51 protein-coding genes and 1 other annotated feature (1 of these 52 running past the window's edge) are annotated in these 57,671 nt (G+C 44.9%); of the genes, 20 read left to right on the plus strand and 31 right to left on the minus strand.

Annotation, left to right across the window (positions count from 1 at the left end):
- Positions 1-561: 561 nt before the first annotated feature.
- The 3 genes from clpB to rluD form a co-directional block, all read right to left on the minus strand.
- Positions 562-3,135, minus strand: a complete 2,574-nt coding sequence (gene clpB, locus R2S67_RS11340; RefSeq protein WP_317344174.1) for an ATP-dependent chaperone ClpB — start codon at positions 3,133-3,135, stop codon at positions 562-564.
- 144 nt (positions 3,136-3,279) lie between these two features.
- Positions 3,280-4,008 carry a peptidoglycan editing factor PgeF gene (gene pgeF, locus R2S67_RS11345; RefSeq protein ID WP_006743119.1) on the minus strand — a complete coding sequence of 243 codons (729 nt, stop codon included), beginning with the start codon at positions 4,006-4,008 and terminating at the stop codon, positions 3,280-3,282.
- A 1-nt stretch (position 4,009) separates the two neighbouring features.
- Positions 4,010-4,987 (minus strand): 23S rRNA pseudouridine(1911/1915/1917) synthase RluD, encoded by a 978-nt coding sequence (rluD, locus tag R2S67_RS11350; protein WP_005385913.1) that lies wholly within the window; start codon positions 4,985-4,987, stop codon positions 4,010-4,012.
- 136 nt (positions 4,988-5,123) lie between these two features.
- On the opposite strand from rluD, the gene R2S67_RS11355 reads away from it, so the two are divergent.
- From R2S67_RS11355 to yjjX, 5 genes are all read left to right on the plus strand, one after another.
- A complete protein-coding gene (locus R2S67_RS11355) occupies positions 5,124-5,852 on the plus strand; it encodes an outer membrane protein assembly factor BamD (RefSeq protein WP_006743118.1) in 729 nt (242 codons plus the stop codon).
- A gap of 171 nt (positions 5,853-6,023) precedes the next feature.
- Positions 6,024-7,478, plus strand: a complete 1,455-nt coding sequence (locus tag R2S67_RS11360; RefSeq protein WP_005385928.1) for a lytic transglycosylase F — start codon at positions 6,024-6,026, stop codon at positions 7,476-7,478.
- A gap of 325 nt (positions 7,479-7,803) precedes the next feature.
- Positions 7,804-8,130, plus strand: a complete 327-nt coding sequence (gene hpf, locus R2S67_RS11365) for a ribosome hibernation-promoting factor, HPF/YfiA family (protein WP_005397484.1) — start codon at positions 7,804-7,806, stop codon at positions 8,128-8,130.
- Positions 8,131-8,238: 108 nt separating this feature from the next.
- Positions 8,239-8,360 (plus strand) — a sequence feature (Phe leader region).
- 12 nt (positions 8,361-8,372) lie between these two features.
- On the plus strand, positions 8,373-9,551 hold the full coding sequence (pheA, locus tag R2S67_RS11370; RefSeq protein WP_005397485.1) for a prephenate dehydratase: 1,179 nt from the start codon (positions 8,373-8,375) through the stop codon (positions 9,549-9,551).
- Positions 9,552-9,575: 24 nt separating this feature from the next.
- Positions 9,576-10,109, plus strand: coding sequence for an inosine/xanthosine triphosphatase (gene yjjX, locus R2S67_RS11375; protein WP_005397487.1), 534 nt, complete (start codon positions 9,576-9,578; stop codon positions 10,107-10,109).
- A gap of 110 nt (positions 10,110-10,219) precedes the next feature.
- Here yjjX and trpR read toward each other — a convergent pair whose 3' ends face one another.
- Positions 10,220-10,528, minus strand: coding sequence for a trp operon repressor (gene trpR / locus R2S67_RS11380; protein WP_012842123.1), 309 nt, complete (start codon positions 10,526-10,528; stop codon positions 10,220-10,222).
- A gap of 13 nt (positions 10,529-10,541) precedes the next feature.
- The gene (gene sltY, locus R2S67_RS11385) at positions 10,542-12,488 is read right to left on the minus strand and encodes a murein transglycosylase (RefSeq protein ID WP_031780633.1); all 1,947 of its coding nucleotides are present in this window, start codon (positions 12,486-12,488) and stop codon (positions 10,542-10,544) included.
- Between the two features lie 364 nt (positions 12,489-12,852).
- Here sltY and ettA point away from each other — a divergent pair, with 364 nt between their 5' ends.
- The 3 genes from ettA to R2S67_RS11400 all read left to right on the plus strand — a co-directional run bounded on the left by ettA (position 12,853) and on the right by R2S67_RS11400 (position 16,150).
- Positions 12,853-14,520, plus strand: coding sequence for an energy-dependent translational throttle protein EttA (gene ettA, locus R2S67_RS11390; protein ID WP_005381894.1), 1,668 nt, complete (start codon positions 12,853-12,855; stop codon positions 14,518-14,520).
- A gap of 231 nt (positions 14,521-14,751) precedes the next feature.
- Entirely contained in the window at positions 14,752-15,120 is a 369-nt protein-coding gene (locus R2S67_RS11395) for a PilZ domain-containing protein (protein WP_005397490.1), read from the plus strand.
- Positions 15,121-15,148: 28 nt separating this feature from the next.
- Positions 15,149-16,150 carry a M23 family metallopeptidase gene (locus R2S67_RS11400; RefSeq protein ID WP_005397491.1) on the plus strand — a complete coding sequence of 334 codons (1,002 nt, stop codon included), beginning with the start codon at positions 15,149-15,151 and terminating at the stop codon, positions 16,148-16,150.
- Positions 16,151-16,227: 77 nt separating this feature from the next.
- On the opposite strand, the gene tyrA is transcribed toward R2S67_RS11400, so the two are convergent.
- From tyrA to nagZ, 3 genes are all read right to left on the minus strand, one after another.
- Positions 16,228-17,355 carry a bifunctional chorismate mutase/prephenate dehydrogenase gene (tyrA, locus tag R2S67_RS11405; protein WP_006743113.1) on the minus strand — a complete coding sequence of 376 codons (1,128 nt, stop codon included), beginning with the start codon at positions 17,353-17,355 and terminating at the stop codon, positions 16,228-16,230.
- Between the two features lie 21 nt (positions 17,356-17,376).
- Positions 17,377-18,453, minus strand: coding sequence for a 3-deoxy-7-phosphoheptulonate synthase (locus R2S67_RS11410; protein ID WP_005397501.1), 1,077 nt, complete (start codon positions 18,451-18,453; stop codon positions 17,377-17,379).
- Positions 18,454-18,660: 207 nt separating this feature from the next.
- Positions 18,661-19,644, minus strand: a complete 984-nt coding sequence (nagZ, locus tag R2S67_RS11415) for a beta-N-acetylhexosaminidase (protein ID WP_006743111.1) — start codon at positions 19,642-19,644, stop codon at positions 18,661-18,663.
- Positions 19,645-19,743: 99 nt separating this feature from the next.
- Between nagZ and R2S67_RS11420 the strand changes: the two genes are divergently transcribed.
- A complete protein-coding gene (locus R2S67_RS11420) occupies positions 19,744-20,856 on the plus strand; it encodes an anhydro-N-acetylmuramic acid kinase (RefSeq protein ID WP_171345752.1) in 1,113 nt (370 codons plus the stop codon).
- A gap of 20 nt (positions 20,857-20,876) precedes the next feature.
- Positions 20,877-21,806 (plus strand): N-acetylmuramic acid 6-phosphate etherase, encoded by a 930-nt coding sequence (gene murQ, locus R2S67_RS11425; protein WP_317344205.1) that lies wholly within the window; start codon positions 20,877-20,879, stop codon positions 21,804-21,806.
- Positions 21,807-21,857: 51 nt separating this feature from the next.
- On the opposite strand, the gene R2S67_RS11430 is transcribed toward murQ, so the two are convergent.
- Entirely contained in the window at positions 21,858-22,130 is a 273-nt protein-coding gene (locus R2S67_RS11430; protein WP_012842127.1) for a hypothetical protein, read from the minus strand.
- 113 nt (positions 22,131-22,243) lie between these two features.
- Positions 22,244-22,585 carry a DUF2799 domain-containing protein gene (locus R2S67_RS11435; protein ID WP_317344207.1) on the minus strand — a complete coding sequence of 114 codons (342 nt, stop codon included), beginning with the start codon at positions 22,583-22,585 and terminating at the stop codon, positions 22,244-22,246.
- A gap of 280 nt (positions 22,586-22,865) precedes the next feature.
- Between R2S67_RS11435 and R2S67_RS11440 the strand changes: the two genes are divergently transcribed.
- The 4 genes from R2S67_RS11440 (at position 22,866) to R2S67_RS11455 (ending at position 27,519) form a co-directional block, all read left to right on the plus strand.
- Complete coding sequence (locus tag R2S67_RS11440) at positions 22,866-24,350, plus strand: carbon starvation protein A (RefSeq protein ID WP_258681468.1); 1,485 nt, start codon at positions 22,866-22,868, stop codon at positions 24,348-24,350.
- Between the two features lie 193 nt (positions 24,351-24,543).
- On the plus strand, positions 24,544-26,214 hold the full coding sequence (locus tag R2S67_RS11445) for a sensor histidine kinase (RefSeq protein WP_046873944.1): 1,671 nt from the start codon (positions 24,544-24,546) through the stop codon (positions 26,212-26,214).
- A 31-nt stretch (positions 26,215-26,245) separates the two neighbouring features.
- Positions 26,246-26,974, plus strand: coding sequence for a two-component system response regulator BtsR (gene btsR, locus R2S67_RS11450; RefSeq protein ID WP_006743107.1), 729 nt, complete (start codon positions 26,246-26,248; stop codon positions 26,972-26,974).
- 71 nt (positions 26,975-27,045) lie between these two features.
- Positions 27,046-27,519 (plus strand): low molecular weight phosphatase family protein, encoded by a 474-nt coding sequence (locus R2S67_RS11455; RefSeq protein ID WP_124009012.1) that lies wholly within the window; start codon positions 27,046-27,048, stop codon positions 27,517-27,519.
- Positions 27,520-27,565: 46 nt separating this feature from the next.
- Here the strand turns inward: R2S67_RS11455 and ispH are convergent, their stop codons facing one another.
- The 6 genes from ispH to murJ form a co-directional block, all read right to left on the minus strand.
- Positions 27,566-28,531, minus strand: a complete 966-nt coding sequence (ispH, locus tag R2S67_RS11460) for a 4-hydroxy-3-methylbut-2-enyl diphosphate reductase (protein ID WP_258681466.1) — start codon at positions 28,529-28,531, stop codon at positions 27,566-27,568.
- Positions 28,532-28,554: 23 nt separating this feature from the next.
- Positions 28,555-28,986 carry an FKBP-type peptidyl-prolyl cis-trans isomerase gene (fkpB, locus tag R2S67_RS11465; protein ID WP_012842130.1) on the minus strand — a complete coding sequence of 144 codons (432 nt, stop codon included), beginning with the start codon at positions 28,984-28,986 and terminating at the stop codon, positions 28,555-28,557.
- Between the two features lie 156 nt (positions 28,987-29,142).
- Positions 29,143-29,652 (minus strand): signal peptidase II, encoded by a 510-nt coding sequence (gene lspA / locus R2S67_RS11470; RefSeq protein ID WP_005397302.1) that lies wholly within the window; start codon positions 29,650-29,652, stop codon positions 29,143-29,145.
- Positions 29,653-29,725: 73 nt separating this feature from the next.
- Positions 29,726-32,554, minus strand: a complete 2,829-nt coding sequence (gene ileS / locus R2S67_RS11475) for an isoleucine--tRNA ligase (protein ID WP_317344212.1) — start codon at positions 32,552-32,554, stop codon at positions 29,726-29,728.
- Between the two features lie 64 nt (positions 32,555-32,618).
- Complete coding sequence (gene ribF / locus R2S67_RS11480; RefSeq protein WP_046873948.1) at positions 32,619-33,554, minus strand: bifunctional riboflavin kinase/FAD synthetase; 936 nt, start codon at positions 33,552-33,554, stop codon at positions 32,619-32,621.
- 70 nt (positions 33,555-33,624) lie between these two features.
- A complete protein-coding gene (gene murJ / locus R2S67_RS11485; protein WP_074192056.1) occupies positions 33,625-35,187 on the minus strand; it encodes a murein biosynthesis integral membrane protein MurJ in 1,563 nt (520 codons plus the stop codon).
- A gap of 305 nt (positions 35,188-35,492) precedes the next feature.
- Here murJ and rpsT point away from each other — a divergent pair, with 305 nt between their 5' ends.
- On the plus strand, positions 35,493-35,753 hold the full coding sequence (gene rpsT, locus R2S67_RS11490; RefSeq protein WP_005381938.1) for a 30S ribosomal protein S20: 261 nt from the start codon (positions 35,493-35,495) through the stop codon (positions 35,751-35,753).
- 306 nt (positions 35,754-36,059) lie between these two features.
- Here rpsT and R2S67_RS11495 read toward each other — a convergent pair whose 3' ends face one another.
- Positions 36,060-36,362 (minus strand): ArsR/SmtB family transcription factor, encoded by a 303-nt coding sequence (locus R2S67_RS11495; RefSeq protein ID WP_005397309.1) that lies wholly within the window; start codon positions 36,360-36,362, stop codon positions 36,060-36,062.
- 289 nt (positions 36,363-36,651) lie between these two features.
- Entirely contained in the window at positions 36,652-37,542 is an 891-nt protein-coding gene (gene nhaR, locus R2S67_RS11500) for a transcriptional activator NhaR (RefSeq protein ID WP_005381942.1), read from the minus strand.
- Between the two features lie 386 nt (positions 37,543-37,928).
- Here nhaR and R2S67_RS11505 point away from each other — a divergent pair, with 386 nt between their 5' ends.
- Both R2S67_RS11505 and R2S67_RS11510 read left to right on the plus strand, forming a co-directional pair.
- Positions 37,929-39,074 (plus strand): Na/Pi symporter, encoded by a 1,146-nt coding sequence (locus tag R2S67_RS11505; RefSeq protein WP_031780616.1) that lies wholly within the window; start codon positions 37,929-37,931, stop codon positions 39,072-39,074.
- Between the two features lie 148 nt (positions 39,075-39,222).
- Positions 39,223-40,365, plus strand: a complete 1,143-nt coding sequence (locus tag R2S67_RS11510; protein WP_258681459.1) for a flavohemoglobin expression-modulating QEGLA motif protein — start codon at positions 39,223-39,225, stop codon at positions 40,363-40,365.
- A 71-nt stretch (positions 40,366-40,436) separates the two neighbouring features.
- On the opposite strand, the gene R2S67_RS11515 is transcribed toward R2S67_RS11510, so the two are convergent.
- From R2S67_RS11515 to rppH, 5 genes are all read right to left on the minus strand, one after another.
- On the minus strand, positions 40,437-41,288 hold the full coding sequence (locus tag R2S67_RS11515) for a thymidylate synthase (protein ID WP_104969081.1): 852 nt from the start codon (positions 41,286-41,288) through the stop codon (positions 40,437-40,439).
- A 9-nt stretch (positions 41,289-41,297) separates the two neighbouring features.
- Positions 41,298-42,119, minus strand: coding sequence for a prolipoprotein diacylglyceryl transferase (gene lgt, locus R2S67_RS11520; protein WP_005381948.1), 822 nt, complete (start codon positions 42,117-42,119; stop codon positions 41,298-41,300).
- Positions 42,120-42,206: 87 nt separating this feature from the next.
- Entirely contained in the window at positions 42,207-42,998 is a 792-nt protein-coding gene (locus R2S67_RS11525) for a sulfite exporter TauE/SafE family protein (protein ID WP_006743341.1), read from the minus strand.
- A gap of 6 nt (positions 42,999-43,004) precedes the next feature.
- Positions 43,005-45,251, minus strand: coding sequence for a phosphoenolpyruvate--protein phosphotransferase (ptsP, locus tag R2S67_RS11530; protein WP_047009107.1), 2,247 nt, complete (start codon positions 45,249-45,251; stop codon positions 43,005-43,007).
- 2 nt (positions 45,252-45,253) lie between these two features.
- Positions 45,254-45,775, minus strand: a complete 522-nt coding sequence (gene rppH, locus R2S67_RS11535; protein ID WP_005381953.1) for an RNA pyrophosphohydrolase — start codon at positions 45,773-45,775, stop codon at positions 45,254-45,256.
- Positions 45,776-46,394: 619 nt separating this feature from the next.
- On the opposite strand from rppH, the gene mutH reads away from it, so the two are divergent.
- Complete coding sequence (gene mutH, locus R2S67_RS11540; RefSeq protein ID WP_047009106.1) at positions 46,395-47,075, plus strand: DNA mismatch repair endonuclease MutH; 681 nt, start codon at positions 46,395-46,397, stop codon at positions 47,073-47,075.
- Positions 47,076-47,090: 15 nt separating this feature from the next.
- Here the strand turns inward: mutH and R2S67_RS11545 are convergent, their stop codons facing one another.
- Positions 47,091-47,402: a DUF6482 family protein gene (locus R2S67_RS11545; RefSeq protein ID WP_005397320.1), complete on the minus strand. Its 312-nt coding sequence runs from the start codon at positions 47,400-47,402 to the stop codon at positions 47,091-47,093.
- Between the two features lie 154 nt (positions 47,403-47,556).
- On the opposite strand from R2S67_RS11545, the gene R2S67_RS11550 reads away from it, so the two are divergent.
- Positions 47,557-48,591 (plus strand): NADP(H)-dependent aldo-keto reductase, encoded by a 1,035-nt coding sequence (locus R2S67_RS11550; RefSeq protein ID WP_114323167.1) that lies wholly within the window; start codon positions 47,557-47,559, stop codon positions 48,589-48,591.
- 134 nt (positions 48,592-48,725) lie between these two features.
- On the opposite strand, the gene R2S67_RS11555 is transcribed toward R2S67_RS11550, so the two are convergent.
- The 7 genes from R2S67_RS11555 to xerD form a co-directional block, all read right to left on the minus strand.
- Positions 48,726-48,977 (minus strand): hypothetical protein, encoded by a 252-nt coding sequence (locus tag R2S67_RS11555; protein WP_005397324.1) that lies wholly within the window; start codon positions 48,975-48,977, stop codon positions 48,726-48,728.
- Positions 48,978-49,506: 529 nt separating this feature from the next.
- Positions 49,507-50,841: a cyclic-di-GMP-binding transcriptional regulator VpsR gene (vpsR, locus tag R2S67_RS11560; RefSeq protein ID WP_046873964.1), complete on the minus strand. Its 1,335-nt coding sequence runs from the start codon at positions 50,839-50,841 to the stop codon at positions 49,507-49,509.
- Between the two features lie 244 nt (positions 50,842-51,085).
- On the minus strand, positions 51,086-52,603 hold the full coding sequence (lysS, locus tag R2S67_RS11565; RefSeq protein ID WP_005397328.1) for a lysine--tRNA ligase: 1,518 nt from the start codon (positions 52,601-52,603) through the stop codon (positions 51,086-51,088).
- 34 nt (positions 52,604-52,637) lie between these two features.
- Positions 52,638-53,736, minus strand: a protein-coding gene (gene prfB, locus R2S67_RS11570; RefSeq protein WP_100068604.1) for a peptide chain release factor 2 whose coding sequence is annotated in 2 segments (ribosomal slippage) — positions 52,638-53,660 and positions 53,662-53,736 — 1,098 coding nt in all. Because the reading frame shifts where the segments join, the coding sequence is not laid out codon by codon here.
- Positions 53,737-53,909: 173 nt separating this feature from the next.
- Positions 53,910-55,649, minus strand: a complete 1,740-nt coding sequence (gene recJ, locus R2S67_RS11575) for a single-stranded-DNA-specific exonuclease RecJ (RefSeq protein WP_006742673.1) — start codon at positions 55,647-55,649, stop codon at positions 53,910-53,912.
- Between the two features lie 44 nt (positions 55,650-55,693).
- Positions 55,694-56,482 (minus strand): bifunctional protein-disulfide isomerase/oxidoreductase DsbC, encoded by a 789-nt coding sequence (gene dsbC, locus R2S67_RS11580; RefSeq protein ID WP_012842135.1) that lies wholly within the window; start codon positions 56,480-56,482, stop codon positions 55,694-55,696.
- A 59-nt stretch (positions 56,483-56,541) separates the two neighbouring features.
- A complete protein-coding gene (gene xerD, locus R2S67_RS11585; RefSeq protein WP_005397336.1) occupies positions 56,542-57,459 on the minus strand; it encodes a site-specific tyrosine recombinase XerD in 918 nt (305 codons plus the stop codon).
- Between the two features lie 158 nt (positions 57,460-57,617).
- On the opposite strand from xerD, the gene fldB reads away from it, so the two are divergent.
- Positions 57,618-57,671 carry the 5' portion of a flavodoxin FldB gene (gene fldB, locus R2S67_RS11590; RefSeq protein WP_005397338.1) on the plus strand. 465 nt of this gene lie beyond the right edge of the window, so 54 of the gene's 519 nt are visible here — the first part of the coding sequence; it begins with the start codon at positions 57,618-57,620; the stop codon falls past the right edge of the window.

The raw sequence follows: 57,671 nt of genomic DNA on the forward strand, positions 1-57,671 counted from the left end.
GTGTTAGGCCTGCCGCCAGCGTTCAATCTGAGCCATGATCAAACTCTTCAATTTAAGATTTTGTTCGGCTCAATGAATACTGAACATTACATAAAGTAATGTTTGAATTGACTGTGCTGAATCCGAAGATTCAATGGTCACTTCGTATCATTGAAACCTAATTTGAAGCCGAAGCTTCTAATTGGATTATCATCAACGAGTGCCCACACAGATTGATAGGTCTATATTTTTAAAGAGCACACTTTGAACTTCTCTTCAAAGTGGACGGCCATTTTAGCTAGATAACTTATCGTGTCAAACACTTTTTTAAGTTATTTATCTGCGAGTTAATTCTTAACTCACTGGCCTTGTTGTCTAGACGTCGCTTAACTTGCTTTCCCTTGACAACGGAGGCGCATTATAGGGCGTTCATTAAGGAACACAAGTGCATTTTTAAAAAAAACTCACCTTTTTAGTTCATTCGTACAGAAAACAGGCAAGAGGCTCTAAAACATTATAGAAAAGGGGCCAAATGGCCCCTTGAATGTGATTTTTATCTCATTTTTTATTGTATCCGTGCAATTACTGATGGGCATGAATTTGGTCATTAGTAACGATTAGCTGCACTTTCTTGTCTGGAACAATTTCACCAGAAAGAATCGATTTGGCTAATGGGTTCTCGACATTCTGTTGAATTGCGCGTTTTAAAGGACGCGCACCATATACAGGGTCGAAACCAACTTGAGCGATCAAATCGAGTGCTTTGTCAGAAACCTCTAGTTGATATCCTTTTTCTTCTAGTCGTTTCGCCAAACGTTCTAATTGAATAGAAGCGATGGACTTGATGTGTTCTTGACCAAGTGGGTGGAACACCACGATTTCGTCAACACGGTTCAAGAACTCAGGACGGAAGTGTTTGCTAACCACATCCATTACTTCACTCTTGATACCTTGATAGTCTAATGTTGCGAAATTCTCTTGGATACGAGATGAACCCAAGTTCGATGTCATGATCACAACGGTATTACGGAAGTCAACAGTACGACCTTGACCATCCGTTAAACGCCCATCATCGAGAACTTGCAGCAGAATGTTAAATACATCCGGATGCGCTTTCTCTACTTCATCTAACAAAATTACCGAATACGGCTTGCGACGAACCGCTTCCGTTAAGTAACCACCCTCTTCATATCCGACATAGCCTGGAGGCGCACCCACCAATCTTGCCACTGAGTGTTTCTCCATGAACTCAGACATGTCGATACGGACCATCGCATCTTCGCTGTCGAACATAAAGCTCGCAAGTGTCTTACAAAGCTCTGTTTTACCTACACCAGTTGGACCTAAGAATAAGAAGGAGCCAATTGGTCGGTTTGGATCAGAAAGCCCAGCTCGACTACGACGAATGGCATTCGATACAACAGAGACCGCTTCGCTTTGCCCTACCACACGATTATGCAGTACGTCTTCCATACGAAGTAGTTTCTCTTTTTCCGCTTCTAGCATCTTGGATACTGGGATGCCAGTTTGCTTAGAAAGTACTTCTGCAATCTCGTTGTCGGTTACTTTATTACGCAATAGTGTCATTTCCTGCATTTCCGCTTGGGTTGCAAGATCTAACTGCTTCTCAAGTTCAGGAATACGACCATATTGAAGTTCCGACATGCGGTTTAAATCACCAGCTCGGCGAGCAAACTCCATGTCCATACGAGCTTGTTCAAGCTCAGACTTAATATGTTGAGTGCCAGAAAGTGCGGCTTTTTCTGTATTCCAAACCTCTTCTAGTTCAGCGTACTCACGTTCTTTTTCATTGAGTTCTTCATTAAGCGCTTTCAAACGCTTTTCACTCGCTTCGTCGTGCTCGTTACTAAGCGCCTGTTGCTCAATCTTAAGTTGGATGATTTTACGTTCAAGCTTATCTAATGACTCTGGCTTAGAGTCAATTTGTAAACGAATGCTTGAAGCCGCTTCGTCGATTAAGTCGATCGCTTTATCTGGCAGTTGACGGTCAGAAACATAACGATGTGACAAACTCGCCGCTGCAACAATCGCTGGGTCAGTAATTTCAACGTGATGATGAAGCTCATAACGCTCCTTCAAGCCACGTAAAATCGCCACGGTATCCTCAACGGTCGGCTCATCCACCAGCACTTTTTGGAAACGACGTTCTAACGCCGCATCTTTTTCGATGTACTGACGATATTCATCCAGTGTTGTTGCGCCAACACAGTGCAGTTCACCACGGGCTAATGCAGGTTTGAGCATGTTCCCCGCATCCATTGAGCCTTCACCTTTACCCGCACCAACCATAGTATGGAGCTCGTCGATAAATAGAATGACATTACCTTCTTCTTTAGCGAGTTCATTCAATACCGACTTCAAGCGCTCTTCAAATTCACCACGGTACTTAGCACCAGCAACCAGTGCGCCCATATCTAATGACAGCACGCGGCGACCACGTAAACCTTCTGGCACTTCATTGTTGACAATGCGCTGAGCTAAGCCTTCAACAATTGCGGTCTTACCTACGCCAGGTTCACCGATGATCACAGGGTTGTTTTTAGTACGGCGCTGCAATACTTGGATGGTACGGCGAATTTCATCATCACGGCCGATAACCGGATCCAGTTTGCCCTGCTCTGCTCGCTCGGTAAGGTCAATGGTGAACTTTTCCAATGCCTGGCGAAGCTCTTCTGCATTCGGGTCATTAACTTTTTGACCACCTCTGATCTTTTCGATTGCTTGGCTAACTTTTTGCTCTGTTAAACCGATCTCTTTGAGTAATTGCCCCAATGGTCCGCGATCTTCTAAAGCAGCAAGCAGGAAGATTTCAGACGAGATATAGGAGTCTTGACGCTTTTGCGCCACTTTGTCACACAGGTTAAACAACGTGCCCATCGAACTAGAGAGCTGTACATCTCCACCGATGCCACTGACTTTTGGTAATCGATCTAGCATTTCACTCAATTTAGAGCGTAAATGCGTTACGTCCACATCCAGCATAGTAAGCAATGGACGAATTGGACTGCCATTTTGGTCAAGCAAAGCCACCATGAGGTGAACTGGCTCGATATATTGATGATCGCGCCCTAACGCTAGTGATTGAGCATCAGAGATAGCGATTTGAAACTTACTTGTGAATCGATCAAGACGCATATCTACCTTCCTAACCTCAACTAAAGGAAATTCTTTTGACAGTTAGAAAGATGGATACTCAGAGGAGGAATTTCAAGGGAGTGAATGAATAAAGATAGCTTTGCAAAAATAGCACTATGCATCTTGGCACTTTAGTGCTTATAACTAATCTTCAATCCAAATAAAGGTGGCTTGTCGACCAGTTTTACCATCACGGCGATACGAATAAAAAGAGGCTTTATCTTGGTAAGTACAAAGTCCAGAGTCAAACACTTGTGTCACTCCAGCTCGATTTAGACGTTGCGTTGCCAGCACCGACATGTCAGCAAACCATTTGCCGTCGATATCGCGTGGAGTGAATGCTTGATGCGCCTGTGAGTCAAAATCAACAAAAGCTTGCAGAACATCTTCACCCACTTCAAAGGCTTGAGGGCCAATGGCAGGGCCAAGCCACGCTATCACTTCACCTGAAAATAACGCTAATGCATTTTCGACAATACCATTTGCTAAGCCGCGCCAACCTGCATGAACGGCGGCTACCTGAGTGCCTTGTGTATTCGTCAATAATACAGGTAGACAATCGGCGGTCATCGCTGAACAAACAACATGGCTTGAAGAAGTAAATACACCGTCCGCATCAAGCACTTGTGTTGTTGGTTCATTTGCTTGAGCCACAACAGTCGAATGTGTTTGGTTTAACCAGATTGGCGCATTGGGCATGTTCGCCTGCTGCGCCAACCAAGCTCGGTTCTTCTCTACTAAAGACAAATCATCCCCAACGTGAGTACCTAAATTTAGCCCTTGATAAGGGCCTGTCGAAAAACCGCCTATGCGTGTTGAGGCAAAAGCTTTGACATTTTTAGGCGCACGCCAATTCGGAATGATTGTCTTCATCTTAGAACTCTTCCGGTAAACCGTGCTCTTCCGTATCTTGACGAAGCGCTTCAGTCATCGCCACCATGTCATCAGGCACAGGGGCATGGAACTCAAGTACTTCTCCCGTAATTGGATGTTCAAAGCGTAGCATTACGGCGTGCAATGCTTGGCGGTCAAAGCCACGGATCATTGCCGTTAGCTCTTCAGAAGCACCTGTCGGGATGCGAGCACGTCCACCATATGCAATATCACCAAGCAGCGGATGCTGAAGGTAAGACATGTGCACACGGATCTGGTGCGTACGACCCGTTTCAAGACGCAGACGGATACGTGTGTGTTCGCGGAAACGTTCAGCGACACGGTAGTGCGTTACCGCTGGTTTACCCATTGGTGCTACCGCCATAAGCGTGCGCTTGGTAGAATGACGACCAATAGGTTGGTCCACTTTACCGCCCGCTGTCATACGACCAATAGCGATCGCTTCGTACTCACGAGTAATATTACGTTTTTGCAGTGCACGAACCAGACGAGTTTGTGCAGGAACGGTTTTCGCCACCACCATCAGACCTGTTGTGTCTTTATCCAGACGGTGCACAATACCAGCACGAGGCACTTCTGCGATATCAGGGTAATGATGCAACAACGCATTAAGCACCGTACCATCTGGCGTACCGGCACCTGGGTGAACCACAAAGTCACGAGGCTTATTGATAACGATAATATCGTCATCTTCAAAAACGATATCTAGCGGGATATCTTGCGCTTCCCAGCGTTCTTCATCTTCTAACTCGGCTTGCAATGTAATTTCCTCGCCACCCATTACTTTGGTGCGAGGTTTGGTGACAACTTCACCATTAACTTGAACTTTCCCATCAAGCAGCCACTCTTTCAGGCGCGAGCGAGAGAAGTCCGCGAATAATTCGGCGATAGCTTGGTCTAAACGTTGACCTAACTGGCTATCTTTTACGGTATTTGTTAATACAATCTGCTGAGCCATATCGAACTTTTTTAAAAACTGTGAGACTAATGCTCACGACTGTGAAAAAATAGACTATTACGTCATTGTATCTGTTACTGGAAAGAAAGTAACGGCAGCTTAAGAAATATTTAGATTCAAGGAACAGACTCCTGATATGAAACGTCAGACTTTAACAGGCCTTTTAGCGGTATCCCTTCTGTTTGGATGTGCAAGCAAAGAAGAAATCGTTCCTGATGTGCCGCCTTCGGAACTGTATGCAGACGCACAGATTTCTCTTCAAAGTGGTAATTGGCTTTCTGCAATTGAGAAACTGGAAGCATTAGACTCACGTTACCCATTCGGTGCCTACTCAGAACAGGTGCAGCTTGACCTAATCTATGCGTACTACAAAAACGACGACCTTGCTTTGGGCTTGGCAACCATTTCTCGCTTTATGCGTTTAAACCCAACCCATGAAAAAATGGACTGGGTACTGTACATGCGCGGTCTAAGCCATATGGCGCAAGATCGTAACTTTATGCATGATCTGTTCAGCGTAGATCGAAGCGATCGCGATCCTGAGCCAGTAAAAAAAGCGTTTGATGACTTCAAAAAACTGCTTCAACGCTACCCGAACAGTCCATACGCAGAAGATTCACAAAAACGCATGGTTGCACTGAAAAACCGCCTAGCGAACTATGATTTAGCGACGGCTGACTTCTATCTCCGCCGTGAAGCCTGGGTAGCTGCAATTAATCGCAGTCAAGAGCTACAAAAAGCTTTCCCAGACACCGAAGCGGCACGTAAGTCACTGACTATCCAGCTAGAGGCCTACAAGCAACTCGGTTTGGAAGACGCCGTAGCAAGAACTGAAAAGCTTATCGAGCTCAACCCTGTGAAGTAACTGAGCCGCTTCAAACTAAACCGCCACCGTTTTTACCGTGGCGGTTTTTTATTACCCGCAATAGCGTGTTCTGCCCTTGCTTGATGATCTACGGGGCTCTACATATGCTTAAAGTTCCCCTCCCCTTTATAAAAGGATGTGAACGTGACGATACCTAAGCTATGCGCAGTTATGCTGCTCTTATTGTCTGCTTCCGTTTGCGCACTGCAAATATCACCACTCAAGCAACCTCCTTACACTGGGGATCTCGATGTTATTAAAGAGAAGAATGTTTTACGTGTCCTCGTTTCTGCTGATCTAGGCTTCTATTACATTGAGGGCGGTACACCAAAAGGAATAGGTGCAGAACTCCTGGCGCATTTCGAAAAAGACCTTCGTAAGCTCAAACCGAAACTTAACGTACAAATTATTCCTCTAGCCCGTGACCAACTTCTGCCAGCCTTAGAAAATGGCTCCGGTGATCTAGTCGTCGCCAATCTGACCATTACCAACACACGTAAACAGAAAGTCGATTTTAGTTCACCCATTCTTACTGGTATTGACGAGTGGATAGTCACGAACAAAAGCACACCAGCCATGACTAACATTGAGCAACTGAGCGGCAAAGAGGTTTGGGTACGTGCCAGTTCTAGCTACTTTGAGAGTATTCAAGCACTAAATAAGAAGCTAAATAAAAAAGGCTTGCCACCCGTTGTCGTACATTTTATTGAAGAAACACTGCAAGACTACGAACTGGTTGGGATGCTCAATAACGGCTACGTCAAAGCCATTGTTCTCGATAGTCATAAAGCCAAACTTTGGCTTAAAGTGATGGATGATATTCGAGCTCACCCAGAAATCCCTATTCGTGAAAATGGTAAAATCGCTTGGGCAATGCGGGAAAACAGCCCAAGTTTGAAAGCCGTCGTGAACAAGTTTATTCAGAAATCTCGTTCTGGGACACTGCTCGGTAACGTCATTTACGGAAAATACATCGATAACACAGGTTGGCTAAACAAAGCCCTTAACCCCAATAAAATTGCTCAACTAGAAAAGCTTGCTACGTTGTTTTCACGCTATGGTGAGAAGTACGATATCGACTATCTACTGATCGCAGCCGTCGCTTATAAAGAGTCCGGCTTTAATAACGACCTCGTTGGAAGTCGAGGTGCAGTCGGCATAATGCAAGTTCTACCCAGCACGGCTCGAGACCCTAATATCAATATCAAAAACGTTCGGCAGCTAGAAAACAATATTCATGCTGGCGTGAAGTATTTAGCATTTTTGCGTAAGCAGTACTTCAGTGATCCTGCTATTACGGCGGAAAATAAACTCTACTTTACCTTAGCGGCTTACAATGCTGGCCCCGGGAATGTAGAACGAATTCGTAAACGTGCAGCCCAGCAAGGCTACGATCCTAATGTTTGGTTCAATAACGTGGAAGTCGTTATGCGGAAAAGTTTAAGCTCAACGGTTGGGTACGTTACCAGTATTAATCGCTATTACGTTATATACAAACAGCTAGAAAGTTTGGACCAAGTCAAAAGTCTAGAGCGGGTATCACTGGCTCCAAAGGATCCCGTCTTCATGATACCGCTACGAAAAGTCAGTCAAACGCCAGACACAAAAAAGCCGCTTGTACAATAAGCGGCTTTGTAAATAAATTCGTCTGAGATACTCAGTGACTGTCATCACACTTTACGTATAGTTAAATTTTAACCACCTCTAATATTAGGCCGTAAAACTTCCCTAAAAACGAAGACGTTTTCAGCTGAGTACTCTATCCAATCTACGGATTTACTAACCGATAACAAGCAATTTCACGATAAATCTCAGCAGATCTTGAGTGAGATCACATTCATTTTTCATCATAAAAACCCCGAACAAAATAATGATCTGAATCACATTTTTTTATGCTTAAAGCGGTAATCTGAACTCAACCCATGAGGGATGCAACAGAGGAAAAACACTTATGACAATGAATATCACTGGCAAAAACATCGAAATCACCTCTGCAATCCGAGCTCATATTGAGAGCAAGTTTAAAAAACTGGAGAAATGGCAAGTAGACCTAATTGGTTGCCAAGCAACTTTCAGTGAGGAACCAAACAAACAGAAGAAATTCGAAGCGGTTATTAAAGTTCCTAAAGGCCAGCTCATTGCCTCAGCAACTCACGAAGATCTTTACGCAGCTATCAACGAAGTGGAGCAAAAACTAGAACGACAATTGAACAAGCTGACCCACAAACCTGAAGCTCGACGTGCAAATAAGCCTGAGCTAGTGGAAGAAGAAGAGTAAACTGACCAGATTGAGGAAATAGCGCCGAAAGGCGCTATTTTTTTGCTTGACGCTCTCCCCTGCCTTGCTTATTGTGTTTAAACACTCATAAATTAAGCACTATTTATGCATTTAACCTCACTGTTTATTTTTGACTTCTTTTTCCTCCCATAGTCGGAGGGGCGAACTCGTTTGTGAAAGAAAAGTCAAAAACAAACAGAAAGCCTCCCAAATCGGGAGGCTTTTTTATAAGGAAAGAATTGATGACTGACCAACCTATTTCCCTCGAAGAAATTCGTTTGCGCTTGAATGAGTTGGATGACCAACTCCTCAGCTTATTGTCTGAGCGCCGTAAACTCAGCATTGAAGTAGCCAAAAGCAAAGTACAAACCTCAAAACCCGTTCGTGATGCCGTTCGAGAACAACAACTATTAGTTAAGCTGATTTCTAATGGCCGAGATAAATACGAGCTCGACGCGCAGTACATCACTAAACTTTTCCATACCATCATTGAAGACTCTGTGCTTCTTCAGCAAAGTTACCTGCAAAACCTCGTTAACCCGCAACAAAGTCGTAAGCCACTTGCTCGCGTCGCTTTCTTAGGAGCCAAAGGCTCTTACTCGCACTTGGCAAGCCGCGAATACTTCAGCCGTAAAAATACAGAGCTTATCGAGCTCAACTGCGAACACTTCAAAGAAGTGACTCAAACAGTAGAATCGGGCCATGCTGATTATGGTGTTCTGCCAATCGAAAACACCAGTTCAGGCTCTATTAATGAAGTGTACGACCTACTACAACACACGACGCTTTACATCGTTGGAGAGCTAACTCAACCAATCGAGCACTGCTTAGTTGCGAAAAAAGACATTCGTCTGGAAAACATTAAAACGCTGTATTCACATCCTCAGCCACACCAACAGTGCAGTGAGTTTTTAAGCCGTATGAAAGGTGTAAAACTGGAGTCTTGCGCCAGCACAGCAGATGCAATGCAAAAAGTCCAAGAGATGGATCGTGATGATGTTGCTGCAATTGGTAATGCATCAAGCGGTAAGCTATACGGCTTGCAAGCAATTCAAGGCAACATCGCAAACCAAACTGAGAACCATACTCGTTTTATCGTGGTTGCTCGCAAACCAGTTGAGGTTTCAACTCAGATTCCAGCAAAAACTACCTTGATCATGTCGACCTCCCAAGAGGCTGGCTCATTGGTTGAAACACTATTAGTGCTGCAACGTTACGGCATCAATATGACCAAGCTAGAGTCACGTCCAATTATGGGGAACCCATGGGAAGAGATGTTCTACGTAGACTTGGAATCTCATCTTGCTTCGACAGAAATGCAACAGGCACTAGAAGAGCTAACAAAAATCACTAAACACTTGAAAGTATTAGGGTGTTACCCTAGTGAGAACGTAAAGCCTACCCAAGTAAAATTGAGTTAATAGACACCAGTGAGTAAAAAGATCATGGCAACCCAAAAAGTCGTAATCGCATCGCTAAACCCAGCTAAAATTAATGCCGTTCAAAGTGCATTTAACAGTGCATTTCCGCACCAAGAGTTCAACTTTGTTGGCGTCAGTGTACCGAGTGAGGTCGCAGATCAACCTATGACTGATGAAGAAACTCATCGCGGTGCACTAAACCGCGTTAAAAACGCAAAAGTAGAGATGCCAAACGCGGATTACTATGTCGGACTTGAAGCGGGAATTGAAACAAACGTGACGTTTGCGTGGATGGTGATTGAGTCGAATACTCACCGTGGTGAATCTCGCTCTGCGAGCTTAATGCTGCCGCCTAAAGTATTGGAAAAACTCGAGCATGCGAATGAGCTGGGAGATGTCATGGATGAGGTGTTTGGTACCGAGAACATCAAACAGAAAGGTGGTGCCATCAGCCTGCTCACCCAAAACCAGCTGACTCGAAGTTCGGTTTACCATCAAGCCTTGATTCTGGCTCTGATTCCATTCACAAACCCTGAGCACTTCCCTTCAAATTTATAACGCTCCCCCTATTCGCCAGGTACGAAAAAGGGCGGATATTTCCGCCCTTTTTAACACGTTATCTTAACCACTTGTGATACCAATACCTAAAGGCGAATTGGAATCACTGGCTACTTAGATACCGCAACTTGCTCTAACAAAACCTTGAGTTTGTCTTTCTCTTCATCAGATTTAGACTTTAACTCGTTAGAGCCACGAGTAATAGTGGCAATACCCACGCCAAGCATCTGGCTGATCTGACGTTGAGATAATTCTCCTTTAAGAAGCTCGTTAATAATATTAACGCGTGATATTAATGATTCTCTCTCATCACGTGACATCAGCATGGTTAACAGCATGTCATCTTGCTCACTGTCCATGCTAGTTCGAATTAGCTCAATAATCTGTTGCCAGTCTTTGTACTCGGGTTCGTGCGACATCAAGTTACCTCACTCAATACTTGGTATTGATCTCATGTTGATTCAAGAACGCGCCATCGATACCCAAAAGATCACGGTAATATGTTTCAAACATCAGGATGTTTTGTACATAACCGCGTGTCTCTCTAAATGGAATTGCCTCAATAAAGGCATAAGCATCCACTTTTCCTTGGGTACGCTCTCGCCACGTTTTTACTCTGTTAGGACCTGCATTATAAGCAGCAAGAGCAAAAATACGATTATTATCGTAATCCTCTAATAAGCCTTGCAAATAATGGCTACCAATTTCGATATTTTTGCCCACATTGTAGAGATCCTGCGTACCTTGATAACTCAACTTATATTTGCGTGCCGTGTACTTCGCTGTAGCGGGCATGATCTGCATAAGACCACGAGCACCAACTGGAGAACGGGCTTCGACATCCAACGCACTTTCCTGTCGAGCTAGGGACATCATCGTCACGGGATCTATGTTGTGTTTTTTTGCATAAAAGTTAAACCACCAGCGATGCGCAATCGGGAACCTCAGTTCGATATTATCCCACATCTGCGCTTGAATACTCGCGGTCACCGTTAGGTTATGCCAACGCTTAGAAGACGCATAAGCCGCCAGCATCGCCTTTTCATCTTTCCCTACGCGGCGCAATAAATGTGCCCATTCACTTTTCGCTGCTGCAATTTTATCCGTCGCGATCAACTCTTCAATACGAACTAACGAGTCTTGATAGGGTTGAACCACTCGCTTATCAAACTTAACCGTATGCGTAGGGTATTTGATTGATTGTCCAATCGCATTGGCGGCTGCCACACTATAGAAGTTTCGCTGCCCGACCAAAGTCGCTAAACGCTGTTTCCCTGCGATGTCATCACCTAACGCAATTTCACTTCGTCCAAGCCAGTATTGCCAGCGAAGCGACGCTTGCTCTTCTTTATTGAGAACGGCAATCCACTCTTGTACGCCCTTCCAATCCGCGTTCTGAATCGCTAAGCGAATGCGAGTTTCAATGAGCGGTAAGTACTGGCTGGTTTTCGTTTTATCATCGCGCCACTTAGCTAGTGACTCAGACTCAGTACGGGTCAATCGAAATGCGATATAGTCAGCCAGGGCTTGCGCCTTTTCTGGAGAAAACTTCTGCCCTTTAATGACGGCATCATACGCACTCTGCGCTTGACTGGTATTCATGCGAGCTAGCTTTTCCAACGCATATTCGCTTTGCGCTCGATTAAAATCATTAGCCGGTTTTTTCTTCGCGAACTCCGCAACGCTTGAAGGGTTATCAAACAACGCCTTCATTTCTTTCGCTTGTTGCCTTGCCTGCGAGGATTTAGGCAATTTAAGTAAGTAACTCATCAAACTGCCATTACGTGCATCAAACGCCAGTAGCATACGCTGGAGAATTAATTCATCAGTACGTTCACCGGCCTTGTCCCATGCTGCGAATAATGGATCGCACTCATCGGCAATACTTCTGCCACGCAACCACATATGCTCAGCCCCTTTAAACGCGGCGACTTTCTTACCTTGCTCTAACTGAGCCACGTAGAAAATACATTGGTAACGCTCGCCACTTGGAATGACTTTTTGAAACTCAGTAATAGTTTTCCAATCTTTTTGCTTATAAAGATGGTTGAGGTATGGAGCGCGCACACGACGAGAAAAAGGAAACGACTCGTGCTCCGAAATAAATTCGTTCACTTGCTGTGGCGATTTTTCCGGTAACTGTCTAATAAATGTTCGGTAGTCCACATAAGGCGTCAGTGGATAGTCAGAAATTTTAGGACGGATCGAAAGGTATCCGTCGATGTCATTTTTATCTAATAAATCTTGAGCTTGCTCATAAATTTCACGCTGCTTTTCCAAGCTCAGCGCAGCATTAGCACTCAAACTCATCGCACACAGCGCGGCGGCGCAGCATACGTTTTTAGCCAATTCAGATACGTTGAATCTCATTTGTGTCATTTTCCCCAGACATATACTGCCCCAAAGCCTCGTTTTGTTAGCGTTCATGTGATGTTAAGGCAATTTTCACACATGCATCTATTTACACAGAATGCAGATGTCCATGTAAAGCAACTTAGTGTATTAAAAATTGTACTCGTGAAACTTTTAAGACGATGGAAACAAGGAGTTCCTAACTTGTGCAGAAAGCACTTCGTCATTTATAACGAATAACAAAAGTGTATACCCTAACCGTGTAAGTTTCCGGTCAGCTCAAAATAAGAAATCCATTCGAAAGGGAAATTCTTGCAATGCGGTAACAAAAACAAAGCACTTGGTATAAAATGATGGGTTTGAATGACAGTTAATTTAGGAACGATCGGCAATGGCTGAATACGTATATACCATGTCGCGGGTGAGCAAGATTGTGCCACCTAAGCGTCAAATTCTTAAAGACATCTCTCTGAGCTTCTTCCCTGGTGCGAAAATCGGTGTTTTAGGTCTGAACGGTGCAGGTAAGTCCACACTGCTACGTATCATGGCAGGTATCGACACGGATATCGACGGTGAAGCGCGTCCACAACCTGGTCTAAACGTAGGCTACCTACCTCAGGAGCCAGTATTAGACGAATCAAAAACCGTTCGTGAAGTTGTTGAAGAAGCGGTTGCTGACGTTGCTGACGCACTGAAACGTTTGGATGCGGTCTATGCGGCTTACGCAGAACCAGATGCAGACTTCGACGCACTCGCAAAAGAGCAAGGCGAACTTGAAGCTCTGATTCAAGCGAAAGATGGTCACAACCTAGAAAACGCACTTGAGCGAGCTGCAAACGCACTTCGTTTACCTGAATGGGACCAAAAAATTGCGCACCTATCAGGTGGTGAACGCCGCCGTGTCGCTATTTGTCGCCTGCTACTTTCTAAGCCAGACATGCTGCTGCTTGATGAGCCTACCAACCACCTAGATGCAGAATCTGTCGCTTGGCTAGAGCGCTTCTTAGTGGATTACACAGGTACTGTAGTCGCTATCACCCACGACCGTTACTTCCTAGATAACGCCGCGGGTTGGATCTTAGAGCTTGACCGTGGTGAAGGTATCCCATGGGAAGGTAACTACACCTCATGGTTGGAGCAAAAAGACGCTCGTCTACAACAAGAAGCATCTCAAGAAAGTGCTCGTCAAAAAACCATCGAGAAAGAACTTGAGTGGGTACGTAAAAACCCTAAAGGTCGTCAAGCGAAATCAAAAGCACGTATGGCACGCTTTGAAGAACTGCAAAGCTCTGATCACCAAAAACGTAACGAAACCAATGAACTGTTTATCCCGCCAGGTGAGCGCCTAGGTGATAAAGTTATTGAAGTGAAGAACCTAACGAAGTCATTTGACGGCCGTGTTCTAATTGATGACCTATCATTCAGCATCCCTAAAGGTGCGATTGTTGGTATCATCGGTGCGAACGGCGCAGGTAAATCGACCCTATTCAAGATGTTAAGTGGTACTGAACAACCAGATTCAGGCACAATTGAAATGGGCGACACTGTGAAACTTGCATCGGTCGATCAGTTCCGTGACAGCATGGACGATTCTAAAACCGTATTCCAAGAGATTTCTGAAGGCGCTGATATCATTAAGATCAACAACTTCGAAATCCCTGCTCGCGCGTACTGTTCACGCTTTAACTTTAAAGGCAGCGACCAACAAAAAATCATTGGTGAGCTATCAGGTGGTGAGCGTAACCGTGTCCACCTTGCGAAACTGCTTAAAGCGGGCGGTAACGTGTTACTACTCGACGAACCGACCAACGACCTTGACGTGGAAACACTGCGTGCTCTAGAAGAAGCACTACTAGAGTTCCCTGGTTGTGCAATGGTTATCTCGCACGACCGTTGGTTCCTTGACCGTATCGCGACCCACATCATTGACTACCGTGACGAAGGCCAAGTTAACTTCTACGAAGGTAACTACACCGAGTACATGGACTGGTTGAAGAAAACGTTGGGCCCTGAAGCCGCAGAACCACACCGCATCAAATACAAGCGTATTGCGAAGTAATCGCAACCCGCAAAGTTTGATTGTAATTTGTACAAAGGCCGCTATSATAGCGGCCTTTGTTTTCTTTGTTATAAAAAAGAGCTCATTAGCCCGTCTCGTTCGTTAAGAACATGACATTGCACTTACGTCACTCTGTAGCGACCTCGACACTTTTCAAACAGCAATCGAACATTTTTTGTTCGCATTGATATACTATTCAATTCTGTTTGAAGACATGACGAGAAAATGCACATGGCAGAGAGACGACGCTTTTCACGCATTCTCCATCAAGCGCCAGCGAAGGTAGAACAACGTGACTTGGCAATTGAAACTAGGATTCAAGATCTTTCCTTACATGGTTTACTCATGAAAGTGGAAGAGACTGAGGCTTTGGATCCAGCCCTTCCAGTCCATGTGACTTTTTCATTTGATCAATCCGAACAAGTGATTACGTTAAAAGCGCAAATTGTGGATGTTTCTAAGTGTGAGATTAGGTTAAAGATCATCAAGATAGACATCGAGAGCATTAGCCAACTAAAACGATTTATAGAATTGAATGTAGGCAATAACGACCTTCTGAACCGAGAGTTAGAACATCTCTCTGATTTAGGAGAAAAATAAATGAACGCCTATTTAAGTAACAATAACTATGTCTAAAAAAATCATCATGCAGATCCCGACGAAAGACGGCGATCAGCAGTTCTATTTGGGCCGCAGTTCGGTCCTAGCAGTATTTGCTTCGGTATTGGCATTACCCGCCGTCGTTGGTGGCGCGTGGTATCTCAATCAACAGCAGATACACAATAAAGACGAACTAACACAAACCATCGCCAAACTAGAAAGTGAAAAGGCCGAAATCACCGCGCTTTATGAAGAGCAGCTTGATACCAACCACTCGCTTTCTCAGTCATTGACCGATAAAAACAATCAAATTCAGCTATTAGGAAAACGGGTATTCGACGTCGAATCGGTTCTAGGTCTCGCTGACGAAGAGCTGATGATCGATGAAAACAACATGGCGTTAGAAGAGCGAATTGATGCAGCAGCTATCGATTCCGCGGTTCGAGCAACCATGTTTCGTTTGATTCCAAATGATAGCCCAGTGACATACCAACGTATTTCTTCTTCCTATGGCAGTCGCATTAATCCTATTTCAGGTAAACGACACGTTCATACTGGTATCGATCTTACTTGTAAACGAGGAGAAGAAATCCTCGCACCTGCAGACGGAGTGGTGGAAACCGTTCGCCCGAGTAATCGTGGCTATGGCAACTATGTCACTATTCGTCACTCATTTGGCTTTATGAGCTCCTTTGCTCACTTACAACGCTTTAAAGTGAAAAGCGGCCAATTTGTCAGTAAAGGCGATGTGATTGCTCAATGTGGTAGTTCAGGTAATTCCACTGGCCCGCACCTACATTATGAGGTGCGCTTTCTCGGGCGAGCACTCAACCCTCAATACTTGATGGAGTGGACACCTGAAAACTTCAATTATGTATTTGAAAAAGAGAAAAAAGTGAAATGGGGCCCTTTAGTTCAATTGATTGATAATGTCGTGCGTCTGCAAGTCAATTTAACCAACTCCCCCTATCGCGACACCAGTATCAATACAGTATCAAGTGAAGATACCAGCAATACTGCGACTAACTGATTTATCTCTCGACAAAAAAAAGAGCAGCGTAAGCTGCTCTTTTCGTTTCGGGCTCCACACTGATAGATAACCCGCGATTAACCGCGATGAATATTATCATTCGCCTGTTTGAGTAAGTTTTGGCTCTCATTCATAAATTGTTGTGAATAATCACCAAACCACTCACTCACCTGCTCAAAGCTTTCGACAAATTTGGCTTTATCTTTGCTATCCAAAATCGCAAGTGCTTCGCCGAAGCGTTGGTGGAATCGCTTAATCATGTCGATGTTTTCTTGCGATGAGAGAATAATGTCACCGTAGAGGTTTGGATCCTGACCAAACAGACGCCCTACCATCGCCAACTCCAGGCGGTAGATTGGTGAGCTCAACTTTAACAGTTGCTCAATGTTCGGGTTCTCTTTGCTTAGATGCATGCCGTAAGCAAATGAGGTGAAGTGACGCAGCGCTTGGATTAACGTCATGCCATGATCGTGCTCTTGCGCATCAATCTGACACAAGCTCGCGCCCCAAATACCAAACTGTTGCAGCAACCATTGGTATTGATCATTTCCACGCCCATCACAGTACACAATCACCTGCTTGGCAAGGCTCGGAACATCTGGGCCAAACATTGGGTGCAAACCAACCACCGGTCCTTGGTGCACATTCAACATTGCTTGCAGTGGCTTAGATTTGATAGAAGTCAGGTCACACAGAATGCAGTCTTGTGGCAGATTACCTAGCTTTTCAATCACACCTTCTGTTAGGTGAATTGGCACAGTAACCACCACCAGGCCCGCATCTTTTAGGATGTCATCCGCACGATCCCAGTCTTTGCTACCAAGCACTTTGACTTGATAACCAGATAGCTTGAACATACGTCCAAACAGGCCGCCTAACTGGCCATTACCACCAATAATGACCACTGAGCGTAATTCAGGGTTCAAACACTTAAAACCGGAGTCTTTTTCACTGGCATAAGACTCACGCATGGTACGACGCAGAATATCTTCAATAAGCTGTGGAGGAATTCCCATTTTCTCAGCTTCTGCTCGGCGAGAAGCCAGCATCGCCGCTTCACGATCAGGGGCATAAATAGGCAAACCATGTTCGCTTTTTACTTCCCCAACTTTCTCTACGAGCGCCAAACGCTGAGCTAATAGCTCCAACATTTGCTTGTCGACTGCATCAATCTGATCGCGTAATGCGTTAAGTTCAACTGCCATTGATGTTCCTTAAATCCTGTATTAATTAGCCTTTAGACGATTTTCTAAGAAAGGCACGAGCTCTTCATGTGCATGACGTAATAGTGCCTCAGTTGAATCCCAATTGATACATGCGTCAGTGATAGATACACCGTATTTCATTTCTTCAAGAGCTAAGTCAGAAGATTGATTTCCTTCATTGATATGGCTTTCAATCATAAGGCCGATAATGGACTTATTTCCTTCACGGATTTGGTGAATCACATCCTCCGCGACTAATGGCTGGCGACGGTAATCTTTACGTGAGTTGGCGTGACTACAGTCCACCATTAATGACGCATCAAGGCCAGACTTCGCCATTTCTTGCTCACACTCAGTAACTGACACTGAGTCGTAGTTAGTTTGCTTGCCACCACGTAAGATCACGTGTCCATTAGCATTACCCTGAGTGGTCAATAGCGCTACTTGTCCCTCACGGTTGATCCCCATAAAACGGTGGCTAGAAGACGCAGCTTGCATCGCATTGATTGCGGTTGCCAAACTACCATCCGTGCCATTTTTAAAACCAATTGGCATAGACAGGCCACTTGCCATTTCACGGTGAGTTTGTGACTCCGTAGTACGTGCGCCGATCGCAGCCCAACTAAAAGTATCCGCCAAGTATTGTGGGCTAATTGGGTCCAGAGCTTCAGTCGCGAGCGGGATTTCCATCTCTGCCAATTCCACCAGCAGTTCGCGTCCAACATGCAGACCATGTTCAATATCGAAGCTGCCATCGAGGTGCGGATCGTTAATCAGCCCTTTCCAGCCGACCGTGGTGCGTGGTTTTTCAAAGTAAACACGCATAACAATATACAGTTGGTCACTTAATTGTTCAGAGAGCGCTTTAAGACGTTTTGCGTAATCCTTCGCCGCTTCCACGTCGTGGATAGAACATGGACCACATACAACTAGCAGGCGATGATCCTTTTTATGAATAATATTAGCGATAGTTTGGCGAGACTCTTGAATAAAGCGGCGCGCTTTTTCACTCAAAGGAAGCTTGGTTTTTAGCTCCTCTGGGGTAATAAGAACCTGCTCTTCGCTAATATTAATATTGCTCAACTCACTTTTCTGCATAACTCTAACCTGTATATTTATTTTTACACCCAACCAAATCCTTGGTGAGACAACTAAGCCTTAACGACAAGATAACAGGCTAAAAAAGAAAAACAAGCGTACACAATAAAAAACATTTTGTGTAAATAATTATTTACAGACAAATAAAAAGCCAAAGTATAATTAACTTTGGCTTCTAATCGGTGTTTTGAATCGTTTACAAGAGGTTTAGCTGGTCAAGCGTTTCATCGCTTCACTCGCCGCTTTCCACTCTTGAGATAACTTGAGATCGCTTAGAGAAAACGACTGTTTTTTCAGTAACGCATCCGCCAGTGGCACTGTTGATACTGGCAAGTTATCCAACACCTCAATGTGTGCTTCACGCTTATTACACATCAATAGCATATCGCAACCGGCTTTCAAGGCTTGAACCCCACGCTCGGCAGGACTACCCATGATTGCAGCGCCTTCCATCGTCAGATCATCGGAGAAAACCAAGCCTTTAAAACCGAGTTGCTGTCGCAAAACTTGTTTCAACCAGTATTCTGAACCACTCGCAGGCTGAGAGTCGTAGTTCGGAAAAATCACGTGAGCAGGCATCATGGCATCTAAAATACCGGCATCAATTTGCGCTTTGAAGATCGCCATATCTTGTTCAAAAATATCACTGCGCTCGTCGTATGGTGTTTCTAGATGTGAGTCTGCAATCACGCCACCATGACCCGGGAAGTGTTTACCTGTTGTTGCCATTCCAACGCTCTTCATACCCTGCATGTAAGCGGTGCTAAATCGAAGAATGGTATCGGCATCTTCGCCAAATGCTCGGTTACCGATCGCTTTACATTGATGACCTTTATCGAGCACGGGTGCAAAGCTTAAATCAATGTCGTGTGCTATCAACTCCGCTGCCATTAGCCAACCGCCCATACGTGCTAACTCTTCACCATTTTGATGTTTGGCGTATTCTTCGGCTGCAGGGATCAACGAGAAACCTTCACGGAAGCGTTGTACTCGCCCCCCTTCTTGATCCACACCGATCAAAATCGGGCGCTTGGCTGCCTTGCGGATTGATTGAGTAAGTGCTTGAAGCTGTTCACTATCATGATAGTTACGAGCAAATAGAATTAAGCCACCAACCGTAGGATGTTCCAGAATTTCTTTGTCTTCAGCGGTCAGTTCATAACCCGCGACGTCAACCCATAACGGTCCCATGTTTTCTCCTCAAAATCGGCTGAATATCTCGTATTCGATGAGGTTATTCGCTTCAGATTTGCTTTACAATAAGTGAATGAAGAATTGACGAGATCGGCTATGAAATTTAACGAACTGTACATTGGTGTGATGTCTGGAACGAGTATGGACGGCGTTGATACCGCTCTGGTTGAAATAAGTGATGAGCACGTTCGTCTGGTTGCGCACGACGATTACCCAATGCCCACAGCACTGAAAGAAATGCTGTTATCTGTTTGTACCGGTCAAGCCACAAATTTAAAAGCCATAGGTGAATTGGATCACCAACTTGGCCACCTCTTCGCTGACGCCGTTTTACAACTGCTCAATAAGTCTGGCTACGTCGCGGAACAAATTCGTGCGATTGGTAATCACGGTCAAACGGTATTCCACCAACCTACTGGAGAGTTACCCTTTACCACTCAGTTGGGTGATGCCAACATCATCGCAGTGAAAACAGGGATTGATACGGTTGCAGATTTTAGACGTAAAGATATGGCGCTAGGTGGTCAAGGTGCACCGCTGGTTCCCGCTTTTCATAAAAGTATCTTTGCCATGCAAGATTCCACCACCGTCGTGCTAAACATCGGCGGCATTGCCAACATTTCGGTTTTACATCCGCAGCAACCCGTGCACGGCTACGATACAGGGCCGGGCAATATGTTGATGGACGCGTGGTGTGCGCTGCACACTGGGCAAAGCTTCGACAAAGATGCACAATTTGCACTGAAAGGAACGGTAAACGCTACTTTGTTGACTCAATTACTTAAAGAAGCTTACCTCGCCATGCCAGCACCTAAAAGTACCGGGCGAGAACTGTTCAATATTGACTGGCTGCATCAGCAACTGGCTCATTACAATTTACCAACCGAAGACGTACAGCGTACACTCTGCGAATACTCTGCGATTACCATTGCCAACGAAGTCGACAAGTTTTCTCATGGCAGCACGCCTCAACTATTGGTCTGTGGCGGTGGAGCAAGAAACCCACTTTTAATGCAGCGATTGACTAAGTTATTGCCACAATGGCACGTTGCGACAACGGCAGAAAAAGGCGTTGATGGTGACTACATGGAAGCCATGGCATTTGCTTGGCTTGCGCAGCGCTATATTCATAGCCTCCCTAGCAATTTACCGGAAGTCACAGGGGCAAGTCGTCTCGCTTCACTTGGCGTACTCTACTCAAAAAATTAATCACGAAGGCTTAAATTACTATGACAAATGACGCGCTTATTGCGGCTCTTTCTCACCTTGTCTCTGAAGGTCGAAATCCTGAAACAATGGATATCGATCTTCTTCCTTCATTCGATATTGTGCAGCGTTTAAACCAACAAGATAAACTCGTCCCAATTGCGGTCGAGAAAGTGCTACCAGAGATCGCTCAAGCCGTTGATAAGATCACGGAAGCATTTAAGGTCAGAGGTCGGTTGTTTTACATCGGTGCAGGCACCAGTGGTCGGCTCGGCGTCTTGGACGCTTCAGAATGCCCGCCGACTTTTGGCACGGATCCAGAGATGGTCGTTGGTATTATTGCGGGTGGAAAAGAGGCAATGTTCCGCGCGAAAGAAGGGGCAGAGGACGATCCTGCACTAGGCGAGCAAGATCTTAAAGAGAATGCACTAACACAACGCGATGTCGTCGTTGGTATTGCGGCAAGTGGACGGACACCGTACGTGATTGGTGGCTTAGAGTATGCGAACGAGCTTGGTGCCACCACTGTAGCACTATCTTGTAACCCTGACTCTCCGATTGCAGATATTGCCGATATTGCGATCAGCCCCGTTGTTGGACCTGAAGCGTTAACGGGATCCACTCGCTTAAAATCAGGGACGGCGCAAAAGCTCGTACTGAACATGCTCACTACCGCAAGCATGATTCGCCTAGGCAAAAGTTATCAGAACTTAATGGTAGATGTGAAAGCGACGAATGCAAAGCTAGTTGCAAGAGCGGCTCGTATTGTTATGCAAGCAACAGATTGTACTAACCAAGAGGCTAAAACTGCGCTCAAAGAAACGGACTACGACGCCAAGTTAGCGATTTTGATGATTTTAACCGGGCTGGATAAAGAAAGCGCGACTGAGCAACTGAAAGCCAAACAAGGATATTTAAGAAAAGTCGTGATCGATCAAGCGAATCAATCTTAATCAATAAAGCGCCTCACTTATTTAAAAGTCAGGCGCCTTTTATGGCTTAATTTAGTAGTTCAATCGTTCAATGTGAGTAATACCGACTTTACCTTCAAGGTCGCTGAACATATGAACCATTGCTGGGTATGGTTGTGCTCCAGGGTAGACAACTTCTGCATTACAGAAAAATGCATAGTTTTGTCCGGCTACGACTTGAGTAGCCACAACCAAAGGGGAGTATTTGACGCCGACAAACCCCTCGATACCTTTAGCAAATACTTCTTTATCCTCTGCTTTGAGTTCATTAAATGGACTCCAGCCACCAGCCATTTGCGTTGACATAATGTGATTCCTTTTTTCTGTGCTCACTATCAAGCAATATGAACATAGTTTAATAAGTCGAATTTTGCCACAATTATGTTATGCCGACGGTATCACAGCGGCTTTATTGACTATTAATTTGAGTACTCACTCCAGCCACGCTGCCATTCCATACGGAATTTTTGTGCTTGCTCAGTACCTTCACAAACTCCTTCATAATACTGACCAGATAACCCCATTTGATACGCAAAAGCAGGGTTACAGTATTCACGTAGCCCCTCTAAATAACCTTGGTCGTAGTCACTTTGCTTAACGCTACCCAACTCATGCAGCTCGCTCATCGTGCGTGATGTATGTCCGGCTACACCATCTTGATATCCGATCTGATGCCAATTTCCTGACTTGGCAAGATCTTCCATCGTTGCAGCGCATCCTGCAAGTAAAGCCAGCGCCAAACCTAACGTTGCCTTTTTCATGGTTCTTCCTTAAGTAATTGTTTTCAAAAATAAGCTTACCACTAATTATTGGCGTTTGCCGCTTAGCTTGCAGATTAAACCACTGACGCCTCGAATCAACCGCTCACTACTGCAATCAACCGTTCGCCATTTTTAAAAACCGCTCAAGCAGTATATCGACCACTCAGTGCTCTATTCGACCACTCATCTACTAACCGAATGCATTTAACACTAGTGACGCATAACATGCATCCTGAGATTAAAAAATTACCCTACCCAACTAAGACCAAGGACAATTGCTATGATGTGGTTTCTAACCTGTGTCGCAGCCCTAATCGGCGGATACTTCATCTACGGCGCTTTCGTCGAGAAGATTTTCGGCATCAATGAAAAACGCCAAACGCCTGCTCACACCAAATCGGACGGTGTTGACTTCGTTCCAATGTCAACAAAGAAAGTTTATCTAGTTCAGCTACTTAACATCGCTGGTGTTGGTCCAATTTTCGGCCCAATCATGGGTGCACTATACGGTCCAGCGGCAATGCTTTGGATTGTTGTCGGTTGTATTTTTGCTGGCGCAGTACACGATTACTTCTCTGGCATGCTTTCAGTGCGTAACGGCGGCGCATCTGTACCTACTATCACAGGTCGCTACCTAGGTAATGGCGCAAAACACTTTATGAATATTTTTGCCATTGTCCTACTGCTTCTTGTTGGCGTAGTGTTCGTTTCTGCTCCTGCAGGCATGATTACTAACCTCATCAATGATCAAACAAGCTTGAGCGTAAGCATGACGACTATGGTTATCGCTATCTTCGCTTACTACATCATTGCGACGATTGTTCCTGTCGATAAAATCATTGGCCGCTTCTACCCACTGTTTGGCGCTCTACTCATCTTTATGTCTGTTGGTCTAATGACAGCCGTTGCGTTTTCTAGCGAACACACAGTAATGGGTGACTTCCAAGTTTCAGACATGTTCTCGAACCTTAACCCAAATGATATGCCACTATGGCCAGCACTGTTCATCACTATCGCATGTGGCGCGATCTCTGGCTTCCACGCGACTCAGTCTCCACTGATGGCGCGTTGTATGGAAAACGAGAAAAATGGTCGTTTCGTCTTCTACGGAGCAATGATTGGTGAAGGTGTTATCGCGCTAATCTGGTGTGCTATCGCTCTGTCTTTCTTCGGCTCTCTAGACGCACTATCAGAAGCTGTGAAAAACGGTGGCCCTGGTAACGTGGTATACAGCGCATCATTTGGTCTGCTTGGTGTGTTCGGTGGTATCCTTGCGTTCCTAGGTGTGGTTATCCTACCAATTACGTCTGGCGATACAGCGTTCCGTTCAAGCCGTCTGATCCTTGCTGAATACTTCAACATGGAACAAAAGACGCTACGTAACCGACTACTGATGGCACTTCCACTGTTCGTTATCGGCGGTATCTTAACTCAAGTAGACTTCGGCATTATCTGGCGCTACTTCGGTTTTGCTAACCAAACAACAGCAGTAATGATGCTTTGGACTGCGTCCGCTTACCTACTACGTCACAACAAGCTGCACTGGATTACCACTATCCCTGCTATCTTCATGACCACGGTATGTGTCACGTTCATCTTAAACAACAGCTCGCTAGGTTTTGGCCTGCCAATGCAACTATCAACTATCGTCGGTATTGTGTTTGCCCTAGCTGTGACTGGTTACGTTATCAAAATCTCTAAGGGTAAAGGTGAAACTGAACTGGCTGACGAAGAGAAACCACAAGCCGTATCAGAAACAGCGTAATACTCGTCACATCCGAGTGACTAAGATAAGAGCCTGCCAATTGCAGGCTCTTTTTGTTTTATACCCAAGTCACTTTAAGATTCAGAACTCGGAGCGCAGCGCCATGTATTTAGGTGTCTTTATTTATCTGAGCCAAGTATCTTGAGGTGACTTAGGTATACAATAACAACATTGATTCTAGGTTAGGTTCACTATGGAACTGGTCATCTCCCTTTTACAACAGATGTGTGTGTACTTAGTTTTGGCTTACATGCTAAGTAAAACGCCAATCATCTTACCTTTGCTGAGTATTTCTTCGCGCTTAAGCCACCGCCTAATTTGTTACGTACTCTTCTCTGGCTTTTGTATTCTCGGCACCTATTTCGGTCTGCACATCAACGATGCTATTGCCAATACTCGTGCGATCGGCGCTGTTATGGGCGGGCTGTTTGGTGGACCTGTTGTAGGTTTCGCCGTCGGATTTACTGGTGGCATCCATCGATACTCTCTTGGTGGCTTTACTGACCTAGCCTGCGCAATTTCAACCACCGCCGAGGGCGTAATTGGTGGCTTGCTCCACGTTTATCTTATCAAGCGAAATAAAGGCGCATTGCTGTTTAATCCAAGCGTTGTATTCAGCGTCACGTTTGTTGCAGAAGTGGTGCAAATGATTTTGCTGCTCGCCGTCGCGAAACCTTTTGATCAAGCCTATGAGCTGGTGTCTGCCATTGCAGCACCGATGATCATCGCGAACTCATTTGGTGCGGCATTGTTCATGAGTATCCTGCAAGACAGAAAAGCGATCTTTGAAAAGTTTTCTGCGACGTTTTCGCGTCGAGCACTCACCATTGCTGATCGCTCAGTGGGAATTCTAAGCAACGGCTTCAACACCGAAAATGCAGAGAAAATCGCACGTATTATTTACGAAGAAACCAAAGTGGGCGCTGTCGCGATTACCGACCAAGAAAAAATCTTAGCGTTTGTGGGCATTGGCGATGATCACCATAAACCGAACACGCCGATTTCATCGCAAAGCACATTGGATTCCATGGAGAAAAACGACATCATTTATCTTGATGGCGCAGAGCGTCCATACCAATGTTCCATCGCAAAAGACTGCAAACTTGGCTCCGCGCTGATCATCCCACTACGTGCGGGAAAAGAGGTCATTGGTACCATTAAGCTGTATGAACCGAAGCGTAAATTGTTCTCCACGGCCAACATGTCAATGGCGGAAGGGATAGCTCAGCTTCTCTCTAGCCAAATCTTGTATGGCGACTACCAACAACAACAAGCCTTACTCGCTCAAGCAGAAATCAAACTGCTTCACGCTCAGGTGAATCCACACTTTTTGTTTAATGCACTCAATACCATTAGTGCGATTACTCGTCGTGATCCTGATAAAGCACGTGAGTTGATCCAAAATTTATCGCACTTTTTCCGTAGCAATTTAAAGCAAAACATTAATACCGTGACGCTAAAAGAAGAGCTAGCACATGTGAACTCTTACTTGAGCATCGAGAAAGCCCGCTTTACGGACCGCTTAGAGGTTGAAATCGATATTCAGCCTGAATTGCTGGACATCAAATTGCCAAGCTTTACACTCCAGCCTTTGGTTGAGAATGCCATTAAGCACGGCATTTCAAACATGCTTGAAGGTGGTAAAGTTCATATATACAGCGAAGCACACCCACAAGGTCATTTGATTACCGTCGAAGACAATGCAGGCAGTTTTGAACCGCCAAAAGAAAACCACTCCGGGCTAGGTTTAGAAATTGTCGACAAACGTCTCACTAATCAATTTGGGCGTGATGCATCGCTAAAAATTACGTGCGAGCCACATCAATTTACTAAAATGAGCTTTATCATTCCCCCAAAATCATAAAAGCACTCTGAAGCAATAAAGGTAATGTTGGATGTTAACCGCACTCGTCATTGATGATGAACAGTTTGCTCGTGAAGAGCTGACAGAGTTATTGGATGAAACAGGCCAAGTTGAAGTGGTGGGCAATGCCTCAAACGCGATCCTTGGTCTAAAAAAAATCAATGAGCTCAAACCTGATGTGGTGTTTCTCGATATCCAAATGCCTCAAGTTACTGGGATTGAACTACTTGGAATGCTTGATCCAGAAACCATGCCTTATGTGGTTTTTGTCACGGCTTACGACCAGTATGCAATTCAAGCATTTGAAGACAATGCCTTTGATTACTTGCTCAAACCTGTCGACCCATGCCGTTTAACCAAAACGGTCAAACGGCTAAATAAAGTCATTAGTCAATCCGCCCTAACTCAACAGCTGTCTGCTATTACGCCCGATACTTTAGATCAGATTCCGTGCATCGGGCACAACCGTATCGTTATCATGGCCACCGACACGGTAGAATGTGCATACAGTGACATCAGCGGCGTGCATGTACGCTCCACCAGCCAAGCCGCGAGCACTCAACTGACATTAAAAACGCTAGAAGAGAAAACCCCACTGGTACGCTGTCATCGCCAATACTTAGTCAGCATTAAGGCCATCAGCGAAATCAAATTACTCGAAAACGGATTAGCAGAAATCATCACCAAAACTGGCTTTGAGATACCAGTAAGCCGCCGCTACCTTAAAGTGCTCAAAGAGATGCTGGGCATTAGCCACTAACACAAAAAGTTCACACATCACCGCTGAGTTTCCGCTAGCGTATAAATAAGACGCTCCGAAAAGACGAGGCGATGATGTATAAAGTTTTGTTCATATGTAAGCACAATGCTGGACGAAGTGTGCTCGCTGAGTCGATCGCAACCCATATCCTGCCAGCAGATTTTAGTGTCGCCAGCGGTGGGTCTCATCCCACAGGCAAAGTTCACCCGGTGGTGCAAAAATATTTAGATGACCACCAACTTCCCATTCCACATATCCACACCCACTCATGGGAAGAGCGAACTCAGTTTCTTCCTGACATCGTGATTATTCTCTGTGACTCTTTACATCAAGAGGCAGCTCCTCAGTGGCTTGCGGGTGGCGTTCGAGTAAACTGGCAAGTCGATGCCTTTCCAACTGAAGGTTCTGATGAAGAGGTGTACGCACATTGCGAAAGGGTTGCTCAGTCGCTTGAGCGAAGAATCACGAAGATGTCCGATATGATTATCGATGGCCTAGGGAAAGACCAAATTCGTGATTACCTAAATGAACTGAGAGAGATGTAAAAAAGGCGACCCACTGGTCGCCTTTTGAATATTCGATAAAAGGAGATTAATCCACTTGCTTGATTTGCAGTTCTTTGGGTACTTCAAAGAACATATTCTCTTCACGACCAAGTACTTCATCGACCGCTTCGGCACCGACGAGTTCTTTGATTCGCTCTAGAATCTGATTAACGAGCTCTTCCGGAGCAGATGCCCCCGCAGTCACGCCTACCTTTATTTTGCCTTCGAACCATTCAGGTTTGATATCTTCCGGACAGTCGGTTAAGTAGCCTGGTGTCCCTAGCTTTTCAGCTAGCTCTTTAAGACGTGTAGAGTTTGATGAGTTTTTAGATCCCACAACAACCATCACATCTACGTCACCCGCTAATTCACGTACAGCATCTTGGCGATTTTGTGTCGCGTAACAGATATCGTCTTTACGTGGTCCTTGGATATCTGGGAAGACGCGACGTAGCTCTTCGATAACATCGGCAGTTTCATCTACAGAAAGAGTCGTTTGGCTTACGTAATGAAGATCAGATGGATCTTTCACAATCGACTTCAGTTTCTCAACATCGGCCGGGGTTTCAACCAAGTACATACCACCGGTTTCACTCGCGTACTGCCCCATTGTGCCTTCCACTTCAGGGTGACCTGCGTGACCAATCAGAACCACTTCCATATTGCGGCGGCTTGCTCGCGCTACTTCCATATGCACTTTGGTTACCAACGGGCACGTCGCGTCAAATACCGTCAAATCTCGCTGCTTGGCTTCCTGACGAACCGCCTGCGATACACCATGAGCAGAAAAAATCACAATGTTGTTGTCTGGCACTTCATGCAGCTCTTCAACGAAGACAGCGCCACGTTGTTTTAGCCCTTCAACCACAAAACGGTTATGCACCACCTCATGACGAACATAAATCGGTGGCTGATACATCTCTAGCGCACGCTCTACGATGCTAATCGCACGGTCTACACCAGCACAAAAGCCGCGTGGGTTAGCTAATAGGATTTTCATTTCATTGCTCATGGAAATTATCTTTATTGGGTTCGCTATTCTACTGACAAAATTTCAACTTCGAAAGTCACGTCTTGTCCCGCTAGAGGATGGTTGAAGTCCACAGTGACTGAATCGCCAGCAATCTCTGTAATAATGCCCGGGATTTCCATACCATCAGGACCACTGAACGCCATGATTGTACCCACTTCTACTTCTGCATCACCTACAAACTTAGTGCGATCCATATGGTGTACATGGTCTGGGTTTGGCATGCCAAACGCGTCTTCTGCTTTTAGCTCAATCGCTTTTTGTGCGCCTGTTTCGAGGCCTATCAAGCACTGCTCAAAGTTTTCACTCAAGCTGCCATCACCCATAACAAATTTCGCTGGTTTACCCATGTTATGAGTACTATCCGCAACCGATCCATCTTTCATTTTAATCGTAAAGTGAAGGGTTACTACAGATTCATTGGTTATTGTTGTCACGTTACTGCTTCCTTGTTCTTGGGTTATTACGCTGTCAGCTTGGTCTTTTTATACATTGATATGCTGATTGGCGCTCCAACATAATAAAAAGCGTCGCTCGAATCAACGGGCGACGCTTAGGGTTATTCAACTTTTCGCAATATACACTGCCACTACTTAGGCTTTCGCCTCGTCTTTCTTTCGAAAGCCGTCAAGAATAATCATCGCGGCACCAATACAGATCGCCATGTCTGCAAGGTTGAACGCTGGCCAGTGATAATTACCCCAGAAAAAGTCCAAATAATCCACGACAAACCCATGTATTACTCGGTCGAATACGTTGCCTACTGCGCCACCAATAATCATGGCATAAGCAATATTATTCCATTTCTCTTTCGCTGGTAGTTTGCTCATCCAGTAAGTCAAAAGACCTGTAACGATAAAAGCAATACCTGTAAATAACCAACGTTGCCAGCCCGCTTGATCACTCAAAAAGCTAAAAGCAGCACCATAGTTATGCACGTACAAAAGATTAAAGAATGGCAAAATTTCTATGCGGTTTGCCCAGCCATATCCCATGTTGTTCATTACAACATACTTAATGCCAATATCAGCTAAAAAGATAACCACCGCTAACCATAACCAGCGAATACCAGATTGCTTTAAAGACAGTGCTTTTTCACTCATTACTTTACCTACAAACAGCCCCAGTAAATACTGGGGCTGTTAATTTTAAAAAAAGTTCAGTCGTTCTAGGTAATTACGCGAATTTACGTACTTCACCTTCGCCTTCTACGTTAGACACACAACGACCACAGATTTTCTCGTGACCTTCAATTGTGCCTACGTCTGGCGTGTGGTGCCAACAACGATCACACTTCTCGCCTTCAGCTGCTGCTACTTCAACAAACAAGCCTTCGATATCCGTGGCTTGTGCTGCATCAGTCTTCTCACCTAGAGGCTTAACTTTCGCCGCAGAGGTTAGTAGAACAAAGCGCAGTTCATCTTCAAGTTTGTTGATCTTCGCCGCTAAAGCGTCATCAGCAAATAGAGTCACTTCAGCTTGTAGTGCACCACCGATGGTTTTCTCTTTACGCGCATCTTCTAGAAGTTTGTTTACTGCACCACGAACCGCTTGGATCTCAGCCCAGAATTCATTGTTCAGCTCTTCACCTTCAGCAAGGCCGAATAAACCGTCGAACCACTCACCAGTGAATACGAACTTGTCGCGCTGACCTGGCATTTCGTTCCAGATTTCATCGGCAGTGAACGACATGATAGGCGCCATCCAACGAACTAGCGCTTCTACGATGTAGTAAAGTGCAGTCTGACAGCTACGTTGAGCGTTGCCGCCACGTTTTGCTGTGTACTGACGGTCTTTAATTACGTCTAGGTAGAAAGAGCCCATTTCGATCGAACAGAATTGCATTAGACGCTGAGTCACACCGTGTGTGTTGTACTCTTCGTATGCTTTAACAATCTCTTCTTGTGCTGCTAGCGCACGACCAACTGCCCAGCGATCTAGCGCAACCATCTCTTCAACAGGAACGATGTCTGTTTCAGGGTTGAAGCCGCTTAGGTTAGCAAGGAAGAAACGCGCTGTGTTACGGATACGACGGTAAGCATCTGCGCTACGTTTTAGGATTTCATCCGAAACCGCAACTTCACCAGTGTAGTCTGTTGAAGCAACCCATAGACGAAGAATGTCAGCACCTAGCTTGTTAGTTACGTCTTTTGGCGCAACCACGTTACCGATAGATTTAGACATCTTACGACCCTGACCATCAACCACGAAACCGTGTGTCAGTACTTGTTTGTAAGGCGCTTCGTCTTTCATCGCGATAGATGAAATTAGAGAAGACTGGAACCAACCACGGTGTTGGTCAGAACCTTCTAGGTATAGGTCTGCACTATTACCGTTGTACTCTTCACGAGCATCAACAACAGAGAAGTGAGTCACACCTGAATCGAACCATACGTCTAGCGTATCTAGTACTTTTTCGTACTGGTCTGCTTCGTCACCTAGTAGCTCAGCTGAATCAACATCCCACCACGCTTGAATACCTTTCTCTTCAACCAACAGAGCAACCTTCTCGATCAGCTCTAGCGTGTTTGGATGAAGTTCTGCTGTTTCTTTATGAACAAACAGAGCAATTGGCACACCCCAAGTACGTTGACGAGAGATACACCACTCAGGGCGACCTTCGATCATACCTTCGATGCGGCTTTGACCCCACTCAGGCATCCACTCTACGTTCTTGATTGACTCTAATGCTTTAGCACGTAGGCCAGCTTGGTCCATAGAAACGAACCATTGAGGTGTAGCACGGAAGATGATTGGAGTCTTATGACGCCAACAGTGTGGGTAGCTGTGCTCGTAAGCGTGGTGGTGTAGTAGTGCACCTTTTTCTTTTAGTACTTCTACTACTGCATCGTTCGCTTTAAATACGTGCTGACCAGCAAATAGCTCAGTGTCTGGAAGGTAAACACCGTTTGAGCCAACTGGGTTCGCTACTTCTAGGTTGTACTTGTTACCAACCGCAAAGTCTTCTTGACCGTGACCAGGTGCAGTGTGAACAACGCCAGTACCTGAATCAGTCGTAACGTGATCACCCAGGATCGCCGGTACAGTGAAATCGTAGAATGGGTGTTGGAATTGAGAAAGCTCAAGCTCCGCACCTTTAGCAAAGCCAAGGTTGTGGAAGTGCTCGATACCCGCACGGTCCATAACGTCTTTCGCTAGTTCAGCTGCAACGATGATACGTTCAGGTTGCTCGCCTTCGACTTGGATAAGTACATACTCAAGGTCATCACGTAGACACACAGCACGGTTCGCGGGAAGCGTCCAAGGAGTTGTCGTCCAGATGACAATAGAGATATCGCCTTTACCTTCATGACCTTCAGTCAGCTCAAACTTAGACAACAGTGCCGCTTCGTCAGCCGCTTTAAAACGAACGTCGATAGATGGCGATACTTTATCTTTGTATTCTACTTCCGCTTCAGCAAGAGCAGAACCACAGTCTGTACACCAGTGAACAGGTTTGAAACCTTTTAGCAGGTGACCATTACTTGCGATCTTACCAAGAGCACGAATAATGTTCGCTTCAGTTGCGAAATCCATAGTGCGGTATGGCTTGTCCCACTCACCCATGATACCAAGGCGTTTGAAGCTCTCTTTCTGACCTTCAACCTGACCTGCAGCGTATTCGCGACATTTCTCGCGGAATTCTGCTGCCGTCACTTTTTGGCCTGGCTTGCCTACTTTTTTCTCTACCATTAATTCAATAGGTAGACCGTGGCAGTCCCAACCAGGAATGTAAGGTGCGTCAAAACCTGAAAGTGTTTTGGATTTAATAATAATGTCTTTAAGAATCTTGTTTAGTGCGTGACCAATATGAATGTCACCATTTGCGTAAGGAGGGCCATCGTGCAATACGAATGACTTTTTGCCTTTCTTAGCTTTACGGATTTCACCGTAAAGATCTTCTTTGTACCAACGCTTAAGCATTTCTGGCTCACGATTGGCCAGATTGCCGCGCATTGGAAACCCTGTTTCAGGTAAGTTCAGGGTATCTTTATACTCACTCATCGATTCTTAATTCCGTTATATTGGGCGAAAATTAGACATTATGTTGAACGGTGGAATAAACCGCTCAACGCTTAAGCTGACGCAGCCACACCCTTGCTGCTTCAGCATCCAATTCGATTTGTTGTTTAAGTGCTTCAAACGACTCAAACTTTTGCTCATCTCGAAGTTTATGCAAAAGTTCCACTTCTAGTTGCTTGCCATATAAATTGGCATGAAAGTCGAATAAGTGTACTTCTAACTGCTGGCGAACGCCATTGACAGTCGGTCTTTGACCAATATTAGCGACACCACCAATTGGCTTATTTCCTAAGCCAAGCGCTTGAACAACATAGACTCCGGAGACCGGAGAAACACAGCGTTTCAAAGGAATATTCGCAGTAGGAAAACCTATCGTTCTTCCCAGCTTTCTTCCGTGAGAAACACGACCGCTGATGCTGTAGTTTCTTCCCAGCATCTGTTGCGCGGAATGCAAATCGTCACGCGCCAGCGCTTGACGGATAGCCGTACTGCTGACACGTAATTGTTGTAAACAAAAGCTCTGGGTACTCACGACATCAAAACCGTACTTTTCCCCCGCTTCCTGCAGCATTGCAAAGTTACCTGTACGGCCTTTGCCAAAGCAGAAATCATCACCAACGACAAGAAACTTAACACCCAAACGCTCGACCAACAAGTCACGGATAAATTCTTCCGCGGTTAAACTTGCAAAATGACGATTGAAATTGACGCAGAGCAAGCGATCAATATCGAGCTTACTCAATTGCACGAACTTATCGCGTAATCGCGTCAACCGTGCAGGTGCCTTATCTTTGGCAAACAGCTCCATCGGCTGAGGTTCAAAGGTCATCACAACAGAAGGCAATGATAGCCTGTCCGCTTGCTCAGACACTTGCTGCAATACTTGTTGATGGCCTTTATGGACACCATCGAAATTGCCAATAGTCAGCACGCAACCATGATGTCGCGGGGTGATATTGTGAATGCCTCTAATCAGTTCCATTGGATACTGCTTTCTGCCTCTGTTTTTACTTTACACTGTGTGAAACTGACGGATTATATACTAATCACCCTTAGTCTGTCCCAGCTTTTAGGTCTTTTAAGCGTGCACCAGTTAAAAATAGAACCACTAGGTAAACCACGGCTCCTAGAGCGATCAACATTCCTAGTACACCGCTGCGGTGAGCAAAGCTCCAATCGAGCCACACTGACATGTCTTCCAATTGCCATAAGATCGCAGCCACCATCGCCGCACCTGCAATAACCAAACGTATAATAAAGAAGACGGTTCGTTTGGTGATTTGGTATACCCCTGCGATATGTAGACCACGATACAGCAATGCCATATTCACAAACGCCGAAAGTGCCGTCGCGATAGCCAAACCAACGTAACCATAAAAGTACGCAAAAATTGCGTTAAATACCATGTTGGTCACCATCGCAATGATGCCGTACTTTACTGGCGTTTTAGTATCTTGACGCGAGTAATAACCTGGCGCGAGCACCTTAATCAGCATGAAGTTCAACAAACCTGAAGCGTAGGCAAAAAGCGACAATGATGCTTGATGTACGTCTTGAGGAGAAAATTCACCTCGCATAAACAGAACCATCAGCATAGGTTTTGCCAGTACCATCAGACCAAGCATTGCAGGAAGGCCAAGCAAGATCACCATGCGCACCCCCCAATCCATGGTTTGCGCGAAGCCTTCACTTTGTGCGTCAACGTGTTTACGTGAAAGCGCGGGTAAAATCACAGTCGCAATCGCAATACCAAACAGACCTAAAGGAAATTCCAATAAGCGGTCTGAGTAATATAGCCAGCTAATCGAACCGGTTTGCAAAAAACTGGCGATGAACGTATCAAACAACAGGTTAATCTGACTGACCGATACACCAAATAAAGCGGGGATCATCAAAGTGCGGATTTTCACTACACCCGGATCGCGCCAGCCCCATTTTGGCTTAACCATGACGCCTGCTTTAATAAGGAAGGGAATTTGGAATAAGAACTGGACCAAACCACCTAAGAAAACACCAATGGAAAGCCCTATTTCTGGCATTTCCATTTGCGGCGAGATAAACCACGCCGCCAAAATAATCATCACATTGAGGAAAACAGGGGTAAAGGAGGAGACAGCAAATTTACCTAATGTATTGAGGATAGCGCCCGATAGAGCGACAAAGGTAATGAACCATAAATAGGGAAAGGTGATTTTGAGCATCACGCTAGCAAGCTCAAACTTTGCTGCAGCCGGGCCACCATGCATCCAGTCAAGGAACCAACCAAAACCAAACACAGCAGTGACCACGCCGGAGCCTAGGACACCTAAAATGGTAACAATCGAGACTATCACCCCTAACGTACCCGCCGCGCGAGCAATGAGCTCCCGAGTTTTATCCATGTCGCCTTGAGCATGGCTTTCCGTTAAAACAGGTACAAACGCTTGGGAAAAAGCACCTTCAGCAAACAAACGTCGTAAAAAATTAGGAATTTTATTGGCGAAGAAAAAGACGTCTGCGCTTGCTCCTGCCCCCATTAAATTTGCCACTACAACATCACGAACTAGGCCAAGAACGCGGGAAATAAATGTCATAGCACTGACGATCATGCCAGACTTGAGTAGTCGTTTACTCACTGTAACCTCGGAATATCACCATAAGACAGCTAACCCTATACTGTTTCTCTGACAGGTGCTGTAAATAGACGTCAAAAATCTATCCGCGGGTTGTAAGGAATAAGTGTGCCTTTCGCGGATAATTATTAGCATTGGTATAAAAATGCTGTTAGAATCCCCGCCATCTTAACCGCGATAACCTCTCTTACCAAAATTTGTTTTGGCTTAGATCGGTTTTTGCACAAATCATTTGACATTTAAGCGCAAATGAGGGATATTCCTCGCCCTTAAATTGTCACAGAACTAAGTTTTTGGGAGTTAGACCCTTGGCAAATAGTAAATCTGCTAAGAAGCGCGCTATCCAAGCTGAGAAACGTCGTCAGCACAATGCTAGCCGTCGCTCAATGATGCGTACTTACATGAAGAAAACTGTTGCTGCTATCGAAGCAGGCGACAAAGAAGCTGCAACTGCTGCATTCGCTGTAGTTACACCTATCCTAGACCGCATGGCAACTAAAGGCCTTATTCACAAGAATAAAGCAGCTCGCCATAAGTCTCGTTTCGCTGCACAAATCAAAGCTCTTTAATAGAGTCCTGATTTTACAGTGAAGAAAAAACCGACCTTGTGTCGGTTTTTTTATATCTACAAAGTTTTCTTAATAAAAAAGCTGGCAATGCCAGCTTTTCTTTTTTCTGCACGCCTATTCAAAGGCATCTGCTTATTTACCCTATAAAGCTCAAACTGGAAAGCACCAATAAAACACTTGAGAACAAAGCAAATTGGTCGATGCGCAGCAACTCTACCATCAAAAGTTTAACGCCACTCTCAAATATTCCAACGAGTTAGATTCACAGCCTAAAATGAACGATATATTAGGTATATGTAATTAACGCTAAGCGCTTTCAGCACAATAAAGACTATGCAGTGTTTTTATTAACGCTTTCACTTCATCACTCTTTAATGTGTAGTACACGGTTTGTGCTTCTTTCCTTGTCGTGACTAGCTCATCACGGCGAAGCCAAGCAAGATGCTGAGATAATGCCGACTGGCTTAGCTCTAACTTTGCACACAGCTCTCCCACGGACAGCTCTTGGTTATGCAGCATACAAAGGATTTGTAGGCGTCTCTCGTTTGCCATCGCTTTGAGCAACACGACGGCTTTTGCGGAGTTCTGCTCCATTTCTTGTAGATTCATGTGTTGGACCTCTAGCTACAACTTACTTATTCCAACCCTGGCCAGCTTGTTGTGTTGCACTGATTTATATATCTAAGWAAMTCAAGATACACTTCCAGAGTCTTCATTATTAGAACCTCTAATTTAGTTGTTAGTGATACACCAATATTATCCACCAAAGTGGAGAATTGATGCGCCATCAATAATTAATAGTTTTGCTCACTAAAACAAGTATCTTGAGTTACTTAGGTATTATTTAGAATTATATTTTTATTGATAGTAATCTATTTATTTGCGCAACGATACGGGTTTACTCAAACATTTGACTGAAATCAGCATCACAAACATTTTTTACCGCTGGGTGTTGGATCATTCGTTCCGCAAAAATCACGTAGTACTCTTCTTTTAACCCATCGACATGACCAATTAGCTGTAGATTTCGGTCGTCCTCAATCTCCGACATGTATACGGTCGGCGCCAAGAAGATCACATCATCGTGGTACCGTGCGAAAGCCTTCATCAACGCGACATCATCAAATTCTCCCAACACATTAGGCTGAAGACCTTGACGATCAAACCACTGAATAACCTTACGCCCCATTGCTGTTCGGCTTGCAGGAATCAAAAGCTTTTTCTGTTCCAGAATCTCAGGGAAACGCACATTTTCAATTTCAGAAGAGGCGAAAAAGCTCATGCTGCTCTCACCTAGCTTTTTGCTATAAAGGCCAGGGCTTTGAGTTGAGTCAACGGGACAATCCGAGAGGATCATATCCAGCTTGTGCTGAGACAGTCGTTCAAGTAGCAATTCGTGGGTTGACTCATAACAGCGTAAATGAATACTGTTATCTTCCGGGACAGTCGTCATTAGTACTTTACTGACCAAGCGCTTAGATAACGCATCGGCTACGCCAACTTCAAACAGAATGTTCGAGTGCTGACTGTAATTGACGATATCTAACATCTCATAACTCAAACCAAACATTCGGTCGGCGTACTTAAAAACAAGTTGCCCTAACTCAGTTGGCTCAACTGTACGACCATTTCGTTTGGTTAACTTTCCTTTCATGCGTTCTTCAAGCGCTTTAATCTGCCCTGTCACGGTTTGCGGTGTCAGGAAAAGCGCATCGGCCGCTTTAGTTACAGAGCCCTGTTTGCACACCATCCAGAAATAATATAGATGGTTGTAGTTTAGATGTGACATGATCAAGTCCCGAAAAGAAAGTGATGCTTTTTATACCAAATGTGACAGAGACAAACAATAAACTCGACAAAACCATACAATACATTACAAAAACATAAGTTTTACCGAATATATAAAATTAATACTGTCATAAAAGTTGAACTGAGGCGCATTTTCTTTCTAAAGAAAACGCAATAACCACACAAAACGAAAGCCAAATTTATTCATTAAATTCAAACAGTTAAAAACCTTCATTTTTCCCTACTCACACCACTATCAAAAAGAACAATAAAAATTACTCACAGCAAGAAATCTGTAATATTACTGAAATATTTGTTCTCTAACATCGCCCGCAGTTTCAACTACAGACCGAAAAATGAACTGAAAGGTCAACGGAGAAAATTATGATGAACCAAGCTACTTCAACAGTGGCGCCAATTTCGAGCACTGCTCGTTGGTTACGCTGGGCTAACTTGGCATTCATGTTGTATCTGCTTCTTCTAGCAGTATCTATGGTTGGTAGTGGCTTCAAATGGGCAACTGGCGATCAAGCTAAGGTGCTATTTGAGTTTGCCGCTCACCCTGTTGCGGGTCTAATGATCGGCTTGGTGGCAACAGCCTTAATTCAGTCCTCAAGTACTGTAACGTCTATTATTGTAGGTTTAGTTGCAGGTGGCTTACCAGTAGAAACCGCGATTCCGATGGTGATGGGTGCCAATATTGGTACCACAGTGACCAATACGCTTGTTTCTCTTGGTCACGTACGTTGTAAAGAAGAGTTCAAACGTGCATTTGCAAGCGCAACTATTCACGACTTCTTCAACTTACTTGCTGTTGCTATTTTCCTTCCGTTGGAAATGATGTTCGGCATTTTAGAGAAAGTTTCTCATTGGCTTGTTTCTCCACTACTTGCTACTGGCGATATGAGCATTAAAGGCTTCAACTTCATTAAGCCAATAACAAAACCAGTTGTGGGTGCAATTAAAGAGCCACTTTCAACATTCGGTGATACTGTTGGTGGCATCATGCTTATCGTTTTGGGTATTGCGACAATCTTCGTTGCAATTACGGTAATGGGTAAGCTAATGAAGAGCCTAATGGTTGGCCGCGCACGTGAAATTTTGAAAAACGCGATTGGTCGTGGCCCTATTCACGGTATTGTATCGGGTTCAATCGTGACTGTGTTGGTACAATCTTCATCAACAACAACTAGCTTGATGGTTCCACTTGTGGGTACAGGCGTTCTTAAAGTTCGTGATATTTACCCATTCACGCTAGGTGCAAACATTGGTACTTGTATTACGGCGCTACTAGCAGCAACAGCCGTATCGGGTGAGTTTGCGGTATTCGCGCTTCAAATCGCTCTGGTACACCTAGTATTTAATATCATGGCAACGCTGTTTATCTTTGGTATTCCGTTCCTACGTGAAATTCCAGTGAAAGGCGCTGAGATGATTTCTGAAATGGCTATCAAGAACAAAGCTGTTGTCGGTGGCTACCTAATGTCTGTATTCGTTATTTTACCAGGCGCGATCTTAGCCCTAACGACATAACAATAACTTACATACCATCGCTTATTGTTTAGGCTCCACATTGTGGGGCCTTTTTTGCGTTAATGACGCTGTTCAAATTCGTTGTCTGGTGATAATTTGAGCCATACCAGCATACTTATGCTGGGCTACCTCATTTGGAGTCGACAACATGACGCAGCTTAATGGCACTATTTCTGATCAGCTACTCGCAATAGACGAAAACCTAACTCAACTGGTTGCTGATATTGATATCCTCAGTAGCGTGAATCCTCTCAATTATGCTCAGGAAAGAGAGCGCTTTATTAAGAACAAATACTCTCAAGAGCCTAACTTCCAATACTCAACTACCAATCTAGATACTCACAGCGCAAAGCGACGTCTGTATGAACTGCCTTTAGAAAATATTCAAGACACCCAATTACAAAAGCTGTACGCGGATGTGATTCAGTCTTACGCAGATAAATTGGATCAAGTGAATACTATCGGTACACAAGAGTTTCTTTATAACTCCTTGCGCTATTACGGAGAGCCGAGCGCCAAAGATATTGCCAACGCCCATTTCATTTTACACCTTCCCACGGAAGAAGAGAGCAAACCGCAGCATGATAGCCGTGCGATAGCACACTTCATGCAAAACTTTGCTCAACGTAATGGATACGAGTGTGAAATACAGGTGTTGGATGGGATGTTAGCAAACGCACTCGTTTCGGGGTCTCGAGTCAAAATTAACCACGCAGCATACATCACGACCGATGAGTTAGAGGCTCTCGCACATCATGAAATGGGTGTACACCTTCTTACTACGCTTAACGGTCGACAACAACCGCTAAAGGTCCTGAGCTTAGGGTGCCCAGCCAATACCAACACCCAAGAAGGGCTGGCTATATTGTGTGAATATCTGTCAGGACATTTCAGTATCAAACGCCTAAGAACCTTAGCCTTACGAGTCCTGGCGGTAGAGTCGATGATCAAGGATCGCGATTTCCGCCATACATTCATGCTATTAAAAGAACAGTATACAACGTCTGACCTTCAAGCATTTACAACGACTGCTCGTGTGTATCGAGGAGGCGGTTTGACGAAGGATTACTTGTACCTCAGAGGGTTCCGAGAGGTGCTCAATGCCTACGATAAACTGGGCAATGACTTTTCATTGTTGCTATGTGGGAAAACAGAACTGAAGTATTTTGAGCTTATTCACTCATTAGTGAGCAAACAAATATTCACCCAACCCAAGTTTATTAGCCCGGCACTGTCTGCACCGAAGCAGACCAACCCTATTCACCGCTATATTGTCAGTGCACTCAAGTAATATCTTCAAAGTACGAAAAAGCAAAAAAGCTCCATTCGGAGCTTTTTTCATATCTTGAAGAACAACACTGGTTACACTGAGAATGGGTAACGAATAGGGTCGTGATGCTCGTATCCTTCAACCCAAAAGTCATCCAGTGTGACCCATGTTTCCAGATCTTCTAGAGATTTAATCTCTGGATTGATGTGGAACGTCGGCGCCTTTAATGGTTCACGCTTCAACTGAACATCACGCATCAGTTCAAGCTGATCTTCATAAATGTGCGCATTCACAATCTTATGAAATGCCTGACCAGGTTTCTTGCCCGTGATTTGCGCCATGATCGCCAAGAACACGTAAACTTGAACCATATTGAAGTTTAAGCCAAGCGGTACATCACACGAACGCTGAGTACTGTTCAGGTAAAGCGTATCATCCAGCAATGAAAAATGGTGGCTATACATGCAAGGACGCAAGCACCCCATGTGGAATTCACCCGGGTTGTAGAAGTTCAAGATTTCACCGCGATCATCAACACTACGCGTTAAGTCATCCACTATCTTGCGTAATTGATCAACATGACCACCATCAGGCTTCGCCCATGCGCGCCCTTGGACACCGTAGACACGGCCCATGTCGTCTTCGCCCTTACGATATGGATTATTTAACCAAGCATCATTTAGGTTGGCATTGGCATCCCAGGTTTTCGTGCCCAGCTTACGAAAATCTTCCGCATTATCGTAACCACGAATATACCCTAGTAGCTCTGCAACGGCCGCTTTCCAAAAACTTTTACGTGTGGTTACCAACGGAAATTGATTGTTCGCAACATCGTAGGTTAAATCCGCGTTGATTACGGTCAGGCAGCGCTTGCCTGTACGCTCATTTTCAACCCAAACACCTTGGTCAACGATGCGTTGACACAAATCTAAATACTGTTTCACACCAATACCTTACTTCGTCTTTTGTGGTAACTCGTCTTTGTAATGACCACGTTTGTATGCCCAAACCATCATTAGGACACCGATAACCACCATTGGCAGGGATAGAATCTGTCCCATGGAAATAAAGCCACCGAATAAACCCAAATGAGCGTCTGGTTCGCGCACGTACTCAACTAGGAAGCGGAATGTACCATATCCAGCTAAAAATAGCCCTGAAACAGAACCTAGAGGACGAGGTTTCTTGATGAACCAATTCAAGATGAAGAAAAGTACGATACCTTCAAGCGCCATTTCATAAAGCTGCGATGGATGACGTGGCAGTGGACCGCCATTTGGGAAAACGATCGCCCAAGGTACATCTGTTACGCGGCCCCACAATTCGCTGTTCATGAAGTTACCTAAACGCCCCATACCCAAACCAAATGGCACAAGCGGCGCGATAAAGTCGGCAACACCGAAGAAAGTTCGCCCGTTTTTGTGTGCATACCAGAACATCGCGGTAATAACACCCAGTAAGCCCCCGTGGAAAGACATACCACCGGTCCACACTTTAAACAGATACAAAGGATCAGCCAGGAAGAGCTCAAAATTGTAGAAAAGCACGTAGCCAACACGGCCACCAATCACCACGCCAAGGAAGCCTGCGAACAACAAATCAGAAACCTGTTCTCGTGTCCAACCACTTCCCGGCTTATCCGCACGTCGGTTCGCCAACCATAGGGCGAACATAAAGCCCACAAGGTACATCAAACCGTACCAACGAACCGAAACAGGACCAATAGAGATTAAAACCGGATCAATATTGGGAAATTCAATATATCCCTGAGACATAAATCATTCTCTTCTTATCACAACAAAATAAATATACCCAAGTAACCTCTAGATGCTTGGTTCAGCGAGAATGACTTGGGTACAAACTTAGAGCAGCATGGTCGCTGCTACAAACATTAAGAACACCGCGAATATCTTTTTTAATACCGCAGTTGGAAGGTTAGTTGCCAGCTTCGCACCCACTTTTGTTGTGAGCATCGAGGCCATGGCAATCGCTAATAATGCGGGAAGATAAACATAGCCAATACTGTATGAAGGTAAGCCTTCCACTTTATAGCCATGTAAGATGAAGCCGATCATACCAGAAATAGCAATCACGCAACCACAAACGGAGGATGAGCCCACCGCTTTACGCATTTCTATCCCGTGTTTATTTAGAAATGGTACCGACAGTGAGCCACCACCAATACCAGCAAGGCTTGATACGACACCAATTCCCGTGCCATATGCAACGGTCACCGGGCTGCTCGGCATAGGTTTACTGCTCGTAACTTTAATGGAACGAAACATTTGTACTGACAGGCAAAGAACAATGACACCAAATACTTTCGGCAAGTAGTGCGTAGGGATCCACTCAGCAATATTGGCACCGACAAAACCACCTATAACCACACCTGGCATCAACCATTTTACGACGAACATATCGACATTGCCGAGCTTAAGGTGATTCATCGCCGATGAGCCTGACGTGACAATAATACTCGCTAACGAAGTGGCTAAGGCCATGTGCATACTCATTTCTGGAGAGATCCCAGCAAGAGGAAGCAAATACAACAAGGCAGGAACAACAATCAAACCACCACCGATACCGAGTAACCCCGCCATCACACCCACAAAAGCGCCTAGCGCCAACAATAACAAAAATAAAGAGACGGTCACGATTTCCTACTTTTTACCTGCACGGATAAAGCCCGCAAAACCCTGTTGGATGAAGAAGTCATGCATCATTTGATGAATGTCCTCCCCGTAGGACTTTGTCATTGCTTGCTCCGCTAATTTTTCTAATTCTTCTTGTTGGCTATGACGAATCAAATATTTCACCTTAGCCACGTTGGAGGTGTTCATACTCAAACTGGTATACCCTAACCCAAGTAAGAGAAGAGCGCCAAATGGGTCGCCAGCTAACTCACCACAAATACACACTGGCACCTGATACTTATCGCACACGTCATGGATTTGCTTAAGCGCTAGCAGTACCGCAGGATGCATAGATTCATAGACATCCGCGACGCGGGAATTGTTCCTATCAACTGCTAATAAATACTGGGTTAAATCGTTTGTCCCGACAGAAACAAAATCAACACGGTGAGCAATCGTTGGCAATAAATACACCATTGATGGCACTTCGATCATGACCCCAACTTGTGGGAACTGAATTCTATCATCAAGCAACACGGCTTCGCTGTGGGCTTGATTGATCAAGCTAATGGCATCGTCTAGCTCTTTTACCCCAGACACCATTGGCAACAAAATACTTAAGTTACCGCTTTCTGCACTCGCCCTTAACATTGCACGCAGCTGGATCAAGAAAATATCTGGGTGATCTAATGTAAAACGAATGCCACGCCAGCCTAGAAACGGATTATCTTCTTCGATCGGCAAATATGGCAAAGGTTTGTCACCACCAATATCCAAAGTGCGCATCACCACTCGTTGATTCGGATAACTGTTGAGTATCGCTTGGTATTGATGATACTGCTCATCTTCTGACGGAAAGTGATGCTGAAGTAAAAATGCAATCTCAGTTCGGTACAACCCAACTCCATCAACACCTGTATTGATGGCAATATTACTGTCTGCACTGAGCCCCGCATTGAGCATAATTTCGATGTGGTGATTGTCTTGCGTAACCGCTGGGAGTGCTAGGTCCTTGTTTACCATTGCAAACAATTCTGACTCTTCACTCACTAAGCTGCGATACTCTCGCAATAATTGACGGTTTGGCTCTAGGAAGATCTCGCCCGTATAACCATCCACTATCCCGAGTTTGCCATTGACCACATCCGGGTTAATGTTGGCGCCCATGACTGCGGGAACTCCAAGTGCGCGAGACAAAATAGCCGCATGAGAGTTCGCGCCACCTTCTAGTGACACGACGGCTAACAAAAATTCTTTAGGTACAGACGCGAGCAAGGTGGCTGTGAGTTCATTCGCCACCAAAATAATGGGACGATCAATTGCAGAATTTTCTTGCTCACTGTTATGTAGAAAATAGAGCAGCCTTTGCCCTAACTCTCGGATGTCTTGCGCTCTCTCGCGCATGTAGACATCCGACATTCTGGCAAATCGATTCGAGTATGATTCTACCACTTGGCGTAACGCCCAGTCTGCCCTATCTCCTTTTTCAATCTGCTTCTTCAAATCACCGCGAAGCATCGGGTCATTGAGTAAGTGCGTAAACAGATCGAAGATCGCCAGCGCATCTTTGTTGATTTCACTGTCCAGCTTTTTCCGCATACGGCGAAAATCATTTAACGCTCGCTCTATGGCCACCAGCAATGTCTCGTGCTCACGTTCCTTATCTAACGTGGACGATGGGAAAACATCCGATAAACTCGGTTGGGTATTGTCGAACCAAAACTCTCCAATCGCGACACCAGTAGATGCAGGCAAACCTTTTAATACCGTGGGTTTAGATGCCAACTGCCAATGCCCAAGATTCTGCGCATGCGCAATAAGCACTGCTAGCTGAGCGGACAACGTGACAAGAAACGACTCTTCCATTTCACTGAACAAGCGCGGTGTTTTTTGCTGGATCACCAACACACCTAAAACTTGTTTTCGATGAATGATTGGAGTGGCTAAAAAGGAGTGGTAAATCTGTTCGCCGAGTTGAGGGAAGAATTTAAACTCGGGATGTTTTGAGGCTTCGGCAAGGTTGAGTGGCTCTGCGCTTCGTTTAACCAACCCAACCAAGCCTTCATTGAAGTTGATATGAATACTATCACCTTCAAAAATAAGGCCTTGAGTTGCCATTAACTCAAGGCGCTGCATTTCTTCATTAGCAAGATAGATAGTACAGCACTCAGTGCGAAGGGCAGCACAAGTCTCTTTCACCAATATATCGAGTGCCAGATGCACATCATCGACCCTGGAGACTTTCTCAACTATTTCCCTTAGCTGACTGAGCATGATTATCCTCTACGTTGCTTTTTTCTTTTCCCTTTCGCTTTTCTCTCTCGAAAAGGCATGGCTAAGGATGCAAACTCTTTCATCGCTCGTCGATAAACATCTCGCTTGAAAGAAACAACTTGCCTAACTGGATACCAGTAACTCACCCAGCGCCAACCATCAAATTCAGGGGATTTTCCGCGTTGCATATTAATACGAGATTCATCGCATTCTAATCTCAGCAGAAACCATTTCTGTTTTTGGCCGATACAAACAGGCTTGGAGTCCCAACGCACCAATCGCTTTGGTAGCTTATATCTTAACCAATGACGACTTGTTGCAATGATCTTAACGTCTTTTTTCGTTAAACCGACTTCTTCGTATAACTCCCTAAACATGGCTTGTTCAGGGGTTTCACCTTCGTCAATCCCACCTTGTGGAAATTGCCATGAGTGTTGCCCGTATCGTTTAGCCCAGAAGACCTGACCATGGTTATTACATATCACAATACCAACATTAAGTCGGTAACCATCGCCATCTATCACTGGCTAACCTCTATGAATAAATTTTTTATTACCGTGATTTTTCCACATATCCCCATTACTAGCAAACTTACTGATGTGATATGAGCAAGATTTATTACCTTTTCACCATATTTGGATATCTTTTAATCAAGCCATAGCTTATCAACACAAGAGTGAGACATTGCCCACATTTATTCACCTTTTCTGTGAATAACTTTGTGAAGAATTCAATTCAAATGAGTAATTCTGTTCAACCCCATCACAAGCAAAACAAATAAAGAAACAAGAAAACAAATATAAAACATTGATAAAAAAGTCTTTATTTTAAAAAATAGCGATAAATCGATCTTCAGTTTCTTGATGATCTTTTCACCAAACTCAGATCGGTCAAAGATCCACCAATAGGCTATTTATCCACACTCACCTGCTATTCGTTTAGATGATTACAACAAAATCAACCCCAAAAATGCATTTTAACCCCTGTTTATTCATACAGACCCCGTCAGGATCTTATCAATACCTTCTCCACCTGTGGATAAGTTATGAATTGATCGTTCTTACACCGCCTCGGTGAAATCTTAAACAGTAGATTTGGCCGGAGTTTGATAAACTATATTTTTTGTAATACCACCTTGTGACTATGAAACCAGAACCACAAACAGAAGCAGAGCTATTGGAACGAGCGCATGATATGGCAGGACTTAGCTTTGCAGAGCTGGCCGCCGAGGCGAATATGATTGTTCCTGAAAACTTAAAACGTGATAAAGGTTGGGTGGGTCAATTACTCGAATGGCACTTGGGCGCCCCAGCAGGCAGTAAACCTCAACAAGATTTCGCTAAGCTAGGGATCGAGTTGAAAAGTATTCCGATCAGTTACTCTGGCAAACCTTTAGAAACAACCTTTGTTTCTGTAGCTCCCCTCACTGGTGTTCATGGTCTTACATGGGAAACAAGTCATGTTCGAAACAAGCTATCTCGTGTGCTTTGGGTACCAGTGGAAGGGGAACGAGAAATTCCACTTGCAGAAAGACGTGTTGGTAGCCCACTGATTTGGTCACCAGACGACGAAGAAGAGCGTATTTTACGAAACGACTGGGAAGAGCTAATGGAGATGATCGTCTTGGGGAAATTTGATCAAATTTCCGCCAGACACGGAGAAGCGCTGCATCTTCGCCCTAAAGCCGCGAATGCAAAAGCACTCACCGAAGCATACAGCTCAAATGGCAAGCCGATAAAAACTCTGCCCCGAGGTTTTTACCTCAGAACACAGTTTACTGAGCAGATCTTACTCAAGCACTACATCAGCACGCCATCTGAGTAATGTTGTTTCCACCATTTAGTGCGTCACGAGCGATAACTCGATATCACAGTACGAGGCTGCCTCTTCAGTGCCACATTCGTCATACGCATTGTGCAGCCTTAAGTACGCTTTATCTACCCCTAACCTCAGCAGCTCTTCTTTCACCAAATCTAGCGAACCGAAATGTATCGGATCTTCACCGTCTTTAATCGGCTCAAGTTGATGCTTGTACTCCACTGCTAGCAAATAGTCAGAGACATCAGAACACCCAATCACAAATACTTTGGGAGTTTTATAAGTATCTTTATGGGGACCGTGTAACCACATGTCCAATTGATGCTTCTGCATAACGTACCTCCTTTACACGATCATTTAAGTGTAGTTAGGCTATGTATAGCTTTCGAGTTTGGTCTTCCTTTATACGTAAATCATTTGCGATAGCGGTTAAAAATCCCCTATATTGGAATCACTTATTTAGTCGGTAACTCTTCAAGGACGTGATATGCAATACACAAAACTACCGCACTCATCACTTGAGATCAGTAAAATCTGCCTCGGAACCATGACGTTTGGCGAGCAAAATACAGAAAAGGACGCCTTTGAACAGCTCGACTTTGCCCTTGATCATGGGGTGAATTTCATTGATACCGCAGAGATGTACCCTGTACCTCCCAAAGCGGAAACGCAAGGACTCACCGAGCAATACATCGGGAATTGGTTAGCAAAGAGCGGCAAACGTGAAAAAGTTGTGCTGGCAACAAAAGTGGCTGGCCCTCGCGGTGTCCCTCACATCCGAGACAACATGAGCCTTAATCGTCGCCACATCCATACAGCAATTGATGACAGCCTTAACCGCCTGCAAACGGATTATGTCGATTTATACCAATTACATTGGCCTCAACGTCAAACTAACTGCTTTGGTCAACTCAACTACCCTTACCCAGACAAGCAAGAAGAAGTCACATTAATTGAAACCTTGGAAGCGCTGACTGAGCTAGTGAATGCAGGCAAAGTACGCTACATCGGTGTATCAAACGAAACGCCATGGGGTGTGATGTCATTACTGCGTTTAGCTGAAAAGCATGATTTGCCACGCATTGTCTCGATTCAAAACCCATATAACTTGTTGAACCGCAGCTTTGAAGTGGGCTTGTCTGAAATCAGCCACTATGAAGGTGTCCAGTTACTGGCCTACTCTCCACTGGCATTTGGCTGCCTAAGCGGCAAATACTTGAATGGTGAGAGACCAGAGGGTGCTCGATGCACGAAGTGGGAGCGTTTTGCGCGCTACTTTACTCCTCAGGGGATAAAAGCGACCGAAGCTTACGTCAATTTAGCCCAAGAGCATGGTTTGGATCCTGCACAAATGGCACTTGCATTTGTCAATCAGCGCCCATTTGTAGCATCTAATATTATCGGCGCGACCAACCTCAACCAATTAAAAGCCAACATCGACAGTATCGATCTAAAACTAAGCGATGAGCTCCTTACTGAGATTCAAGCAATTGGTACAACCTACTCGAACCCTTGCCCTTAACAGTAAAGCTCCCCTCAAACGAAAACAGCTGACCTTSAAGGTCAGCTGTTTATCAAATGAAGTATGCCTTCATATCGCACGTTAAGCGTGTTGAATGACTCGATAGCAACTCAGTCAGTCCAACACGCTAACGATTACGTCATTATTCGCGACGTTAAAACTCGACGAAGGTGACGAACTCGACGTTCAACTTTTACTGCATCCGGAACATTGGCGCGTGTGGAACGACCATCGCTATCTAAACCAATATCCCTCAATAGATGAACATTCGTCCATGGAACATCATGAGCAGTGCGGCGTATGGTTCGCTGCCATTGCTTTTCTTCGCGTTTAAGGTCTGCTTTCAATAGCAAAGTTGCCAGTTGTAGGTAAATAGAGTGACGCATAATATTTTCTCCGATTATCGATGTATTCGACTGGGAAAAATAGTGCGTAAAATGAACAGAGGCGCTCTGTTGATACTAAGCCGCTACTTTTCCGCAGCCTAGTAATAAATAAGATAGGTTACGGATTAATTTTTATCTTGTGAGCCAGTGGTATTGGTATCATCCGACTTAAGAGTCATCGGAGCGATAGGCATACGATCAGCGCAAGCAGTGGTGTTAACAACGTAATGTTTCATCTTGCGCCTCCTAGCTAAAAATTAATCCGTTTATGAAAGGTATAACTCATTGAGTTACGGTTAAATTGTAAGCTTTGATGAATATATATCAAACATTTTTTGTCTTTTTGATTAAAAACAAATCAATACACCGCAATTCAGTTTCATATACTTTTCTATATAACATATTCACCTAGGGAATATATGAAATTACGGATTTTATAAATCAAACTGAATACAAAAACAAAAAGAGCGGCTTTGTAGCCACTCCTTCACTGATATTCATTCACCAATTTAACTTCAGAAAGAACAAATTACATGGCTTGATCGGAAATCAAATTATGTTTGTTCAGTAGTCGATACATGGTCGCGCGTGAAACACCAAGCTCCTTCGCCGCATTCGAAACTTGACCAGAATGAGATTCCAAAACAACCAGTAACGCGTCACGCTCACTCTTCTCACGAATCGATTTCAAACTACGCTTTGAGTCATTACGCTGAGGCAAATCTAGGTGATGCTCTTCAATCATTACGCTGTCAGACATCAGAACCGCTCGTTTCACTTGATTCATCAACTCACGTACGTTACCTGGCCAGAAATAACGTGTCAGTGCCTTGAGTGCATCCTCAGAAAAGCTTTTTGCTTGCGAGTTATACTCTTTAGAAAACTCTTGTAAGTAGTAGCGCGCTAACAAAGAAATATCGCTCGCGCGCTCTTTTAAGCTCGGGACATTAATGCGTAATACGTTAATGTAGTGGTAAAGCTCTTCATTAAAATCTCCGTCAATCAAAGCTTTTTCAACATCTGACGAGTTAGCAGCAAGAATGCGTACGTTAACCGCTTTTACGCCATCTTTGGTATCAATGGTGCCTTCTTGCAAGAATCTCAGCAGATTCATTTGTTGCTCTTTTGAGATGGTAAGAATGTCATTAAACAACACGGTGCCGCCATCTGCTTGTTCGAGCATACATGCTTCCATATCTTCATCGGCGTTAATACCAAATACTTCCGCCTGGAAACGTTGCTCATTGAGCGCGCGACAGTTAATTGCCATAAACGGTTTATGAGAACGTGAAGAGACTTTGTGGATAGCGCGAGCAACCGCTTCTTTACCTGTACCACTTTCCCCAGAAATCAGAATACTGACGTCCGTCGGACCGATTCGCTTTACTTGATCGCGTAAACGCTTCATCGGGATAGATTCACCGATCAGCCCCATATCTAAGCTGCTACCAAAACTAGGCCAAACTTTTTTCTCCAACTTGAGCATACCAAGCTGGTGACCAATCGTGCTTAAAAGCTGGGCATCCGGGATTGGCGCAGTGAAAAAGTCGATACAAAAGTTAACAATGAACTGGCATATGGTGTCGGTGCCAAGCTGAGATTCACGAATAAACGCTAACCAACGCACGTGTTTGTGAGAACTGACTAAGTTCGCCAAACCGTTCAAGCTGAATTCGTCATGGCTGAGATCGACAATACCGATACATGGACCAATATCCTCTAACAACGTATTAGCTTTGCGTAAGTCACCCACTTGGTGACACTTCCAGCCCACTTGCTCAAGTACTGATAACCAAGGCTCATAAGTACCGCCAACTACCACAAGCGATCCCGGGATGGAATCCATCTTAAACTGCCCAGCCATTCTCTAACCCTTTTTCATTGTTAATAGAAATTTTGCGCCACAAACCTATCTTTGCGAGCGGGTAACATTATCGAGACTCCGCGCCCCCACGTCTGTCTCAGTATTAAGACTATGCAATAGATTGAGATTTGGCGAATGTTTATTTGCATATCCTATTAAAAAGCAAATGCAACAACTTGAACTTATTTAACTAAAAGGCATAAAAAAACCACCCGAAGGTGGTTTTTTTGATCATCCTGCCAAATTACGCTTGTGGGCGCATTGCTGGGAATAGGATCACGTCACGGATAGTGTGCGTGTTAGTCAGTAGCATAACCAGACGGTCGATACCGATACCTTGGCCTGCCGTTGGTGGTAGGCCGTGCTCTAGTGCAGTGATGTAATCTGCATCGTAGAACATAGCTTCGTCGTCACCAGACTCTTTAGCTTCAACCTGTGCTTTAAAGCGCGCGTCTTGATCTTCTGCATCGTTAAGCTCTGAGAAGCCATTCGCCACTTCACGGCCGCCGATGAAAAATTCAAAGCGGTCTGTAAAGAACGGGTTGTCATCGCTACGGCGAGCCAGTGGAGAGATGTCCGCTGGGTAGCCAGTGATGAACGTTGGCTGCATTAGCTTAGGTTCTGCTGTTTCACCGAAGATTTCTTCTAGAAGCTGACCACATGTCCAGAAGTCTTCTACTTCAACATGTACTGATTTCGCGATAGAAACCATCAGTTCACGGTTTTGTAGATCTTCTTCGGTTAGCGCTTGGATTTGCGCGTGATCTGGGTTGTACTGCTTGATTGCTTCAAACATGCTCATACGAGTGTAAGTGCCACCAAATTCAACCGTTTCATCACCGTAAGGCATTGATGTTGAACCTAGAACTTCTTGCGCTACCGAGCTTAGTAGTTCTTCAGTAAAGTCCATCAGATCTTTGTAATCCGCGTACGCCATGTAGAATTCCATCATAGTGAATTCTGGGTTATGACGTGGAGAAAGACCTTCGTTACGGAAGTTACGGTTAATTTCGAATACGCGATCGAAGCCACCAACCACTAGACGCTTCAGGTATAGCTCAGGTGCAATACGTAGGTACATTGGCATGTCTAGCGCGTTGTGATGCGTGATGAATGGGCGTGCACTTGCACCACCAGGGATCACGTGCATCATCGGCGTTTCTACTTCCATGAACTGTTTTGAGATCATGAAGTTACGAATTGCAGACATTACTTTAGAACGTACAATAAATGCTTTACGTGAATCTTCGTTCACAATCAGATCAACGTAACGCTGACGGTAACGCATTTCTTGGTCAGTAAGACCGTGGAACTTCTCAGGAAGTGGACGAAGTGCTTTAGTTAGCAACTCGTATTCTTCCATGTTCACGTACAGGTCACCCTTACCAGATTTGTGCAGCGCACCTTTAACACCGATGATGTCACCGATATCAAGACCTTGGTATTTCTCTTTTAGCTCTTTTTGTACGTCTTTAGCAGCGTAAGCTTGGATACGGCCAGATGTTTCTTGAATTACTAGGAATGGACCACGCTTAGCCATAATACGGCCAGCAATTGCAACCACGTGGTTAAGCTCTTCTAGCTCTTCCTTCGTCTTTTCACCGAACTCTTTTTGAAGGTCGCCCGCTAGTGCGTCACGACGGAAGTCGTTTGGGTGGCCGTTTGCTTTGCAGCTCTTTCGGATTTCATCCAGTTTAGCGCGGCGTTCAGCAATCAGCTTATTTTCTTCTAGTACAGTTTCGTTTTGAACAGCATCAGTCATTTTCGATGTATCCTGTTTTTGTCGGTGAAAAGCTTTATAGGCCTGATTTCAGGCTAGCTTCAATAAATTTGTCCAGATCGCCATCAAGAACCGCTTGAGTATTACGGTTTTCAATGCCCGTACGGAGGTCCTTAATACGTGAGTCATCCAATACGTAAGAACGGATCTGGCTACCCCAGCCAATGTCAGACTTAGCGTCTTCATTAGCTTGTTTTTCCGCGTTTTGCTTTTGCAATTCAAGCTCAAATAGCTTCGCTCGAAGCTGTTTCATTGCCTGATCTTTGTTCTTATGTTGAGAACGGTCATTCTGACACTGAACCACGGTGTTCGTTGGTACGTGCGTAATACGTACCGCAGATTCTGTGGTGTTGACGTGCTGACCACCTGCGCCTGACGCACGGTAAACGTCGATGCGTAGGTCAGAAGGATTAATGTCGATGTCGATGTTTTCATCAATCTCTGGATAGATGAACGCAGACGCAAATGACGTATGGCGACGGCCGCCTGAATCGAACGGAGATTTACGAACAAGACGATGAACGCCCGTTTCAGTGCGCAACCAACCGTACGCATACTCACCAGAGATACGAACTGTTGCCGACTTAAGACCCGCGACTTCACCTTCAGAGACTTCAATCACTTCAGCTTTGAAGCCCTTCGCCTCTGCCCAGCGTAGGTACATACGCAGCAGCATGTTGGTCCAGTCTTGTGCTTCCGTACCACCAGAGCCAGCTTGCAAATCGATGTAGCAATCTGAACTATCATGGTCGCCCGAGAACATACGACGGAATTCAAGCTTTTCTAGCTTCTCTTCCAACTCAGCAAGTTCTGGTTCGATTTCGTCAAATGTTTCTTGATCTTCTTCTTCTACAGCCAGCTCAAGAAGACCTTCTACGTCTTCTACACCTTGCTCTAGTTGATCAATAGTTTCAACAACCGCTTCTAGCGATGCACGCTCTTTACCCAGTGCTTGTGCACGTTCAGGTTCGTTCCATACATCAGGTTGTTCAAGCTCTGCGTTGACTTCTTCTAGACGCTCTTTCTTTGCGTCATAGTCAAAGATACCCCCTCAGGACATTTGTGCGCTGAGACACGTCCTGCAGACGGTTTTTAATTGGATTGATTTCAAACATGTTTACTCAACATTTTAGAATAGAATTTAACCGAGAAATTCTACTGAAAAATGTGACCGAGATACAGGAAAATTTCGGATGAGAAATCAGATTGCGGTTAGAGAGAGCACGGTCATAAAATTTTACACCCTCTTAGGGGCAACCGTACTCTATAAGAAAGGTTAATCTAGATATTACTTAGCTTCGATATGATCGATCATCAATTGCAGTGATTGATTACCACGAAATTCATTCACATCCAATTTGTAAGCTAAACGTACCGTTTTAACTGATGCATCCGGCCAGCGACGCAAATCGACATTAAATGCAATACCATCGATCATCACATTGGTAGGATGACCTTTGTAAAGCGGCTCTAACATCAATTTAAGATGCTTCTCACCCACCAGCTTTTGATGCAACACTTTAAACTCACCATCAAAGATTGGTTCAGGGAAGGCTTGTCCAAAAGGGCCACCAGACCGTAGCTGTTCAGCGACATGCATAGAGAATTCTTCAGGCTTAAGTTCACCATCTGACATGATCACGCCTTTTAGCGCCGCTTCATCGAGTTCTTTTTTTACCACTTCATCAAATAAACGGCTGAAACGTTCAAAATCCTGCTCTTTAATTGTTAAGCCTGCCGCCATCGCGTGACCACCAAATTTGATGATCAAACCTGGGTTTTGCGTGTCGATGAAATCCAACGCATCGCGCATGTGTAACCCCGGAATAGAACGACACGAGCCCTTAATTGTCCCTTCTCCGCCATCAGCAAATGCGATGACTGGACGGTGAAACTTCTCTTTGATGCGCGAGGCCAAAATACCAATCACACCTTGGTGCCAATCACGTTGGAACAAGGCTAATCCGTAAGGAAGCTCACTGCCTTCACCAAACTGAAGACGCTCGCAGAAAGCCATCGCTTCTTGCTTCATGCCTTCTTCAATCTCTTTACGAGTTTGGTTCAAACCATCCAGTTCACTTGCCATACGACGAGCGGCGTGAATGTTGTTACACATCAACAGTTCAACACCAAATGACATGTCATCAAGGCGACCAGCAGCATTGATACGAGGACCTAAAGCAAAACCAAAATCGGACGCCACCAAACGACGCGCATCACGCTTCGCGACCTCAATCAATGCTTGAATGCCAGGGCGCGCTTTGCCCGCACGAATACGTTGCAAGCCTTGGTGTACAAGAATGCGGTTGTTTTCATCCAGTGGGACAACGTCAGCTACAGTGCCGAGTGCAACAAGGTCAATCAGTTCCATCAACTTAGGCTCTTGCATGCCCTGCTCAGCAAACCAATTGTGTTTTCGCATATGAACGCATAGTGCCATCATGAGATAAAACGCGACCCCGACACCAGCGAGCGCTTTAGACGGAAAATGACAGCTCTCAAGGTTTGGGTTCACCATTGCATCCACATCAGGCAACACTTGTCCCGGTAAATGGTGGTCGGTAACGAGCACGGTAATGCCGTTTTCTTTTGCGTAACGCACGCCTTCGATTGATGACACACCGTTATCTACCGTCATGATCATCTCAGCGCCAAGCTCTAATGCCTGGTCAACGACTTCTGGGCTTAACCCATAACCGTCTTCAAAACGATTCGGTACTAGGTAGTCCACATTGTGACTACCAAGCATACGCAGCGCGAGCACCGACAATGCAGAGCTCGTCGCGCCATCAGCATCAAAATCACCAACAACGATGATGCGTTTTTGTTCTTTTATTGCCTGAAACAAAAGCTCGACAGCTTGCTCAATCCCCCCGAGTTTTTGGTAAGAATGCAAACCACGAGCTGACGTTTCTAGTTGCGCAGGATCCGTAATCCCACGGTTGATGTAGATACGTTTGAGAATCGGAGGAATGGAATCAGGAAGAAGGGAAAGATCAGGTTCAGGACGTCGTTGAATTTCTATCATGCTTGAAAAGAGCCGGCGACTTTGCCGGCTCTGCTCCTAAAGGATTATTGTTGCTTTAAACGTTTCAATAGCTCTGCAGGTGGTAGGTAACCGCCAACCATTTCGCCATTCGGTAAGAAGATCGCTGGCGTACCAGAAATTCCCAATTGGCGACCTAGATTGTAATGTGATTGGATGGTTTCTTTACACTGTTTTAAGTCTTTCGCAGGGTTATCAAACGTACGATTCACTTTCGCGTTGTGCATTGCCGACTTTGGATCTTCAGCACACCAAATCGTCGCCATTTGCTCTGCCACTGGGCCAGTAGCACCTTGGCGAGGGTAAGCCATGTAACGCACTGTAATGCCTAGATCGTTATAGCCTTGCATTTGGCTGTGCAGACGCACACAGTAACCACAAGTGATATCAGTAAATACCGTCACAGCATATTTTTCATCGTCGGCTTTGTATTCAATCATGCTATCGGAGAACTGCGCGATTTTCTCCGCATTAAGCGGCGCTTGGCGCTCTGCAATGACATCTTTGTAACTACCATCGTCATTGATGGCATAAAGCGTACCGGCGATAAAATGGCTACCATCATTTGAAGCAAACAAGATCCCGCCATTAGTTTGGATTTCCAATAAACCAGCAACTTCTGATGGCTGAATATCAACGATAGATAAACCAAGCTTTGAGAACTTAGTTTTTAATGCTGCTTCATCAAAACTGCTTTGCGCAGCTGGTGCCACTTGCTGTGCAGGAGTGTCCGTTTTAGCCTGACTTTCTTCTGCACCACACGCGGTAACAAAAAATGGTAAAGTCAGCAGAGTTAGTCGGCGTAATACGCTCATGAAATTCACCTTAATATAAAATCGTTTTTCCAAGAAGACATGGATGAATCTAACCATTGTTATGCTCTTGGGTGGTGTTGACTGTGGATCTGCTTCAATCGTTCAGTCGCCACGTGAGTATAAATTTGCGTGGTCGATAAGTCACTATGTCCTAATAGCATCTGTACGACCCTGAGATCTGCGCCATAGTTCAATAAATGCGTGGCAAAGGCATGACGCAGTACGTGCGGCGACAGCTGTTCAGTGTCAATCCCTGCTATCAAAGCATAGTACTTAATACGGTGCCAAAACGTCTGACGAGTCATTTGCCTTGCGCGTTTGCTAGGAAAAACAATATCAGATGATGTATCACCAAGTAACGCAGGGCGCCCTTGTTGAATAAACGTCTCGATCCAATCTACCGCGTTCTCCCCCATTGGCACTAAGCGCTCTTTACCGCCTTTACCTGTGACACGCACAACACCTTGACGCAAACTTATGTTTTCCATAGTTAAACTGACCAATTCCGTCACACGCAAACCAGTCGCATACAGCAGTTCCAGCATCGCTTTATCCCGCAATTCCACAGGATCATTCGGGTCTGGCGCTTCGAGCAAGGCGTCCACTTGCTCTTCACTAATATCTTTGGGCAAGCGTTGTGGCAGTTTAGGACTGACCAAGAGCGCACTCGGATCATCAGCACGTACTTTCTCACGATGCAGATATTGGAATAAACGGCGAATTGCCGACAACATACGCGCACGGGACGTCTGCTTGTAATCCAAGTCTACAAGGTAGCTTTGGTATTCTTGCAAGCCAGACAAACTAATGAAATCAAGACGGTAGCGATGTTTCTCCATCCACGTGAGCAGCTTCATCAAATCATTTCGATAGGAAGCCAGCGTGTTCTCTGATAGCCCACGCTCCATCCACATCGCATCTAAGAATTGCTCAACAAGCGAAAAATCTTGTTGATTGACAGGCTGTTGTGCCGTCATGAACGCTTCCTTATCTGTTTATATTTACAGTATTTAGATTAAGGCACCTGCCGATCCAATACCATAAAAAAATCATCCCGCTTAGGATATTCGCTGCAATCTTCCTCAATTTATGGTTAGAATCTTCCACAACAGCAACACAAATAACGATGAATATAATGAAAATCGGACTCTTTTACGGCTCAACGACCTGCTACACCGAAATGGCAGCA

Source organism: Vibrio sp. T13N, assembly GCF_032970445.1.
Classification (GTDB): Bacteria; Pseudomonadota; Gammaproteobacteria; order Enterobacterales; family Vibrionaceae; genus Vibrio; species Vibrio diabolicus.

Bases quoted from the DNA above. Each gene is read 5' to 3' on its own strand.
- clpB (WP_317344174.1), bottom strand. From the start codon at position 3,135: ATGCGTCTTGATCGATTCACAAGTAAGTTTCAAATCGCTATCTCTGAT.
- pgeF (WP_006743119.1), bottom strand. From the start codon at position 4,008: ATGAAGACAATCATTCCGAATTGGCGTGCGCCTAAAAATGTCAAAGCT.
- rluD (WP_005385913.1), bottom strand. From the start codon at position 4,987: ATGGCTCAGCAGATTGTATTAACAAATACCGTAAAAGATAGCCAGTTA.
- R2S67_RS11355 (WP_006743118.1), top strand. From the start codon at position 5,124: ATGAAACGTCAGACTTTAACAGGCCTTTTAGCGGTATCCCTTCTGTTT.
- R2S67_RS11360 (WP_005385928.1), top strand. From the start codon at position 6,024: ATGCTGCTCTTATTGTCTGCTTCCGTTTGCGCACTGCAAATATCACCA.
- hpf (WP_005397484.1), top strand. From the start codon at position 7,804: ATGACAATGAATATCACTGGCAAAAACATCGAAATCACCTCTGCAATC.
- pheA (WP_005397485.1), top strand. From the start codon at position 8,373: ATGACTGACCAACCTATTTCCCTCGAAGAAATTCGTTTGCGCTTGAAT.
- yjjX (WP_005397487.1), top strand. From the start codon at position 9,576: ATGGCAACCCAAAAAGTCGTAATCGCATCGCTAAACCCAGCTAAAATT.
- trpR (WP_012842123.1), bottom strand. From the start codon at position 10,528: ATGTCGCACGAACCCGAGTACAAAGACTGGCAACAGATTATTGAGCTA.
- sltY (WP_031780633.1), bottom strand. From the start codon at position 12,488: ATGACACAAATGAGATTCAACGTATCTGAATTGGCTAAAAACGTATGC.
- ettA (WP_005381894.1), top strand. From the start codon at position 12,853: ATGGCTGAATACGTATATACCATGTCGCGGGTGAGCAAGATTGTGCCA.
- R2S67_RS11395 (WP_005397490.1), top strand. From the start codon at position 14,752: ATGGCAGAGAGACGACGCTTTTCACGCATTCTCCATCAAGCGCCAGCG.
- R2S67_RS11400 (WP_005397491.1), top strand. From the start codon at position 15,149: ATGTCTAAAAAAATCATCATGCAGATCCCGACGAAAGACGGCGATCAG.
- tyrA (WP_006743113.1), bottom strand. From the start codon at position 17,355: ATGGCAGTTGAACTTAACGCATTACGCGATCAGATTGATGCAGTCGAC.
- R2S67_RS11410 (WP_005397501.1), bottom strand. From the start codon at position 18,453: ATGCAGAAAAGTGAGTTGAGCAATATTAATATTAGCGAAGAGCAGGTT.
- nagZ (WP_006743111.1), bottom strand. From the start codon at position 19,644: ATGGGACCGTTATGGGTTGACGTCGCGGGTTATGAACTGACCGCTGAA.
- R2S67_RS11420 (WP_171345752.1), top strand. From the start codon at position 19,744: ATGAAATTTAACGAACTGTACATTGGTGTGATGTCTGGAACGAGTATG.
- murQ (WP_317344205.1), top strand. From the start codon at position 20,877: ATGACAAATGACGCGCTTATTGCGGCTCTTTCTCACCTTGTCTCTGAA.
- R2S67_RS11430 (WP_012842127.1), bottom strand. From the start codon at position 22,130: ATGTCAACGCAAATGGCTGGTGGCTGGAGTCCATTTAATGAACTCAAA.
- R2S67_RS11435 (WP_317344207.1), bottom strand. From the start codon at position 22,585: ATGAAAAAGGCAACGTTAGGTTTGGCGCTGGCTTTACTTGCAGGATGC.
- R2S67_RS11440 (WP_258681468.1), top strand. From the start codon at position 22,866: ATGATGTGGTTTCTAACCTGTGTCGCAGCCCTAATCGGCGGATACTTC.
- R2S67_RS11445 (WP_046873944.1), top strand. From the start codon at position 24,544: ATGGAACTGGTCATCTCCCTTTTACAACAGATGTGTGTGTACTTAGTT.
- btsR (WP_006743107.1), top strand. From the start codon at position 26,246: ATGTTAACCGCACTCGTCATTGATGATGAACAGTTTGCTCGTGAAGAG.
- R2S67_RS11455 (WP_124009012.1), top strand. From the start codon at position 27,046: ATGATGTATAAAGTTTTGTTCATATGTAAGCACAATGCTGGACGAAGT.
- ispH (WP_258681466.1), bottom strand. From the start codon at position 28,531: ATGAGCAATGAAATGAAAATCCTATTAGCTAACCCACGCGGCTTTTGT.
- lspA (WP_005397302.1), bottom strand. From the start codon at position 29,652: ATGAGTGAAAAAGCACTGTCTTTAAAGCAATCTGGTATTCGCTGGTTA.
- ileS (WP_317344212.1), bottom strand. From the start codon at position 32,554: ATGAGTGAGTATAAAGATACCCTGAACTTACCTGAAACAGGGTTTCCA.
- ribF (WP_046873948.1), bottom strand. From the start codon at position 33,554: ATGGAACTGATTAGAGGCATTCACAATATCACCCCGCGACATCATGGT.
- R2S67_RS11495 (WP_005397309.1), bottom strand. From the start codon at position 36,362: ATGAATCTACAAGAAATGGAGCAGAACTCCGCAAAAGCCGTCGTGTTG.
- nhaR (WP_005381942.1), bottom strand. From the start codon at position 37,542: ATGTCACATCTAAACTACAACCATCTATATTATTTCTGGATGGTGTGC.
- R2S67_RS11505 (WP_031780616.1), top strand. From the start codon at position 37,929: ATGAACCAAGCTACTTCAACAGTGGCGCCAATTTCGAGCACTGCTCGT.
- R2S67_RS11510 (WP_258681459.1), top strand. From the start codon at position 39,223: ATGACGCAGCTTAATGGCACTATTTCTGATCAGCTACTCGCAATAGAC.
- lgt (WP_005381948.1), bottom strand. From the start codon at position 42,119: ATGTCTCAGGGATATATTGAATTTCCCAATATTGATCCGGTTTTAATC.
- ptsP (WP_047009107.1), bottom strand. From the start codon at position 45,251: ATGCTCAGTCAGCTAAGGGAAATAGTTGAGAAAGTCTCCAGGGTCGAT.
- mutH (WP_047009106.1), top strand. From the start codon at position 46,395: ATGAAACCAGAACCACAAACAGAAGCAGAGCTATTGGAACGAGCGCAT.
- R2S67_RS11545 (WP_005397320.1), bottom strand. From the start codon at position 47,402: ATGCAGAAGCATCAATTGGACATGTGGTTACACGGTCCCCATAAAGAT.
- R2S67_RS11550 (WP_114323167.1), top strand. From the start codon at position 47,557: ATGCAATACACAAAACTACCGCACTCATCACTTGAGATCAGTAAAATC.
- R2S67_RS11555 (WP_005397324.1), bottom strand. From the start codon at position 48,977: ATGCGTCACTCTATTTACCTACAACTGGCAACTTTGCTATTGAAAGCA.
- vpsR (WP_046873964.1), bottom strand. From the start codon at position 50,841: ATGGCTGGGCAGTTTAAGATGGATTCCATCCCGGGATCGCTTGTGGTA.
- lysS (WP_005397328.1), bottom strand. From the start codon at position 52,603: ATGACTGATGCTGTTCAAAACGAAACTGTACTAGAAGAAAATAAGCTG.
- recJ (WP_006742673.1), bottom strand. From the start codon at position 55,649: ATGATAGAAATTCAACGACGTCCTGAACCTGATCTTTCCCTTCTTCCT.
- dsbC (WP_012842135.1), bottom strand. From the start codon at position 56,482: ATGAGCGTATTACGCCGACTAACTCTGCTGACTTTACCATTTTTTGTT.
- xerD (WP_005397336.1), bottom strand. From the start codon at position 57,459: ATGACGGCACAACAGCCTGTCAATCAACAAGATTTTTCGCTTGTTGAG.